This is a genomic window from Solwaraspora sp. WMMD792 (assembly GCF_029626105.1).
Lineage (GTDB): Bacteria > Actinomycetota > Actinomycetes > Mycobacteriales > Micromonosporaceae > Micromonospora_E.
The window spans coordinates 5,006,333-5,064,003 of record NZ_JARUBH010000009.1; the positions used below are offsets into that span (position 1 = coordinate 5,006,333).

The 57,671-nt window shown below is 71.3% G+C and carries 48 protein-coding genes, 1 tRNA gene, 2 pseudogenes and 1 riboswitch (2 of these 52 running past the window's edge); of the genes and pseudogenes, 19 read left to right on the forward strand and 32 right to left on the reverse strand.

The features are described from left to right. From O7629_RS23360 to O7629_RS23380, 5 genes are all read right to left on the reverse strand, one after another. Positions 1 to 69: the 5' portion of a GNAT family N-acetyltransferase gene (locus O7629_RS23360; protein WP_278171776.1), read on the reverse strand. It extends 945 nt beyond the left edge of the window; 69 of the gene's 1,014 nt are visible here — the first part of the coding sequence; it begins with the start codon at positions 67 to 69; its stop codon lies off the left edge, out of view. A 325-nt stretch (positions 70 to 394) separates the two neighbouring features. Then, a complete protein-coding gene (thrC, locus tag O7629_RS23365; RefSeq protein WP_278171777.1) occupies positions 395 to 1,699 on the reverse strand; it encodes a threonine synthase in 1,305 nt (434 codons plus the stop codon). Positions 1,700 to 1,709: 10 nt separating this feature from the next. Then, positions 1,710 to 1,850, reverse strand: a riboswitch (SAM riboswitch). 118 nt (positions 1,851 to 1,968) lie between these two features. Continuing rightward, complete coding sequence (locus O7629_RS23370) at positions 1,969 to 2,340, reverse strand: STAS/SEC14 domain-containing protein (protein ID WP_278171778.1); 372 nt, start codon at positions 2,338 to 2,340, stop codon at positions 1,969 to 1,971. 152 nt (positions 2,341 to 2,492) lie between these two features. Further along, positions 2,493 to 3,311, reverse strand: coding sequence for an inositol monophosphatase family protein (locus O7629_RS23375; protein WP_278171779.1), 819 nt, complete (start codon positions 3,309 to 3,311; stop codon positions 2,493 to 2,495). Between the two features lie 110 nt (positions 3,312 to 3,421). Beyond that, the gene (locus tag O7629_RS23380; protein ID WP_278171781.1) at positions 3,422 to 3,682 is read right to left on the reverse strand and encodes a hypothetical protein; all 261 of its coding nucleotides are present in this window, start codon (positions 3,680 to 3,682) and stop codon (positions 3,422 to 3,424) included. Between the two features lie 284 nt (positions 3,683 to 3,966). On the opposite strand from O7629_RS23380, the gene O7629_RS23385 reads away from it, so the two are divergent. Together O7629_RS23385 and O7629_RS23390 are read left to right on the forward strand one after the other, a co-directional pair. Beyond that, positions 3,967 to 4,197 (forward strand): hypothetical protein, encoded by a 231-nt coding sequence (locus tag O7629_RS23385; RefSeq protein WP_278171783.1) that lies wholly within the window; start codon positions 3,967 to 3,969, stop codon positions 4,195 to 4,197. A 46-nt stretch (positions 4,198 to 4,243) separates the two neighbouring features. After that, positions 4,244 to 5,074 (forward strand): DUF817 domain-containing protein, encoded by an 831-nt coding sequence (locus tag O7629_RS23390; RefSeq protein WP_278171784.1) that lies wholly within the window; start codon positions 4,244 to 4,246, stop codon positions 5,072 to 5,074. A gap of 146 nt (positions 5,075 to 5,220) precedes the next feature. Here O7629_RS23390 and O7629_RS23395 read toward each other — a convergent pair whose 3' ends face one another. Both O7629_RS23395 and O7629_RS23400 read right to left on the reverse strand, forming a co-directional pair. Beyond that, positions 5,221 to 7,227, reverse strand: coding sequence for an Hsp70 family protein (locus O7629_RS23395; RefSeq protein ID WP_278171785.1), 2,007 nt, complete (start codon positions 7,225 to 7,227; stop codon positions 5,221 to 5,223). A gap of 165 nt (positions 7,228 to 7,392) precedes the next feature. Continuing rightward, positions 7,393 to 8,863: pseudogene (locus tag O7629_RS23400) on the reverse strand (dynamin family protein); the annotation flags it as partial. A 396-nt stretch (positions 8,864 to 9,259) separates the two neighbouring features. Here O7629_RS23400 and O7629_RS23405 point away from each other — a divergent pair. The 3 genes from O7629_RS23405 (at position 9,260) to O7629_RS23415 (ending at position 15,419) form a co-directional block, all read left to right on the forward strand. Then, positions 9,260 to 11,605, forward strand: coding sequence for a helix-turn-helix transcriptional regulator (locus O7629_RS23405; RefSeq protein WP_278171787.1), 2,346 nt, complete (start codon positions 9,260 to 9,262; stop codon positions 11,603 to 11,605). A 164-nt stretch (positions 11,606 to 11,769) separates the two neighbouring features. Beyond that, the gene (locus O7629_RS23410) at positions 11,770 to 13,422 is read left to right on the forward strand and encodes a hypothetical protein (protein ID WP_278171788.1); all 1,653 of its coding nucleotides are present in this window, start codon (positions 11,770 to 11,772) and stop codon (positions 13,420 to 13,422) included. A gap of 176 nt (positions 13,423 to 13,598) precedes the next feature. After that, on the forward strand, positions 13,599 to 15,419 hold the full coding sequence (locus O7629_RS23415; RefSeq protein WP_278171789.1) for a dynamin family protein: 1,821 nt from the start codon (positions 13,599 to 13,601) through the stop codon (positions 15,417 to 15,419). Positions 15,420 to 15,491: 72 nt separating this feature from the next. Here O7629_RS23415 and O7629_RS23420 read toward each other — a convergent pair whose 3' ends face one another. The 3 genes from O7629_RS23420 to O7629_RS23430 all read right to left on the reverse strand — a co-directional run bounded on the left by O7629_RS23420 (position 15,492) and on the right by O7629_RS23430 (position 20,034). Continuing rightward, positions 15,492 to 16,175 carry a hypothetical protein gene (locus tag O7629_RS23420; RefSeq protein WP_278171790.1) on the reverse strand — a complete coding sequence of 228 codons (684 nt, stop codon included), beginning with the start codon at positions 16,173 to 16,175 and terminating at the stop codon, positions 15,492 to 15,494. A gap of 74 nt (positions 16,176 to 16,249) precedes the next feature. After that, positions 16,250 to 17,152 carry an ABC transporter permease subunit gene (locus O7629_RS23425; RefSeq protein ID WP_278171792.1) on the reverse strand — a complete coding sequence of 301 codons (903 nt, stop codon included), beginning with the start codon at positions 17,150 to 17,152 and terminating at the stop codon, positions 16,250 to 16,252. Continuing rightward, on the reverse strand, positions 17,152 to 20,034 hold the full coding sequence (locus O7629_RS23430) for an alpha/beta fold hydrolase (RefSeq protein WP_278171794.1): 2,883 nt from the start codon (positions 20,032 to 20,034) through the stop codon (positions 17,152 to 17,154). Before O7629_RS23430 ends, O7629_RS23425 begins: the two co-directional genes overlap by 1 nt. A gap of 75 nt (positions 20,035 to 20,109) precedes the next feature. Here O7629_RS23430 and O7629_RS23435 point away from each other — a divergent pair, with 75 nt between their 5' ends. Beyond that, entirely contained in the window at positions 20,110 to 22,350 is a 2,241-nt protein-coding gene (locus O7629_RS23435) for an AAA family ATPase (RefSeq protein WP_278171795.1), read from the forward strand. A 32-nt stretch (positions 22,351 to 22,382) separates the two neighbouring features. Here O7629_RS23435 and O7629_RS23440 read toward each other — a convergent pair whose 3' ends face one another. Both O7629_RS23440 and O7629_RS23445 read right to left on the reverse strand, forming a co-directional pair. Then, a complete protein-coding gene (locus tag O7629_RS23440) occupies positions 22,383 to 22,904 on the reverse strand; it encodes a GNAT family protein (RefSeq protein WP_278174654.1) in 522 nt (173 codons plus the stop codon). Positions 22,905 to 23,108: 204 nt separating this feature from the next. After that, a complete protein-coding gene (locus O7629_RS23445; protein WP_278171796.1) occupies positions 23,109 to 23,975 on the reverse strand; it encodes a hypothetical protein in 867 nt (288 codons plus the stop codon). A 160-nt stretch (positions 23,976 to 24,135) separates the two neighbouring features. Here O7629_RS23445 and O7629_RS23450 point away from each other — a divergent pair, with 160 nt between their 5' ends. Further along, the gene (locus O7629_RS23450) at positions 24,136 to 24,348 is read left to right on the forward strand and encodes a hypothetical protein (RefSeq protein ID WP_278171798.1); all 213 of its coding nucleotides are present in this window, start codon (positions 24,136 to 24,138) and stop codon (positions 24,346 to 24,348) included. A 51-nt stretch (positions 24,349 to 24,399) separates the two neighbouring features. On the opposite strand, the gene O7629_RS23455 is transcribed toward O7629_RS23450, so the two are convergent. From O7629_RS23455 to O7629_RS23470, 4 genes are all read right to left on the reverse strand, one after another. Continuing rightward, on the reverse strand, positions 24,400 to 24,807 hold the full coding sequence (locus O7629_RS23455) for a DUF3263 domain-containing protein (protein ID WP_278171800.1): 408 nt from the start codon (positions 24,805 to 24,807) through the stop codon (positions 24,400 to 24,402). Positions 24,808 to 24,896: 89 nt separating this feature from the next. Further along, positions 24,897 to 25,907 carry an ABC transporter permease subunit gene (locus O7629_RS23460; protein ID WP_278171802.1) on the reverse strand — a complete coding sequence of 337 codons (1,011 nt, stop codon included), beginning with the start codon at positions 25,905 to 25,907 and terminating at the stop codon, positions 24,897 to 24,899. Then, a complete protein-coding gene (locus O7629_RS23465) occupies positions 25,904 to 26,815 on the reverse strand; it encodes an ATP-binding cassette domain-containing protein (protein ID WP_278174655.1) in 912 nt (303 codons plus the stop codon). The genes O7629_RS23460 and O7629_RS23465 overlap by 4 nt, the downstream gene beginning before the upstream one ends. Before the next feature lie 145 nt (positions 26,816 to 26,960). Beyond that, positions 26,961 to 27,746, reverse strand: coding sequence for a DeoR/GlpR family DNA-binding transcription regulator (locus O7629_RS23470; RefSeq protein WP_278171804.1), 786 nt, complete (start codon positions 27,744 to 27,746; stop codon positions 26,961 to 26,963). 236 nt (positions 27,747 to 27,982) lie between these two features. Here O7629_RS23470 and O7629_RS23475 point away from each other — a divergent pair, with 236 nt between their 5' ends. From O7629_RS23475 to nagA, 3 genes are read left to right on the forward strand one after another with little or no spacing between them, the layout of a single operon-like run. Continuing rightward, the gene (locus tag O7629_RS23475) at positions 27,983 to 28,915 is read left to right on the forward strand and encodes a sugar isomerase (protein ID WP_278171806.1); all 933 of its coding nucleotides are present in this window, start codon (positions 27,983 to 27,985) and stop codon (positions 28,913 to 28,915) included. Beyond that, on the forward strand, positions 28,912 to 29,919 hold the full coding sequence (locus O7629_RS23480) for an ROK family protein (RefSeq protein ID WP_278171808.1): 1,008 nt from the start codon (positions 28,912 to 28,914) through the stop codon (positions 29,917 to 29,919). The genes O7629_RS23475 and O7629_RS23480 overlap by 4 nt, the downstream gene beginning before the upstream one ends. Further along, the gene (gene nagA, locus O7629_RS23485; protein ID WP_278171809.1) at positions 29,916 to 31,061 is read left to right on the forward strand and encodes an N-acetylglucosamine-6-phosphate deacetylase; all 1,146 of its coding nucleotides are present in this window, start codon (positions 29,916 to 29,918) and stop codon (positions 31,059 to 31,061) included. Before O7629_RS23480 ends, nagA begins: the two co-directional genes overlap by 4 nt. 7 nt (positions 31,062 to 31,068) lie before the next feature. Here the strand turns inward: nagA and O7629_RS23490 are convergent, their stop codons facing one another. The 3 genes from O7629_RS23490 to O7629_RS23500 form a co-directional block, all read right to left on the reverse strand. Continuing rightward, complete coding sequence (locus O7629_RS23490) at positions 31,069 to 31,326, reverse strand: hypothetical protein (RefSeq protein ID WP_278171811.1); 258 nt, start codon at positions 31,324 to 31,326, stop codon at positions 31,069 to 31,071. 20 nt (positions 31,327 to 31,346) lie between these two features. After that, entirely contained in the window at positions 31,347 to 31,559 is a 213-nt protein-coding gene (locus O7629_RS23495; RefSeq protein ID WP_278171813.1) for a hypothetical protein, read from the reverse strand. 136 nt (positions 31,560 to 31,695) lie between these two features. After that, on the reverse strand, positions 31,696 to 32,019 hold the full coding sequence (locus O7629_RS23500; RefSeq protein ID WP_278171815.1) for a hypothetical protein: 324 nt from the start codon (positions 32,017 to 32,019) through the stop codon (positions 31,696 to 31,698). Between the two features lie 310 nt (positions 32,020 to 32,329). Between O7629_RS23500 and O7629_RS23505 the strand changes: the two genes are divergently transcribed. Both O7629_RS23505 and O7629_RS23510 read left to right on the forward strand, forming a co-directional pair. Next, a complete protein-coding gene (locus tag O7629_RS23505; protein WP_278171816.1) occupies positions 32,330 to 33,187 on the forward strand; it encodes a helix-turn-helix transcriptional regulator in 858 nt (285 codons plus the stop codon). Continuing rightward, the gene (locus O7629_RS23510; protein ID WP_278171818.1) at positions 33,184 to 33,393 is read left to right on the forward strand and encodes a DUF397 domain-containing protein; all 210 of its coding nucleotides are present in this window, start codon (positions 33,184 to 33,186) and stop codon (positions 33,391 to 33,393) included. Before O7629_RS23505 ends, O7629_RS23510 begins: the two co-directional genes overlap by 4 nt. Positions 33,394 to 34,110: 717 nt before the next feature. On the opposite strand, the gene O7629_RS23515 is transcribed toward O7629_RS23510, so the two are convergent. Continuing rightward, complete coding sequence (locus O7629_RS23515; RefSeq protein ID WP_278171820.1) at positions 34,111 to 34,875, reverse strand: GntR family transcriptional regulator; 765 nt, start codon at positions 34,873 to 34,875, stop codon at positions 34,111 to 34,113. A 50-nt stretch (positions 34,876 to 34,925) separates the two neighbouring features. On the opposite strand from O7629_RS23515, the gene O7629_RS23520 reads away from it, so the two are divergent. Together O7629_RS23520 and O7629_RS23525 are read left to right on the forward strand one after the other, a co-directional pair. Continuing rightward, positions 34,926 to 35,384: an NUDIX hydrolase gene (locus O7629_RS23520; RefSeq protein WP_278171822.1), complete on the forward strand. Its 459-nt coding sequence runs from the start codon at positions 34,926 to 34,928 to the stop codon at positions 35,382 to 35,384. Positions 35,385 to 35,494: 110 nt separating this feature from the next. Next, entirely contained in the window at positions 35,495 to 35,965 is a 471-nt protein-coding gene (locus O7629_RS23525; RefSeq protein ID WP_278171823.1) for an NUDIX domain-containing protein, read from the forward strand. On the opposite strand, the gene O7629_RS23530 is transcribed toward O7629_RS23525, so the two are convergent. The 3 genes from O7629_RS23530 to O7629_RS23540 form a co-directional block, all read right to left on the reverse strand. Continuing rightward, positions 35,962 to 36,513: an HD domain-containing protein gene (locus O7629_RS23530; protein ID WP_278171824.1), complete on the reverse strand. Its 552-nt coding sequence runs from the start codon at positions 36,511 to 36,513 to the stop codon at positions 35,962 to 35,964. The two genes, O7629_RS23525 and O7629_RS23530, sit on opposite strands and share 4 nt — an antisense overlap. Before the next feature lie 300 nt (positions 36,514 to 36,813). Further along, positions 36,814 to 37,563 carry an NYN domain-containing protein gene (locus O7629_RS23535; protein ID WP_278171826.1) on the reverse strand — a complete coding sequence of 250 codons (750 nt, stop codon included), beginning with the start codon at positions 37,561 to 37,563 and terminating at the stop codon, positions 36,814 to 36,816. A 204-nt stretch (positions 37,564 to 37,767) separates the two neighbouring features. After that, entirely contained in the window at positions 37,768 to 38,538 is a 771-nt protein-coding gene (locus O7629_RS23540) for a phosphatase PAP2 family protein (protein WP_278171828.1), read from the reverse strand. Positions 38,539 to 38,688: 150 nt separating this feature from the next. Here O7629_RS23540 and O7629_RS23545 point away from each other — a divergent pair, with 150 nt between their 5' ends. After that, on the forward strand, positions 38,689 to 39,909 hold the full coding sequence (locus O7629_RS23545) for a DUF4032 domain-containing protein (RefSeq protein WP_278171829.1): 1,221 nt from the start codon (positions 38,689 to 38,691) through the stop codon (positions 39,907 to 39,909). Here O7629_RS23545 and O7629_RS23550 read toward each other — a convergent pair. Continuing rightward, positions 39,815 to 41,707 (reverse strand): annotated as a pseudogene (locus O7629_RS23550) (NAD-binding protein); the annotation flags it as partial. The gene O7629_RS23545 and the pseudogene O7629_RS23550 sit on opposite strands and share 95 nt — an antisense overlap. A 120-nt stretch (positions 41,708 to 41,827) precedes the next feature. On the opposite strand from O7629_RS23550, the gene O7629_RS23555 reads away from it, so the two are divergent. Then, positions 41,828 to 43,396, forward strand: coding sequence for an FAD-dependent oxidoreductase (locus tag O7629_RS23555; protein WP_278171831.1), 1,569 nt, complete (start codon positions 41,828 to 41,830; stop codon positions 43,394 to 43,396). A gap of 36 nt (positions 43,397 to 43,432) precedes the next feature. On the opposite strand, the gene O7629_RS23560 is transcribed toward O7629_RS23555, so the two are convergent. Beyond that, positions 43,433 to 44,137: a hypothetical protein gene (locus tag O7629_RS23560; RefSeq protein ID WP_278171832.1), complete on the reverse strand. Its 705-nt coding sequence runs from the start codon at positions 44,135 to 44,137 to the stop codon at positions 43,433 to 43,435. A 683-nt stretch (positions 44,138 to 44,820) separates the two neighbouring features. Then, a tRNA-Thr gene (locus O7629_RS23565) sits at positions 44,821 to 44,897 on the reverse strand. Between the two features lie 364 nt (positions 44,898 to 45,261). Between O7629_RS23565 and ugpC the strand changes: the two genes are divergently transcribed. Further along, the gene (ugpC, locus tag O7629_RS23570; protein WP_278171834.1) at positions 45,262 to 46,353 is read left to right on the forward strand and encodes a sn-glycerol-3-phosphate ABC transporter ATP-binding protein UgpC; all 1,092 of its coding nucleotides are present in this window, start codon (positions 45,262 to 45,264) and stop codon (positions 46,351 to 46,353) included. A 251-nt stretch (positions 46,354 to 46,604) separates the two neighbouring features. Here the strand turns inward: ugpC and O7629_RS23575 are convergent, their stop codons facing one another. The 6 genes from O7629_RS23575 to O7629_RS23600 all read right to left on the reverse strand — a co-directional run bounded on the left by O7629_RS23575 (position 46,605) and on the right by O7629_RS23600 (position 55,065). Then, on the reverse strand, positions 46,605 to 47,918 hold the full coding sequence (locus O7629_RS23575) for a pectate lyase (protein WP_347403692.1): 1,314 nt from the start codon (positions 47,916 to 47,918) through the stop codon (positions 46,605 to 46,607). A gap of 284 nt (positions 47,919 to 48,202) precedes the next feature. Beyond that, the gene (locus O7629_RS23580) at positions 48,203 to 49,387 is read right to left on the reverse strand and encodes a Gfo/Idh/MocA family oxidoreductase (RefSeq protein WP_278171836.1); all 1,185 of its coding nucleotides are present in this window, start codon (positions 49,385 to 49,387) and stop codon (positions 48,203 to 48,205) included. Positions 49,388 to 49,419: 32 nt separating this feature from the next. Continuing rightward, complete coding sequence (locus O7629_RS23585) at positions 49,420 to 50,910, reverse strand: mannitol dehydrogenase family protein (RefSeq protein ID WP_278171838.1); 1,491 nt, start codon at positions 50,908 to 50,910, stop codon at positions 49,420 to 49,422. Next, positions 50,907 to 52,217 carry an enolase C-terminal domain-like protein gene (locus O7629_RS23590; RefSeq protein WP_278171840.1) on the reverse strand — a complete coding sequence of 437 codons (1,311 nt, stop codon included), beginning with the start codon at positions 52,215 to 52,217 and terminating at the stop codon, positions 50,907 to 50,909. The genes O7629_RS23585 and O7629_RS23590 overlap by 4 nt, the downstream gene beginning before the upstream one ends. After that, the gene (gene uxaC, locus O7629_RS23595; protein ID WP_278171842.1) at positions 52,214 to 53,683 is read right to left on the reverse strand and encodes a glucuronate isomerase; all 1,470 of its coding nucleotides are present in this window, start codon (positions 53,681 to 53,683) and stop codon (positions 52,214 to 52,216) included. Before uxaC ends, O7629_RS23590 begins: the two co-directional genes overlap by 4 nt. A gap of 53 nt (positions 53,684 to 53,736) precedes the next feature. Then, entirely contained in the window at positions 53,737 to 55,065 is a 1,329-nt protein-coding gene (locus O7629_RS23600; protein ID WP_278171843.1) for a Gfo/Idh/MocA family oxidoreductase, read from the reverse strand. A gap of 270 nt (positions 55,066 to 55,335) precedes the next feature. On the opposite strand from O7629_RS23600, the gene O7629_RS23605 reads away from it, so the two are divergent. Both O7629_RS23605 and O7629_RS23610 read left to right on the forward strand, forming a co-directional pair. Then, positions 55,336 to 56,370 carry a LacI family DNA-binding transcriptional regulator gene (locus O7629_RS23605; RefSeq protein ID WP_278171844.1) on the forward strand — a complete coding sequence of 345 codons (1,035 nt, stop codon included), beginning with the start codon at positions 55,336 to 55,338 and terminating at the stop codon, positions 56,368 to 56,370. Between the two features lie 18 nt (positions 56,371 to 56,388). Then, positions 56,389 to 57,671: the 5' portion of an ABC transporter substrate-binding protein gene (locus O7629_RS23610; RefSeq protein WP_278171845.1), read on the forward strand. It continues 64 nt past the right edge of the window; 1,283 of the gene's 1,347 nt are visible here — the first part of the coding sequence; it begins with the start codon at positions 56,389 to 56,391; its stop codon lies off the right edge, out of view.

A 57,671-nucleotide genomic window follows, 5' to 3' on the forward strand; every position in this document is an offset into this window, starting at 1 on the left:
CTTGATCTGGTACGCCTGCTCGAAGGCGGCCTCGTCGGCCGGATCCAGCGGGGTGATGGTGATGTCCATGCCGTCGAGCGTGACGGGGCCGGGCCAGCCGCGCGACCTAATTACCGGTCGGGGGACGTTGGTCGGGAGGACGCTCGCACAGCGCCTCCGGCGCTGTTGGTCGTTGGGACCCGGGGTTGAGATTGTTGCCAAGCTCTGTCGGGGCCCTTACGGCGAGTCGTCCTCCCGCACGGAGCATCCTGCGCCGTGCAAGTGCAGTCGTCAAGACCCCACCGGCGAGTTTTCTCGACTTATGGCAAAACACTGACTACGGACCGCACATGAACATCGGCTGATCGGCGTACGCCGATCAGCCGATTCAGTGGATGGTGTGCTGGTCAGAAGGTCAGCCGAGCAGTCCGGCGTCACGAACCGAACGCAACGACGGCTTCACCCGATGAGTCGGGCCGACCTGCCCGGCGACCGCGTCGATGGTCTTCAGACCTTCGCCGGTGTTGTAGACGACCGTCTCGGCGGTCGGGTCCAGCCGTCCGCTGTCGACCAGCTTCTTCAGCACCGCCGTGGTCACCCCACCGGCCGTCTCGGCGAACACCCCGGTGGTCCGGGCCAGCAACCGGATCCCTGCCCGGATCTCGTCGTCGTCGGCGTAGTCCATCCAGCCACCGGTGCGCCGCACCGCCTCCAACGCGTACAGGCCGGCAGCCGGGTCACCGATGTTGAGCGACTTGGCGATCCCGGTCGGCTTCACCGGCACGATCTGGTCGGTGTCGCGGTGCAGCGCGGTCGCGATCGGGTTGCAGCCGGCGGACTGAGCGCCGAACACCCGCCAGCCGTTCGCCGGCGCGTCGACCAGGCCGATCTCGACCAGCTCGGTGAACGCCTTGTCCACCTTGGTGAGCAGTTCCCCGCTGGCCATCGGGATCACCACCTGCTCGGGGATCCGCCAGCCGAGCTGCTCGGCCACCTCGTAGCCGAGCGTCTTGGACCCCTCCGCGTAGTACGGCCGCACGTTGACGTTGACGAACGCGGTGTCCTCGAACTCGTCGGTCTCCACCAGCTCGCTGCAGAGCCGGTTCACGTCGTCGTAGGAGCCCTCGATCGCGACCAGCTCACCGCCGTACACCGCGGTCGTGACGATCTTGCCGGGCTCCAGGTCGCCGGGGATGAAGACGATCGACGGGACGCCGGCCCGCGCGGCGTGCGCGGCGACCGAGTTGGCCAGGTTACCGGTGGAGGCGCAGGCAAACCGGGAGAAACCAAGCGTACGGGCGGCGGTGAGAGCGACCGAAACGACCCGGTCCTTGAACGAGTGGGTCGGGTTGGCGCTGTCGTCCTTGACCCACAGCGGTGCCCGGATGCCCAGCTCGGCGGCGAGCGCGGCGGCCGGGACGAGCGGGGTGAATCCGGGATCCAGGCTGACCCGGGTGGCCGGGTCCTGGCCGGCGGGCAGCAGCGGGGCGTACCGCCAGATGTTGGCCGGGCCCGCCTCGATGTCGGCCCGGGTGACGCGCGCGAGAGCCGCCGGGTCGTAGCCGACCTCCAGCGGCCCGAAACACTCGTAACAGGCGTGCTGCGCGGCGAGCGGGTATTCGGCACCGCAGCCGCGACAGACCAGGACACGGGCCGGGCTGGTGATGTTCACCGGGGCGGAGTCAGGGCTGGTGGTGCTCGCGTCGATCAGCGACGTCATGGCGGCTGTCCTCTCATCTTTCCCTGCGCCGCGCGGTGCGACGGGGACGGAATTGGCACCTGCCCCGGCTGGCCGATTGCGACCGGCGCGACGGGTGGGGTGGTTGCCGGGGCTTCATCGGGCCGTGTCCCTCTGCCCCTCTGGATGAGGTATGAAGTTGTGTTTCCAGCGAGTGTACGGGCGCTGGTCGGACCGGGCACCCGGCGATCCCAGGGTGTGAGCAAGCCCGCACCGGCCGCCACCGAACGTCGACCGGGTGCGACCGGCCGTCACACCGGGCGGGCTCGGCGCAGCCAGTCCCAGGCCTGCTGCTCCGCACCGGCGTCGAAGTGCCGCAGCTCGATCGGCGTCATCGCGTCCGAGGCCCGGGTCACCCACTCGGCCACCCGGTTGCCGCCGACCACCGCAGCCCGGTCGATGTCGGTCAGATGCTCCCGGGCGAACCGCAACCGGTCGTCGATCGCCGACAGCTCCATACCCGGCAGGCTGTCGTCCGGTAGCCGGCCGAGGACCGAGACCGAGCCGTACTCGGCGATCGCCGCCCGCAGCTCCCGGTACAGGTCGCGGTACTCCTGCTCGGTCAGCTTCCCGGCCACCTCGTAGCCGAGCACGTTCCCTTCCTGCCCGATCTTGGTGATCATCCCGTTCCTTCCCTGCCGCCGGCCGGATCCCGGATACCGCCCGGTCGTCGACCGGCGCGGCCGTCCACTGCCGTTCCCGGATGGCGACCCCGCACACCTGCGAGCCCGCCGTCGTCAGGTGAGCCCGCCGCCGTCAGGTGAGCCCGCCGCCGTCAGGTGAGCCCGCCGTCGGCAGCCGCCGCCCGCACCTGCGCGAGCACCTCGTCGAGCAGGGGTGGAGCCGCGGCGATCGTCGCGAACGAGTCGAGGCTGTGCGGCGTACCGTCGATGTCGACGACGGCGGCGCCCGCCTCGCGGGCAATCAACGTGCCGGCGGCCATGTCCCACGGCTTGTTAGACAGGGCGATCGACACATCGGTACGGCCGTCGGCCACCCAGACCAGGTCGATCGCGGCGGAGCCGAGCATCCGCACCCGCAGCGCGCCCCGGGCCATCCGCTGGGTGAGCGCGAGCCGGGCGGCGTTACGCTCCGCGGCTTCGTCGCCGACCGCGAAGTCGCCGAGGTTGACCAACGCGTCGGGCAGCCGGGTCGTGCCCCGCACCCGGATCGGCTGGCCGTCGCGCCACGCGCCGCCGCCGAGGGTCGCGGTGTACCGGCTGCCCAGTAGCGGCAGCTCGATCACCCCGACCACCGGACGCCGGTCCTGGACCAGGGCCAACGACACCCCGCACAGCGGTACGCCGTGCGCGAAGTTGACCGTGCCGTCGACCGGATCCAGCACCCACTGGGGCCCGTCGCCGACCCCGGAAACGCCTTCCTCCTCGCCGAGGAACCCGACGTGCGGGGTGGCGTCGGCCAGGAAGGCGCGCAGCTCCCGTTCGACAGCGAGGTCCACCTCGGACGCGTAGTCCCGGTCGCCTTTGCCGGCCAGGTGTCCGGGCTCACGGGTACGGATCAGCTCGGCACCGCGTGCGGTGGCCTGTGTCGCGATCGTGAGCAGGTCGTCCAGGGCAAGCGGATCGTCAGCCATGCCGCCAACCCTAGACAGGCCACCAGCCCGGCAACCCTGGACAGGCCACCGGCCCTGGGCAGGCACCAGCCGGGACACACCACCAACCGGGACAGCCGGTCGACCGCTGGTCAGAAGCTCGACGCGTACCCGCGGCTCGACTCGATCGCGCTCTGCGCGAGGGCGGCCGCTTCGGCCAGCTTCTGCTTGGCCTGCTCGACCTTGGCGATCGTCTCGGCCACCTGCGAATGGCTGGACCCGCTGGTGATCGCCCGCAGCGCGGCCCCGCTGGTGCTCAGCGCCTCCGCACTCGCCCGGATCGCCCCCACCTGCTGGCCGAGCTCGTCACCGAACCGGGCGACCCCCGCCTTGACCTCTTCGACCGAGCTCACGCCTGAACCCTCCCCATCGGACGACCACCGGACCGGTACGACGCTACCGGACCTGAACCACCGTCGAAGTCCACCGGTCGACCAATGCAAAGCACGGAGAGTGGTCATAGCGAGTCAAGATGTAGCAGTGACGGATCCGCCGGAACAGCCGGTGGGCGCCGGTCCCGGCCACCCATCGGACCGCCGGTGCACCATTCGATGATCACCGACGGCAACGGTAGGGTAGGCCCGGCCGTGTGGGGCAGACCACGCTCAAAGGTCACACTCGAAGGTATGGAGTCGCTGTGGGACAGGGTCACAGTCAGGTATCCGCGCTGATCGAGTCGGATCACCGACGCCCGGTCGTGCCGGTCCGTCCGGTCCGCCCGGTCGAGCCGGTGCTACGCAGGCGCGACGTCGCCACGTACACCGGGGCGACTGTCGAACACGCGCTGCGGCGGTTCATGCAGCTGGGTTCAGTCGAAGTCGACGACCACGACACCGACCCGGGGCTGTCCCGGGTCGGCCGCCGCTGACAAGCGCCGGAGCCGGCCCAGACGGCCCGGCTCCGGGGCGACCAGCATGACGGCGGCCGTCTGGGCCCGCGCGGACCTGCGCCGACGCGCCGTCCTGTTGCTGCGGTTCGGCTGGACCGAGGCGAAGTCGTGCGGCTTCGCGGTCGCGGTCTTCACCTGTCTGGCGCTGACGTCGGTGGTTCCGCTGCCGGTCCCCCGCTACGACGCGCTGCTGATCTGCATGGTCGCGCTGACGATCGGGTTGTGGCGCATCGGCTGGGAGACCGGCCGTGAGGTCGCCGTCATCGCCGGTTTCCACCTGATCGGGCTGGCCCTGGAGCTGTTCAAGGTGCAGGTCGGCTCCTGGTCGTATCCGGAGGATGCGCTGACCAAGGTCGCCGGCGTGCCGCTCTACTCCGGTTTCATGTATGCGGCGGTCGGCTCCTACATCTGTCAGGCGTGGCGCCGTTTCGACCTGCGGGTGACCCGCTACCCGGCGCTGGCGGTGACCGGGCTCGCGGTCGCCGTCTACGTCAACTTCTTCACCCACCACGTCCTGCCCGACGCCCGCTGGGTGATCGCGGTGCTGCTGCTGATCGCGCTCCGCCGGACCTGGGTGCACTACACCGTCGGCGACGCCCGGCTGCGGATGCCGCTGGCTCTGGCGTTCGTGCTGATCGGCTTCTTCCTGTGGGTCGCCGAGAACATCGCCACGTTCCTCGGCGCCTGGACCTACCCGGACCAGCAGCACGTCTGGACGTTCGTGCACGCCGGCAAGTTCGGCTCCTGGTCGCTGCTGGTGACGCTGTCGTTCGTCCTGGTCGCGTCGGTGAAGGCGACCGAGGGGCGGCTGTACGGCGACCGCCCCCGGCCCAGCGTCACGACCCGGTCAGACTGACGCGTCACGACCCGGTCGGACTGACCGGCACCCGGTCCCACGTCACCGGCAGACCCGCCGGCATCCAATTGCCACCCGACGAGTGTTCCCGTGCGGAACAGCATCTCCACACAGGAACACTCGCGCGGTCCGGGTCGGCTACCGCGTCACTCCCAGCGGATCTTGACGCAGTTGCCGGTGGTGTAGCTGCCGTTGTCGTGCTTCGCCAGTTCGTGGGCGGAGTTCGCGATCCGGGCACACACCTTCGGCTGGTCGCCGACCGCGTTGATGAACGCCGGGTCGTCGGTCCAGACCACCGACGGCTGCTTGGCCTCGACGTACCAGAATCCCTGCTGGTCGTCCGGGACGTGGCTGCCCATGATGCTGTCCGGCGGGTTGGTGCCGTCGCTGCCGTAGATGTGCAGGTGCCAGCCACCGTTGGTGGACGGCTGGTTCCCGCCGAACTCCGCTTCGTACTCGACGGTCAGCTTGCCGCCGGCGACCCGGGCCGAGGTGAGACAGACCCAGGTCCAGTTGCTCTTGATCTCGTCGGTGCACTGCTCGTCGGCCGGGATCTGCGGAGTTTCCGGCTCCGGCTCGCCGGTCTGCTCCGGCTGCTGGTCCTGCGGCTGTTCCGCTCCGGTGCCCTGGCCGGGCTCGTCCACCCCGTTGGCCACCGGCTGGCCCTCGTCACCCTGCCCGCTGGTGAGTGCGTAGGTGACCCCGCCGCCGGTGAGCAGTACCACCAGCACGGCGGCGGCGACGATGAGCGGCCCACGGCCACGCTTCGCCGACGGCTTCTCCCCGCCACGACGTGCCTTCGAGCCGTCGGCACCGACGGAACCCGCCGAGGCGAACGTCTCGGTACGGGACGGGTAGCCGCCGCCGGCGTCCGCGCCGCCACCGCGCCCGACGGAAGCGACACCGGTGACGCCGGCCGGCGGCGAAGACGTGCGGTAACCCGCCGGGGAGACCGGCGCGGTCTGCGGGACCGGCGCGGTCTGCGGGACCTGGGCGGTCGGCGGCACCCGGTAGGTACCGGTCGCCGATGCCGCAGCCGGCGGAGCCGGGGTCGACATCGGGGTCGGGCCGGCCGGCATCGTCTGCCCGGTCAGCTCGGCGGCGGCCAGCCAGGCGGCGCCGAGCGAGACCGAGTACTTGGGGTGTGCGTCGACCGCCACCGGGCGGCCCAGCTCCGAGCCGACCAGCTGGGAAACGATCGGCATCCGCGACGAGCCACCGACCAGCAGCACCGAGTGCACCTGCTCCGGCGAGCAGCCGGCGGACCGTACGGCCCGGTGCAGCGCCTCGATCGAGCCGTGCAGCACCGGGCGGACCATCGCCTCGAGCTCGGAGCGGGTGAGCCGGATCTCGGTGGAGATGTTGGGCAGCAGCACCGGGATCGAGGTGTCGGTGTCCGACGACAGTGCCTCCTTGGCCTGGATGCACTCGTCGCGCAGCCGGGCGACGGCGGCGATCGCCGCCGGGTCCTCCTCGTCGAGCTCTTCGAGCTTTCCGCCGAGCGCCGCCCGGACGTGGTTGAACACCGCGGCGTCGAAGTCGATGCCGCCGAGTCGCTCGATGCCCTCCGGCTGGCCCATGATCTCGAAGCCGGTGGGGGTCTTGCGCAGCATCGCCGCGTCGAACGTTCCGCCGCCGAGGTCGTAGACGGCGACGATGGAGCCCGGCTCGATCCGCTGCTGCTCGGCGTAGTTGATCGCCGCGGCGGCGGGCTCGGTGGTGTAGGTCACCGGCACCTCGAGGTTGGCCATCCGCACCGCCTGGCGGAGCAAGTCCAGCTTGTACGGCCCCCAGTTGGCCGGGTGCGAGATGCAGATCGCCGCCGGGAAGCTGCCTTCCCGGCGGGCCACCTCCTCCACCACCGACCAGAGCAGCCGGGACATCAGGGCTTCGGCCGACTGGGGTACGCCGCCGAGCAGGATCGGGGTGGTGTCGCCGAGCCGCCGCTTGAACTCGCGGGCCACCCGGTGCGGCTCGGAGAGCCCACGGCGGTGCGCCGCCTCACCGGTGAGGAACGTCTCGTCCTGCCGTAGCAGCACCACGGATGGGATCGCGGCGCTCCGACCGCCGAGTGAGACGGTCTCCACCCGACCTTCCCGCCAGATCGCTGCCGCCGTGAACGTTGTGCCGAGGTCAATGCCAAGTGCGTACATCAGGGTTGCTCCGATGAAGTTTGTGGAGACAGGTATGGCCGGGTCTGGGTGGCCGACCGGCGGTGTGCCGCACACCACCGGGTCGGATCACTGCTGAAAACGGTAGTGGTACGAGGCGAACGTCCGGTGGCGCCGCTGGTCCGGGTGGCTCCGGCCGGGTACGCGGTCACCGGGACCGCCGCTGGTCGGCGATGATGCCCTCGCAGGACCGGACCGCCACCCGGGCGGCCACCGCCAGCTCGTACGGGGTCATCGGGCTTTCGGCGCGCCGCTGCCAGCGGCCCAACGCCTCGACCGCGCTCTCGGTCACCTCGGCGGTGGTCGCGTCGGCCGGCAGCCGCAGCCGCTGGTGCGCCGCCGCGCCGGAACCGCCGATCACCTGCTCGAGCTCGGCGACGACCGGGGCCTTGCCGGTGATCCAGCCGGCGCGCAGGCTGGACAGTACGCGCAACTCGTTGAACGGGTGCGCGGAGGCGATGATCTCCTCGACCGCGCCGGCCACCTGCTCACTGCCGGGTCGGACACAGACCCGGGTGACGTCGGAGAGCGCCAGCAGTGCCGACCGGGACTTGAGCACGTCGCGGCGCTCGAAGAACAGTGAGCCGAGGACCTCGCGCAACTGGGTGAGCCCGCTGCGCTCGGTCAACTCCTGGGAGAGTTCGGTGGCGGTGGCCGCGCCGTTGTGGCGCAGCATCGCGGCGGACAGTCGCAGGCCGAACATGCCGAGCCGGGCCAGCAGCGCTTCCCGCTCGATCGTGGTCAGCCCGAGTTCGGGCATGTTCTGCACGAACCGGTCGGCGGAGAGCAGCAGCTGCTCGGCCTGGGCCACCGGCAGTTCGGCGACCCGGCGCAGCTGGGCGACCTCCACTTCGGTCAACGTGGCGGCGGTCTCGGCGAGCAGGCCGGCGACCGGGACGACCGACTGCACCAGCCGGCGCACGTTGGCGTCGGTGCTCAGCCGTTCGGCGATCCGCCGGGCGGACGCCATCGCGTCGAGCCGGCCGACGCCGATCTCGTCGGCCCGGGAGAGGATGCCGATGGCGTTGACCGGGTTGGGCCGGGACACCTCCACGTCGTGGAAGGCCCGCAGGAAGTCGACGTCGTTGGAGTGCAGGTGACGCATCAGGTAGACGACGGCGTCGGCCGGGGTCTCCTCCTCGTCCGGGACGAGTAGGTCCCAGGCGCGCCGGGAGGTCTGCTCGGAGAGCGAACCGATGCCGGGGGTGTCGATGAGCGTCACGTTGCGCAGTGCCTGCGACGGCCAGGTGATGTCCAGTTGCGCGACGTCGTCGACGGACAGATCGCCCAGGTCGACCTCGATGGCGCCGTCCTCGCGGGTGAACCGGAGCTGGCGTGGCTCGCCCTCGGTGGGCGTCGCCAGCACCCGGTAGGTATGTCCGTCCTGGTACCAGGTGACGATCCGGGTGCACTCCCCGGCGTCGGTCGGGGCCAGCCGGTCACCGACCAGCGCGTTGAGCAAGGTGGACTTGCCCGCTTTGACCCGACCGGCGATCGCCACCCGCAGCGGCTCGTCGAGCCGGTCGCGGACGGCGCTGAGCCGCCGCTCGTACGCGGTGCCCCGGTAGACCTCGACGGCGTGGCCGAGCACGCTGCGGGTCCGGTCGATCAGACTCATCCGGTCACCGCCGGTGACCGTCGTCCGGGCATACGGAAACAGAACAACTCGGACTCCACATTTGTCACACCGCTACTTTCTAGTCCGCCGGGGATGTGTCGTGTTGTCTCGCTCGTCGGAGTCGGCCATCGGTATCGGACCGACCCACGGATCCACCCGGGCAACCCTGTCGATCAACGAGTTGCTGACCGGCTGAACAGCCCAGCCGGGAGGCACAGCACAGCTGACCAAGCGCACGTTCGGCGGCCGGCGGAACGCACGTACGGGATACGGCACACTCAGCGCCCAGGTCGGGCCGAGAGTACACGGTACACGCGTACGGGGTCAGGCCATGCGTCGGCCTGCGGAGCCGTCCGTACACTGCCTCACTGACGCGGGCAAGGAGGAGCTGCACCGGTGACTGTCGTGGTAGGTGTGGACGGTTCCGGGCGAACGCGGCGGCTGGGTGAGATCGCCACGGCCGCCGGCCGACCGGCCGTACGCGTGACGCCCGCAACAACCGACGACCTGCAGGTTCTTCTCAATCAGGCCCGAGCTGACGACGCCCTGGTCCTGGTCGACGACGCACACCACCTGGACCCGGCAACCTTACGGTCACTGACCGTGGCCGCTCGCGGCGGGGTGTCGATGGCGATCGCCCGACGTCCCACGATCACCGGTCCGGAACTCGCCGATCTGGACGAGGCGGTCTCCGGACAGGGCCCGGTCGAGCAACTCGGCCCGCTCGCACCAGCCGCCCTGGCCGAACTGGCCAAGGAGGTCCTCGGCCGACCGGCCACATCGGAGCAGTTGGCGGCGCTCCAGGTCGCCTCCGCCGGGCTGGCCGCCGTCGCCGTCGCGGTCGCCGCCGATCCGTCCGGTACGCCGCCGGCGCTGGTCGCCCGGCTACAGCGTCGATTCGCCGCCGCCGGACATGACGTCGTCGGACGCGGTGTCGCCGGGCTGGCCGCGGTCCTGGCTCTCGGCCTGGATCTGGCCGACGACGTGGTCTGCGCCGCGACCAGCCTGGACCCGGCTGAGGCGGCCGCCACGATGCGGTCGCTGCGCGACGAGGGGTTGCTAACCCCCGACGGGGAACGGATGATTCCGGCGATCGCCCGCGCCGTGCTGTTCGACCTGCCTCCGTCGGAGCGCCGTCGACTGCACGAGACCGTGGCCACGGCACTGCTGGCCACCGGTGCCGATCCGGTCCGCGCGGCCGGACAGCTACGCGCCGCGCGGGCCCGGACCCCGACCGCCGCCGACGTCTACCGGCAGGCCGGCGACCGGTTGCGGTTCACCGACCCGGGCAGCGCCCTGACCTGGTACGACGACGCGCTGGACGCTGGCGCCGATCCGTCCACCGTGGCTGCCGGGCGGGCCGAGGCGGCCACCCTGCTGGGGGTGCCGGTCGACCTGGACGGCCCGGCGGCGGCAGCGGCCGACACCGGCCGGATCGCCCTGGTCGCCGGGGCGGCGGCGGCGTACGACGGCCGCGCCGGCCGCGCGGCGGAGGCGTTGCTGGGCGCCGACGCCCCCGGCCCGGTCCTCGCGGTACCGGCCCTGGTGGTCACCGGTCAGCTGGCCACCGCACGGACGGCGGCGACCGGATCGGCTCCGCAGCCGGTACGGCGGCTGGCCGACGCCGCGCTGGCGATGACGGATCCGGCGGCGGCGCTGCCGTTGCTGATCGAGGCCGCCGAGAGTTTCGAAAAGGCGCCGCCCCCGGTCGCCGTACCGGATCTGCCGCACGCGGTCGGGGCGCTGGTCGCGGTGGTTGCCGGCGACTCCGCTACCGCCGAGCATCTGCTGGAGCGGGCGTCGACCAGCGGGGCCGGTGGTCCCGTCGCACTGGACCGGCACCGGACGTTGCTGGCCTGGGTCCGAATGCGCACCGGCCGGTACGACTCGGCCGTCGCCGAACTGCGCCGGCTGTCCGGCGCCATGCTGCCCGGCCGTGAACGGCTGACCTACGCCGGCCTCACCGCCGGGATCGCCCGCCGCAGCGGGGACATCGCCCAGCTGCGGGCGGCCTGGTCCGTCGCCGAGCCGGTGCTGGCCCGGCGGGCCGTGGACCTGTCCCAGCTGGAAGTGGTCGAGGAGCTGCTGGTCGCCGCCGCCCGGCTGCGCCACCACCAGCGGATCGCACCGGTCCTGGCCGACCTGGCCGGCATCATCGACCAGCTGGGTCGACCGACCGCGTGGGCGGTGTCGCTGAGCTGGATCCGGTTGCAGATCGCGGTCGTGGGTGAGGACCCGGCGGCGGCTGCGGCAGCGGCCGACGAGCTGGGTTCGCTCGGCCCGGACGGATTCCGGCAACAGGCGCAGTGCGCGGCCGCCGGCCGGTGGGCCGCCGTACTCGCCGGCGAGGTCGACCCGGACGCGGTGTTGGCGGACGCCGCCGAGCTGGCCGCCGCCGAGCTGCCCTGGGAGTCGTCCAGACTGATCGGTCAGGCAGCGGTCCGTACCACCGACGCGTCGGCCGCCCGCCGGCTCCTGGAACGGGCCCGGGAACTGTCCCGGATGGACCCGGCGCCGGACGAGTCGCAGCCGGGGGCCTCGCACGGTGGCCTGTCGGACCGGGAGGTCGAGGTCGCCCGGCTGGTGCTGGCCGGCCGGACCCACCGGGAGATCGGGACGCAACTCTTCCTGTCCCCCAAGACGGTCGAGCACCATGTGGCCCGGATCCGCGGCAAGTTGGGGGTTACCACCCGGGCCGAGATGGTCGCTACGCTGCGAAGTCTGCTCCCCGAGGAGTCCTGACTTGTCGGTTAGCTGACCTGAGCTTGGTGGCACCCCCCTAGACCCCCGAACCTGGCAGGGGGGAAGCCCCGATGCGAGGGGCGGGCGTCGACCCGCAGTCTTGTACCTGTCCGGCCGATCGGGACGGACCAGAACCCCTACGAACCACGAATTCAGGAGACATCATGGCCGCGGTAGAAGTCACCCCGTTGATCGTCGAGAAGGTCAAGGCGCTGTTCGAGAAGGTCTTCAGCAGCGAAGAGGAGACCGCCAAGTTCCTGGCCGACCCGGAGGGCGCGTTCGCCGCCAACGGGATCGAAGCGGAGACGCTCAACGAGCTCGACGTCGACCAGATCGTCAACGAGGCGGCGTTCGGCAGCAGCGAGGGCCCGTCCGGTGGGGGCGGCTTCGCCGGTGGGGGCGGCTTCGCTGGCGGGGGGCCCGGTGGAGGCGGCAGCGGCGGGGGCTTCGCTGGCGGGGGGGCCGGTGGAGGTGCCGGAGGGGGCGGCGGCTTCGCCGGAGGGGGCGGCGGCGCCGGTGGGGGCTTCGGTGCCGGCGCCGCCGCCAACGTGCCGCCGCCGCAGGTGGTGCAGCAGGTGACCGAGGTGACGCAGAACTTCACCAACCAGAACTTCATCGACAACTCGCAGACCTTCACCGACAACTCCACGGAGATCGACAACTCGGTCGACCTGGACGTGGACGGCCCGGTGCTCGGCGACATCGACGTCGACTCCGAGAACCTCAACCAGACCGGGGACGGCAACGTCGCCAACACCGGTGACGGGGACGTCAACGCGGCCACCGGCGACGGAGCCGTGGCGCAGCAGGGCGACGGCGACCAGGTCGCCGCGACCGGCGGGTCGGTGGCGGCCGGCGGCGACGCGTTCGGCGTCACCGGCGACAACTCGTCGCTGGAGTTCGTCGACGGCGACAAGGTGACCGCCGGCGACGGCGCGGTGGTCGGCACCGGCGACGGCGACGTGCTCGGCGCGACCGGCGACGGCGCGTTCCTCGGCAACTCGGAGTCCGGCGACGTGGTCGGCAACACCGGCGACAACGCCGTCACCGCGGGCGACGACATCGACGGGGTGGTCAACACCGGCACCAACTCCGGCGTGATCGCCGACGGTGACGTCGACCGGACGGTGCTGGGCGACAACACCGGCATCGTCGCCGACGACGTGGACAAGGCCGTGGTCGGCGACAACAACCAGGCCGCCCAGTTCGACATCGACGCCAGCGGGGCGGCCGGCGGCGACGCCAGCGGCACCGGCGGCGACGGCGGCCGGGGCGGCAACGCCAGCGCCGACGGCGGCAACGCCGGCGACGGCGGGACCGGGGCCGGCGTCGGGGCCGGGGTCGGCGTCGGGCTGCGCGGCAAGGGCGAGGGCAAGGGCGAGGGCGAGGGTGAGGGCGGCGACGGCGGCGACGGCGGCCGGGGCGGCAACGCCACCGGTGGCAGCGGTGCCGGTGGCAGCGGCACCGGCGGCGACGCCAGCGGCGGTGCCGGCGGCGAGGTCGGGCCGATCAACATCAACTTCGGGGGCGGCAGCCAGCAGAACACCACCGACTCGAAGATCGAGGACTCGTCGCTGGCCTCCGGGGGCAACTCGGCCAGCACCCAGGACTCGTTCAACGACCAGTCCACCAACGACTCGTTCAACGACCAGTCGACCGACAACTCGGTGAACACCGACGACTCGTTCAACCAGGAGGACTCGTTCAACACCGAGGACTCCTTCAACACCGAGGACTCGTTCACCACCGACGACTCGTTCAACAACAACAACACCGCCGAGGCGGACACCACTCCGGACCCGACTCTCGGGGCGTGACCGGACAACCACAGAGCGGGCCGGACGTCGCACGGCGTCCGGCCCGGTGAGCGCCAACATGGCGTGGCAGGTCCGGCCGGGGCCTGCCACGCCATGTTGGCGCTCGCACCGTTTTGCCGCTGACCACCGCCCGCTGACCACCGCCCGCTGACACCAACCTCGATCGAGGAGCGACGTTGACCGCGAAAACGACACCCCCTGACGCTGACGGCACGCTGCAACGGGCGACACAGATCGTCGATCTCGCGGTACGCGCCTGCGAGGCGTACGACCGCCCCGACCTCGGTGGCCGGCTGGCCACCATCCGGCACACCCTGTCCGACCCGGTGGTGCACGTCGTGGTCGTCGGCGAGTTCAAGCAGGGCAAGAGCTCGCTGGTCAACGCGCTGGTCGGGACGAAGATCTGCCCGGTCGACGACGACGTGGCCACCGTCCTGCCGACCTACATCCGGCACGGACCGCAGCCATCGGCGCAACTGCTGTTCAGCGACGACCCCGCCCGGCGGGAGCCGCTGCCCATCGACCAGGTGCAGGACGTGGTGCTGGAACGGGCCACCGGCGACGCCACCCCGCCCGGAATCGCCGGGGTGGAGGTCCGGCTGCCGCGCAACATCCTGTCGAACGGCCTCGTCATGGTCGACACCCCAGGTGTCGGCGGTCTGGGCTCGGTCCACGCTGCGGCCAGTCTGGCCGCAGCGTCAATGGCCGACGCGCTGCTGTTCGTCACCGACGCCGCCCAGGAGTTGACCCGCAGCGAGCTGGACTTCCTGCGGCAGGCCCACGAGGTGTGCCCGACGGTGGTGTGCGTGATCACCAAGACGGACTTCTACCCCCACTGGCGGAAGATCCGCGACCTGGACGAGGGCCACCTGCGCCGCGAGGTCGAGATGCCGATCATCCCGGTGTCGTCCGCGCTGCGGCTGCGGGCCGTCGCCGGCAACGACAAGGAACTCAACGCCGAGTCCGGGTTCCCGGATCTGGTCAAGTTCGTGACGCAGCGGGTGGCCGGTGGCGCGGCGACCCGGGTCGCCGCACAGGCCGCCGCGTCGGTCGTCGGCATCTGCGAGCAGATGGAGAACCAGTTCAAGGCCGAGCACGCCGCGCTCGCCGACCCGGAGGCCGCCGCCACGGTGGTGGCCGAGCTCAACGCGGTGAAGCAGCGGGTCGAGTCGCTCAAGGCGGCTGCGGCGAAGTGGCAGCAGACGCTGAGCGACGGGATCTCCGACCTCAACGCCGACGTCGACTACGACCTGCGCGGCCGGCTCCGGCGCATCCTCGAGGAGGCCGACGCCGCGATCGAGGAGATCGACCCCGCTGACGCCTGGGACGAGACCGAACGCTGGCTGCAGGCCAGGGTGTCCAACGAACTGCTGGCCAACTACATGATGCTGCGTGACCGGGCGATGAGCCTGAGCGACGACGTGGCCCTGCACTTCCAGGAGGCCGCCGGCGAGGTGCTGCGCCACGTCGCGATCCCCGACCCGGTTCCGTTGGTCGGCACCGCACAGGTGGACCACAAGATCGAGCTGGCCAAGATGAAGCTCGGCAAGCAGGCGATGGTGGCGCTCAAGAGCGCCTACGGCGGCGCGCTCATGTTCGTCATGCTCGGTTCGTTGACCGGGATCGCGCTCGGCCCGATCGGTATCGGAATCGGGCTGGTGATGGGCCGCAAGGGCCTGCGCGAGGAGAAGAAGCGGCAACGCGTCAACCGACAGAACCAGGCGAAGAACGCCGTCCGGCGGTACTGCGACGAGGTCAGTTTCGTGATGACCAAGGACTCCCGGGACACGCTGCGCCGGATTCAGCGCCAGCTCCGCGACCACTACAGCGCGCTGGCCGAGGAGTTGTCCCGGTCGAACGCCAAGGCGCTGTCCGCCGCGTCGGAGGCCGCTCAGCGAACCAAGGCGGAACGGGAGAGCCGGCTCCGCGACCTGACCGCTGAGCTGGACCGGCTGCGCCAGCTGCGCGAGCACGCCACCGCGATCGTCGGCGCCTGACTTCGCATCGGACCCGCCGGACATCGCAGAAGTATCCACGCCGGCTCGGCCGGGTCGGCCACACCGATCCGGTCAGCCGGCCCCGAGGTCGTCGATCTCCGCGGCACCGTCCACCCCGGCGGTGCCCTCGGAGATCGGCGGCATCGCCCACGGGTCACCGGACGGTAGCGGACCGTCCAGGAGATCCGCCGCGTCCGGTTGGCCGTCGTGGCTGGCCGGTTCGGCGTCGTCCCCGGTCGGGCCGGCCGGGGACGGCTCGACCGTTGCCGGCTCACGATCGTCGATGGTCGGGCCGTCGCCGCGCCCGAACGCCGCGTCGATCTCCGGGCCGGCCGCGAAACCCGGGTCGTCGAACCCGGGGGTATCGAACCCGGAGGTGTCGAACCCTGGACCGTCCGGCGGCGCGGTGTCGAGCCCGGGATCGTCAAGGTCCGGGCCGTCGAACGCCGGATCATCCGGCATCGCAGCGTCGAACGCCGGGGCCGGAGCCGTGGCGAGCAGGTCGAGCGGCGAGGCCAGATCATCCGGTACGGTGCCGTCGCCGCCGACCTGGCTGTGCGCCGTGACGAACGGGGCCAGATGCTCGGCCACCTCAGCCGGGGCGGTGTCCGCGTAGCTGACCACGGCCTGCGCCAGCAACTCCGGGGGAAGGTCCGCGTAGCCGTTGGCATCGAGCACGGCGGCGACGTCGCTGTGGGCTGCGGCGTCGCCGGGCAGCCCAGCGAAGATCTCGTGCAGGGATCGCGCCGGTGCCATGTAACCACTGTAAGAAGAGCACCACCCGGACCGGCAAGGGGGACATCCCCGCACCGCCCCCTAACCTGAGACGGTCAGGACGTCACGTCCTTGCGGGTGAACCGCCAGAACGTCAACGACAGGAAGACCGTGGCGTACGCCAGCGCCGACACGCAGCCGCGTACCACGTCGTCGGTCTGCATCGGGGTCGACAGCAGCCCCAGCCAGGCGGTGCTGAAATGGGTCGGCAGGAAGTCGCGCAGCACGCCCAGCGCGGTGATCTGGTCCAGGATGCTGGACAGGATCCACAGCAGCACCGCACCGCCGACCGCGCCGAGCGCCGCGTCGGTCGACACCGACAGCAGGAACGCCAGCGACGCCACGATCAGCAGCACCACCGCCAGGTAGCCGAGGATGCCGAGCAGCCGCAGCGTGCCCTCCCCGGCCGGGATTTCGGCGGCCACCGTCGAACGCAGCGGCGACCAGCCGTACCGCAGGGTGCCGACCAGCAGCGCGGTCGCGGCCAGGACCAGGATCGACAACCCGGAGTACGCCAACGCGGCGGCCAGCTTCACCGCCAGCAGCCGGGCCCGGGGCACCGGCACGGCCAGCAGGTAGCGCAGACTCCCCCAACTCGCTTCGCTGGCCACCGTGTCGCCGCAGAACAACGCCACCGCCACCACCAGCAGAAATGTCGACGACACGAAGATGGTGAACAGGGCGAAGTTCAACCCGCCGGTGGTGGCCAGCTCGACCAGGCTGGCGAACTCGCCACCGCCGTTGTCGTCGTCGCCGTCGTCGAACTCGAAGGCGATCAGCACGATCAACGGCAGCAGCACCATGAAGCCCAGGGTCAGCTGGGTGCGGCGGCGGGCCGCCTGGCGGCGTACCTCGGCCCAGAACGGCAAGGTGGCGCGGGCCCGGTAGCCGGCGGCGGCGCCGGACTGGTCGACCGGCCGGTCCGGCTGTCGCACGTCCGGTGATTCGACGGTAGCCATCAGCGGTCCCCGCTTCCCCGTGAGTTCTCGCCGACCAGGGCGAGGAAGGCGTCCTCCAGCCGACGGCGGGGCACCACCCGGTCCACCGCCACCCCGGCCCGGACCAGCTCCGCGACCACCTCGCTGCGCGGCGTACCGTCGACGTCGACGATCAGCCCGCCGTTGTCGGCGGCGACGGTACGCACCCCGGCCAGCCGGTTCAGCACCGCTTCGGCGGCGGTCACGTCGGAGACGTCGAACTGCACGCTCGGCGAATCCCCGACGATGTCGTCGACCGGCCCGGCGGCCACGATCCGGCCCTTGTTGACCACCACCGCGTGGGTGCAGGTCTGCTCGACCTCGGCGAGCAGATGGCTGGAGACCAGCACCGCCCGCCCGCCGGTGGCGTACCGCTTGAGCACCCGGCGCATCTCGGCGATCTGCGGCGGGTCCAGCCCGTCGGTCGGTTCGTCGAGCACCAGCAGCTCCGGCAGCCCGAGCATGGCCTGGGCGATGGCCAGCCGTTGGCGCATCCCGTGGCTGTAGTTGCGGATCCTGCGGTGGACCGAATCCCCCAGCCCGGCGATCGCCAACGCCTCGTCGAAGTGCGCGTCGGCCGCCGGGCGTCCGGTGGCCCGCCAGTACGCCCGCAGGTTGTCGATGCCGGACAGGTGCGGCAGGAACCCGGGCCCTTCGACGAGTGACCCGATCCGCGACAGCACCGGCGCACCGGGCACCAGCCGGTGGCCGAAGACCAGGATCTCGCCACGGGTCGGCTGGGTCAGCCCCATCAGCACCCGCAGGGTGGTGGTCTTGCCCGCCCCGTTCGGCCCGAGCAGGCCGACGACCTGGCCGCGTTCGACGGTGAAGTCGACCCGCTCGACCGCGACGAACCCGTCCGCGTACTCCTTGCGCAGGTCCCGCACGACCAGCGGGGTCTGCGCGTGCGCGGCGTCGACGGTGTGGTCGGTGCGCCGCTGCCGCAGCCGCACCACGGCGAGGACCACGACCAGTCCGACGACGATCGCGGCGACCAGCCCGGCGAGCACCCAGCGCCACAGCGCCGCCGAGGTGGCGATCGGTTCACCGGCCACCTGTGGCAGGGCGACCGGCGCGCCGTCGGTGCCGGCGGCGTCGGTGCCCGCCCCGCCGATGCCGGAGCCGACCGCCACCGTGTAGACGGTCGGCTCGACCGGGGTGGCGTACGCCTGGTCCGAGGTGGCGACCACGATCCGCAGCCGGTTGCCGGCCTCGAACCGGTGCACGATCGCCGGCAGGGTCACCTCGACCGGTTGCGCCTGCGCGATGTCGGCCGGCAGGCCGGTCAGCCGTACCGGCGCGACCAGCCCACCGGGCAGGCTCATCGCACCGTCCGGGTCGACGTCGTACAGCTTGACGAACAGCACCGCCTCGCCGGTCGCCGACGCGGCCCGGACGGTCACCGTCGGCGCGCCGACCACGTCGACCGGCTCGGCCAGCGGCGCCGAGTCGAAGTGGCTGTGCTGGCCGGGCAGTTCGCTGACCAGACCACCGGCCACGCCACCGAGCGCACCGGCCAGCCCGCCGGCCATCGGCAGCGAGGAGAGCGCCGCCGGGTTGCCGGCCGGTGGGTTGACGATCAACTGCGGCGGACCGTCGACGGTGACCGTCGTCGTTGCCGTGCCGGCGGTGCCGGGGTAGTCGGTGATCCGGTAGCCGGTGGCGACCAGTCCCCGGTCCATCGCGTCGAAGCCGGCGATCCGCGACCAGGTGAAGCTGCCGCCCGGGGCCTCGCCGTCCCCGGCGACGTGGTGGTCCAGCCACTGCGCGGTGAGGAACTTCACCCGGTCCTGGTCGGTCTGCGGACCGCTGCCGCCGTCGTGGCCGCCGGTGTACCAGGCGACCCGCACCGGGGTGCCGTTCGCGGCGATGCCCCGGGCGTTGGCGTCGGCCTGGGCGAGCGGGAACAGCGTGTCCGCCGTGCCCTGGATCAGCAGCGTCGGCGCGGTGATCCGGTCCAGCACCCGGGCCGGGCTGGACCGCTGCAGCAACGCCACCGCCGCCGGGTCCCCCCGGCCGGTGGTGGCGATCCGCAGGTACGCGGCGCACACGTCGGCGGCGAACCGCCCGCACTGCGGGTCGAGCCCACCCGGATCGGACGGCGTCGCCGGCCCGTCGGCACCGGTCGGTGCCCCCGGGCCGGCCGGGTCGGCCGGCATTCCCAACCCGCCGGCGGGTGCCCCGGCGCTGCCGAAGAACAGCCCGGCCCAGCCCTTCTTGAACACCCCGTCGACCGGGTCGCCGCCGGTCGACTCCGGCAGGAACGCACCGGCCAGGTCGTTCCAGGTGATCATCGGCACGATCGCGTCGACCCGGTCGTCGGCTGCGGCCAGCAGCAGCGCCAACGCGCCGCCGTACGAGCCGCCCACCACCCCGACCTGCGGGTCCCCGGCAGCGTCGGTACGCACCTCCGGGCGCTGCGCCAGCCAGTCGAGCAGCCGGGCGGCGTCGCGCACCTCGTGGTCGGGGCTGTTCAGGTGGATCTGCCCGCCGCTGGCACCGAACCCGCGCGCCGAGTACGCCAGCACCGCGTACCCGAGAGTGGCCAACTCCTCGGCGTCGCCGGCAACCGACTGCTTGGACCCGCCGAAGCCGTGGGCGAGCAGCACCGCCGGCACCGGATCGGCCGCCGAGGCCGTCTCCGGCAGGTAGAACGTGGTGTCCAGGTCGACCGGCTGGGCACCGTCCGGGCCGGAGCGGACCGTGAGCCGCTGCTCGGTCACCGTGTACGGCACCGACTCGGGCCAGACCGCCCAGGTGACCACGCCGGCGACCAGGGCAAGCGCGAGCAGCCCGCCGGTCAGCCGCCGCTGGTTCGACCCGGGCAGGACCCGACGCAGCCGCGTGGACAAGGGAGTCGGCATGCGCCACACGGTACGGCCACCGCCCGCCGGCCGGCTGTGAACCCTCTCAGCTGTGGCGGTGGATAGGCTCGGCGGGTGGCCGACCCCGAACTGACCCTGACCGCGAGCCTGCGGCCCGCCGCGTTGGACGCCCGCCGGGGCATCGTCCGACTGCACCCGGAGGTGCTGGCCGCGCTCGGCGTCACCGCCGGCACGCCGGTGCGGCTGACCGGGCGACGCAGCACCGCCGGGGTCGCGGCCCGCGCCGAGGCCGGCGCCAGCCGCGCCCTGCTGTACGCCGACGACCTGACCCTGGGCAACCTCGGTGTCCGCGACGGCGGTCAGGTGACCGTGGCCCCGGCACCGGAGACAGCCGCCCGCCGGCTGACCCTGGACGGACCGGTCGAGATCGTCGCGGTGGTCAGCCCGGAGATGCTGCGGCTGGCCCTGCTCGGCAAGGTGGTCACCGCCGGTGACGACGTGTCGCTGCTGCCGCAGGACGTCTTCTCCGACTCGGCGCACCGCGGCCTGATGGAGGCGGCCCGGCGCAGTCTCGCCAACGTCGTCGGGTACGCCTGGACCAGCACCCTGCTGACGGTCACCGACGCCGAGCCGGCCGACCCGGCCCGGACCGGGGACCCGGTGCTGGTCACGATGGACACCGTGGTGGCCTGGCGGCACGGGCCGGCCACCCACGGGTCGTCCGGGGAGGAGGTCCGCCCGGCCGGGCCGGTGTCGCCGGCACCGGCACCGGACTTCGTCGACGAGCCGGCACCCAACCTGGACGACCTGCCCGGCCTGCGGGCCCAGGCACACGAGTTGACCGAACTGCTCGACCTCGGCTTCCACCATCGGGAGGTACTGGACCGGCTGGGCACCACCGTGTCGCTCGGCGTACTGCTCAGCGGGCCGGCCGGGTCCGGCAAGTCGGCGCTGGTCCGTGCGGTCGCCGCCGACCTGGACGCCCGGGTGGAGACGCTCTGGGCACCGGAGCTCGCCGCGCTCACCAACGACGCTGCGGCGCGGCGGCTGCGGCGGGCCGCCGAGTCGGTACGCCGTGGTGACGCCGCGGTGCTGCTGATCGCCGACGTCGACGCGATCGCGCCCCGCGACGAGCCGGGTCCGTTGTCGACCGTGTTCCGGCAGCTGCTGGCCGAGACGGTGGCCGCCGGGGCGGCGGTGGTCTGCACCACCAGCCACCCGGAGGCGCTGGACCCCGGGTTGCGCGGCCCGGACCTGCTCGCCGTGCAGGTCGCGGTGCCGCTGCCGGACGCCGCGATGCGTCGGGAACAGCTGGCCGTGCTGACCCGGGGCATGCCGCTGGAGGACGACGTCCGGCTCGACGACGTCGCCGGGCGTACCCCCGGATTCGTCGCCGCCGACCTGGCCGCGCTGGCCCGCGAAGCTGGCGTACGGGCGGCGCTGCGGCAGAAGTCGGCGGAGACGCCGATGGTGGCCGCCGCCGACTTCGAAGCCGCGCTGGAGGTGGTCCGGCCCACCTCGATGGCGACGTCCACGCTGGAGCTGGCGCGGGTGACGCTGGACGACGTCGGCGACATGGCCGAGGTCAAGCAGATGCTGACCGAATCGGTGCTCTGGCCGTTGACCTACCCGGACACCTTCGCCCGGTTGGGTGTGCAGCCGCCGCGCGGGGTGCTGCTCTACGGTCCGCCGGGCTGCGGAAAGACGTTCCTGGTGACCGCGCTGGCCGGCACCGGCAAGGCGAACGTGCTGTCGGTCAAGGGCGCCGAGCTGCTGTCGAAGTGGGTCGGGGAGAGCGAACGGGCGGTCCGCGAACTGTTCCGCCGGGCCCGCGAGGCGGCACCGACCCTGGTGTTCCTGGACGAAGTGGACGCCCTGGCCCCGGTGCGTGGCCAGGCGTCCGACGGCGGCACCACCGACCGGGTGGTGGCCGCGCTGCTCACCGAGCTGGACGGGGTCGAGGCGCTGCGCAACGTCGTGGTGATCGGTGCGACGAACCGGCCGGACCTGGTCGACCCGGCGCTGCTGCGGCCGGGCCGGCTGGAGCGACTGGTGTACGTACCGCCGCCGGACGGTGCCGCGCGCACCGAGATCCTCAAGGCGGCGGCGAAGTCGGTGCCGCTCGCCGACGACGTGGACCTGACCGAGCTCGCCGGGTCGTTGGACGGCTTCTCAGCGGCGGACTGCGCCGCGCTGGTCCGTGAGTCGGCACTGGCCGCGATGCGGGAGTCGTTGGAGGCGTCGTCGGTGACCGCCGCGCACGTGGCGGCGGCCCGGGATCGGATCCGGCCGTCGCTGGACCCGGCCCAGGTGGCTTGGCTGGCCGCGTACGCCGAACAGCAGTCCGCCCGGTAGGGACGGTCGCACCCACCTGTCGGCGCGCTGGATCAGCCCGCCAGGTCGGTGGTGAACGCCTCGTCCAGCCAGAACCGGGCGTGCACCTGGCCCTGCTCGACCCCGATGATCGCGCCGCACCGGCGCAGCAGGTTGATCGCCGACCGGTTGGCCGGTGTGGTCCGGGCAATGACCAGGTGGGCGCCGAGCCGGACCGCTTCGTCCAGCACCGCGCGCAGTGCGGCGGAGCCGACCCCCCGCCCGCGGGCGGACCGGCCGAGCCAGATGCCGGTCTCCACGACGGAAGGGGTGTCGAGCCGGCTGAGCCGGATGCCGCCGACCACGTCCCCGCCGATGGTGATCGCGTAGACGATGGTGCCGGCGGGCCCGAACTGCCCGCCGCCGAAGTGGGACCGGTAGAACGTACGAAAGGCGTCCCGGCGGGCGGCGGTCCAACCGGCCGGGCCGGGCACCGGCGGCATCACCTCACCCGGCTCGGCTTCGGCCACGGCGGCGGAGAGCAACGGCTCCAACAGGTCGTCGCTCATCGGGGTCAACCGCACGTCGTGCCGCACGGCGGTAGTCTCCCAGGCCGGTGCCGACTCCGCCTTACTCATTCCGCACCTCCCGTCTACCCAGCTACCGGCCCCTGGGACGGATATTTGCTCAGTTCCGGCGCTGCCGAAACGGCCTTCGGGACACCGGTCACCCGTCGGCCGGCGGCCCCGATCCAGCCCGCCAGCTGTTGTCCCAGCTCAGTACGCATCGACCGGACCGGATCAGCCGGTATCGAACAGGCAAAATATCGCCGTGGCGTCGTCGTGCCGCTTGTGACCGGTCGACCGATCCGGCTCGGCGTTCTCGGCGGCCCGTACCTGGCGGATCAACTCGGCCGACCCGGCCTCGGCGAGCAGCTCCATCAGCTGCGGCCAGCCGTACAGCCCGAACCGTTCGACGGCCCGCGACGCCCCGTCGCTGAGCAACGCCGCCCGGGTGATCCGGCCCGGTCCGGTCAGCGGCAGGGTGCCGCAGAGCGCCCGGTCGGCCGCGGCCGGGTCGGCGGCGGCCACCCAGTAGCCGTCCGGCTGGTTCATCCACTGCCGCTGCCACCGTACGGCCCGGCGGTATCTGTGCTGTGGGTCGTCGGTGGCCGGCGGATCGTGCTGACCGCGCAGCCTGGCCATGGTGTCGGCCAACCGGTTGTCGGCCACCACACCGACCTGCCCGGCCGCTTCGAAGACCAGTGGACTGTCACACAGCACCAGATAGTCCAGGTGTCCACCGGACCGGCGCAGCAGGCACACCGTGGCCGACGGGGTGCCCGGGTGGTCCACGTCGCAGGTGGCCGCGTGGTCGTCGCGGACCGCCCGGATCGCCTCGGCGAGCAACCCGGCCAGCGGCGCGGCCGGCGTTGCGGCGCTGGCCAGCCCGAGCCGGGCGGCGAGCCGGCGTACGTACCAGGCCGGCCCATGGCTGCAGCCGGTGTCGAAGCCGGCGGGCGCGGTGGCGCCGTCCAGCACGCCGACCAGGTCTCCGTACTGCAGGATCTGGTCCTCGTTGTCCGATTGTCCGGGCGCGGCGACCGAGCAGGCGTCGACCCGCATCGTCGGCAGGCCGGCCGGCAGGGCCGACGCCCGGCTCGTCACCGCCGGCACCGGAGTCGGTCGGGAATCACCCTGAGCATCTCTCACCAACTCTCGGAATCCGGTCCGTCACCGACGGTAGCTTGACCGGTAGGTGGGTGTCGAGGATCGCGGGCCGCGCGGCGCACGTGACACCGGCGCCCGGGACACAGGGGGACCACAGATGTTGCGTCAACTGCACGAGAAGGGCCTGCGGGCCGAACACATGTACGCCGCCGGCATCGCCAGCATCGGGATCTCGTTCACCAGCTGGGTGCTGTCCAAGCGGTTCGAGGCGGCGGGCGTCGACCGGGCCGACCGGTGGGGCATCTTCATCGGCGAGTGGGCGCCGACGTTCATCGCGCTCGGCAACGGGCTCAAAATGTACGAGAAGTAGACCGACCCGCGCCGACGGGCCGATCCGACCGGCCCGCCCCGGCGGACCGGCTCAGCCGCGCCGGGCCCGCGACCTGGCGGCCCGCAACCGGCGGAGCCGGGCCACCAGCACCGGTTCGACGGCCAGCGCGGCCGGGTTGTCCAGCAACTGGTTGAGCAGCTGGTAGTAGCGGGTGGCGGAAAGACCGAAGGTGTCCCGGATCGACTGTTCCTTGGCGCCAGCGTGTTTCCACCACTGCCGTTCGAAGTCGAGGATCCGCTGCTCACGCTCGGTCAGCCCGGTCGTGGCCGGACCGGCGGCAGCCGTACCGCTGACAGTGTCGGCGGCGACCGGCTCGGTGCCGGCGTCGTCGTACCCGTCGACGTCGGCTGGCTCGGTGCGTTGCCGGGGAACGCCGGCCGTCGTCCGGGGGACCGACCCGGCGCCCGGTCCGGTCCGGGGTTCGTCAGCAGCCGGCACCTCACCAGGGTAATCGCCCACCCGGCGGGTACGCATCCGCCGGTTTGCGCGGATCCGGCGTGTCGGCCGGCGGACGCCGGCACCCCGACTCAGCTGACGTCGCGCCGCCGCACCGTCCACGCCGCGACGCCCGACACCAGCAGCACCACCGCCGCCATCAGCACGCCGGTGTGTATCCAGGTCAGTTCGATGGTCGGCGGTACGCAGCCAGGCTGCCCGGCACAGGTCTGCCAGTCGGTCAGCTCGACCGACGAGTCCATCCAGGCGATCCAGTACATCGGCAGCAGCCACGCCTCCGGGTAGGTCGCGTCGGTCACGTCGGCGAGGAAACTCAACCCGGACTGGCCCAGCACCAGTACGGCGAGGACACCGCCGAGCGCCAACGCGGTGTGCCGGCCGATCGCGGCCAGCCCGAAGCCGACCGCAGCGGCCGCGACGACCAGCACCACCACCCGCAGCTCGGTCAACGCGACGGACCGCCAGGCGGCTGCGGTCATCTCGGCGGTCGAGCCGCGCCACACGGCGGTGGCCCAGTGCGCCGCCGTCCACAGCAGCACGGCGGGCACCGTGACCGCCAGTGCGCCGGTCAGCAGCGCGGCCAACTTGGTGAACAGGACGCGCAGCCGCCGGGGCCGCCACAGCAGCAGGTTCATCATCCCGCCGGAGGTCCACTCGGCGCCGATGAACGACGCCCCGGCCGCGAAGAAGACCAGGGTCGTCAGGGTGGCGAAGATGTACAGGGTGGTCGGGAACTCACGGTGGAAGGTGAACGTCGCCGGCAGGTACGGCTCGGCCGGGTACATGCCCCGGGTCGGTGCCACGATGTCGGCGCAATTCGGTGGGAACCGGTTCGGATCGGCGGCGCCGCCGGTCTGGCTGCGCTCACACTCGGCCCGCCACTGCTCGGCCCATTCGACCCCGGCCCGGTACTCGGCCTCGGCGGTGCGCTCGGCTTCGGCGAACGCCGCCGGGCCGATCTTCTGGTTGCCGAGGAACGTCCCGACGGCGATCGCGACCAGCACCAGCAGCGCGGCGGCCACCAGGTAGCGGACGAAGCGCCGTTTGCCGAGGCGGCGCAGCTCGGCCCGGTACAGGTTCATCGCCCGGCTCCCGTCTGGTCAGCGGCAACCGTCTGGTCGACGTCGACGTCGACGTCGGCGTCGGCGTCGGCGTCGGCCGTCAGCTGGAGGAAGACACTTTCCAAATCGGCGGTGACCGGGGTCAGTTCGCTGACGTACAGGCCGGCGGCGGCGAGCGTGCGGGTCACCCGGGCCGGCTGGTCGACCCCGTGCACCAGCAGGTGGTCGGCGTGCCGGGTGACGGTGACCGGTGGGCCGTCGGCGGTGGTGAGGGCCGTCTCGGCGGCCGGCAGGTCGGCAGCGGCTTCCAGGCGTACCCGCAGACCGCCGCCGGAGTGCGCGGCCAGCACCTCGGCGACCGGACCGGCAGTGACCCGGCGGCCCCGCGAAATGATCGTCACCGAGTCGCAGATCACCTGGATTTCGCCGAGGATGTGGCTGGACAGCACCACAGTGGTACCGGCGGCGACCAGGTCACGCATCAGGGTGCGCATCTCCCGGATGCCGGCCGGGTCGAGGCCATTGGCCGGCTCGTCGAGGATCAGCAGTGCCGGTTCCTTGAGCAGCGCCGACGCGACGGCCAGTCGTTGACGCATACCGAGTGAGTAGGTGCGGACCCGCTCGCCGGCCCGGTCGGCGAGTCCGACGAGGTCCAGCACCGCCGGTACCCGGTGCGGTGCCAGACCACCGGCCTGGGCGAGCAGCGACAGGGTGTCCCGGGCGGTGAAGTGCGGGAAGAACTGTGGACTCTCCACGATGGCGCCGACCCGGCCGATCACCGCCGGCAACTGCTGCGGGACCGGCTGGCCGAGGATCGCCATCCGGCCGCCGTTCGGCGCGACCAGGCCGAGCAGGGTACGCAGCGTGGTGGTCTTGCCGGATCCGTTCGGGCCGAGGAAGCCGTGCACCTGGCCGGCCTCGACCCGCATGTCGAAGCCGTCGACGGCGTGTCGGACCCCACGCCGACGACTGCGGTACGTCTTACGCAGCCCGGATATCTCCAGTACGGCCGTCATCCGCCGCCTCCCGCGTACCCGCCGTCAGGACAAGGGCACACCATACGGGACCGAAGGCTCAGGCGGTGACCACCGTCACGCCGAGTTCACGGAAGGCGGCGACCGTGCCGGGCTCGGCGCCGGAGTCGGTGATCAGGGTCTCCACCCGGTCGATCGGGCAGATCCGGGCGAAGGCGTGTCCGCCCAGCTTCGACCCGTCGGCGATGATCACCACCCGCTTGGCGCGGGCCACCATCAGCGCGTTCATCGACGCTTCGCCTTCGTGGTGGGCGGCGGCGCCGAGCTGCGGGTCGATCGCGTCGACGCCGAGCAGCGCGACGTCCAGGGTGACCTCCCGCAGCAGTGCGCCGCCGAGCGGCCCGACCAGTTCGAACGACTGCGGGCGGACCACCCCGCCGGCGACGACGATCTTCATCCGGGAACGGACCAGCAGCTCGTTGGCGATGTTCAGCGCGTTGGTGACCACGGTCAGCTGGGCGCCGTCCGCGCTGGTGTTCAGATCCGGGCGTACGGCGAGCGCGCGGGCCACCTCGGTGGTGGTGGTGCCGCCGTTGAGTCCGACGACCATGCCGGGTTCGACGAGTGCGGCGGCGGCCGTTCCGATGCGCTGTTTCTCGGCCGAGTGCTTGGCGGTCTTGTAACGCAGCGGCAGGTCGTAGGAGACGCCGTTGGCGACCGCGCCGCCCCGGGTGCGGGTGATCATCTGTTGCTGGGCGAGCTGGTCGAAGTCGCGGCGAATGGTGGCCTGGGAGACGTCGAGGCGGGTAGCGGCGTCCTCGACGGTGATCCGGCCGCTGTCGGTGAGCAGTTCCAGCAGCGCGTTCCAGCGTGCGTACCGATCCATGCCGCCCCCTTCCCGCGCCTGCTTGCTTACCGCGCATCACTGCGCGGATGGTGACCAGTTTGCTGCACACTAATGCGCGAAACGCCCGCCAGGCAAAACCTCCTGCTGCGCGATCCTGCCCCGGTACACCCCGGTTGTTGCCACCCGGTCACCGGTGCGCGCACAATGGCGCGCGAAAAGGTGCCAGTTCGAGCCCGAACGAGCACCACTGCTTGTGGTCAGCGAGGAGTGTCGCGATGAGCTACGTCGACGCCGAGATCGCCAGCCAGCCGGAGTGCTGGCGCCAGGCGGCCGCACAGGCCGCCGACACCCCTGCCCAGGCGCTCCCCCGCCCCGGCGAGCGGGTCGCCGTGGTCGGCTGCGGCACCTCCTGGTTCATGGCGATGGCGTACGCCGGGCTACGGGAACGCGCCGGCCACGGTGAGACCGACGCCTTCCAGGCCTCCGAGTTCCCCGCCGGCCGGCACTACGACCGGATCATCGCGATCAGCCGATCCGGCACCACCACCGAGATCACCGACCTGCTCGCCGCCGTCGGCGACCCGCAACGCACCACGGTGCTCGTCGGCGACCCCGGCTCCCCCGCCGCCCAGCTCGCCGGCCACGTCATCGCCCTGCCGTACGCCGACGAACGGTCCGTGGTGCAGACCCGCTTCGCCACCAGCGTGCTGGCGCTGCTGCGGGCCCACCTCGGCGCGGACGTCGCGGCGATCGCCGCCGACGCCGAGGTCGCCGTCCGGGCCCGGCTGCCGATCGACCCGGCGCTGATCGACCAGGCCACCTTCCTCGGCCGGGGCTGGACCGTCGGCCTGGCCCACGAAGCAGCGCTGAAGTGCCGGGAGGCCGCCGTCTTCTGGTCCGAGGCGTACCCGGCGATGGACTACCGGCACGGGCCGATCGCGATCGCCGGGCCGGGCCGGATGGTGTGGGCGTTCGGCGAGATCCCCGACCACCTGGCCGACGACGTGGCGGCGACCGGCGCGGCGTTCGTGCACAGCCGGACCAACGGCGTGTACGCCGTCCTCGACCGGTGGGCCGCCGGACGCCGCCCGCTGGACCCGATGGCCGACCTGATCCTCGCCCAGCGGTTCGCGGTGGCCCTCGCCGCCAGCCGAGGGCTCGACCCGGACAACCCGCGCCACCTGACCCGGTCGGTCGTGCTGACGTGACGCTGGCCGGCGGAGTCGACCCGACGCCGCCCGGTCCGTCCGACGAGGTTGTCATCGCGTTGGACGTCGGCGGCACCGGCATCAAGAGCGCCCTGGTCGGGCTGACCGACCGGGCGGTACGGCACACCGAGCGGCGACCGACCGCAGCGGCCCGGGGGCCGGCCGCCGTCGTCGACACCATCTGCGACCTCGCCGGGCAGCTCGCCGACACCGCCCGCGCCGACGGGCTCACCCCGGTCGCGGTCGGCGTCGCCGTACCCGGGGTCGTCGACGAGGCGGCCGGCGTCGCGGTCTGGTCGGCCAACGTCGGCTTCCGCGACGTACCGCTGCGTGACCTGGTGGCCGCCCGGGTCGGGCTGCCGACGGCGCTCGGCCACGACGTACGGGCCGGCGGGGTCGCCGAGGCCCGGATCGGCGCCGGCCGGGGCAGCCGGCACGTGCTGTTCGTGGCGATCGGCACCGGCATCGCGGCCGCCGCCGTCGTCGACGGGGCCGGCTACCCCGGCGCGCACGGCGCGGCCGGCGAACTCGGCCATGTGGTGGTCCGCCCCGACGGGCCGGCCTGCGGCTGCCGGCAGACCGGCTGCCTGGAGGCGGTCGCGTCGGCGTCGGCGATCACCCGCCGGTACGCCGACCAGACTGGCCACCGGCCCGGCGGCGCCGCCGAGGTGGCCCGGTTGGCCGCCGGCGGCGACCCGACCGCCGGCCGGATCTGGAGCGACGCGGTCGACGCGCTCGCCGACGGCCTGCTGATCGGCCAGGCGATGTTCGACCCCGAGCTGGTGGTGCTGGGCGGCGGGCTGGCCGAGGCCGGCGACCAGCTGCTCACCCCGCTGGACGCCGCCGTCCGCCGCCGGGCCACCTTCCACCGGCTGCCCCGGCTGGTCCGGGCCGCGCTCGGCGACGAGGCCGGCTGCCTCGGTGCCGCGCTGCTCGCGGCGGACCTGCTCGCGGCGGACCTGGTCGAGCGGGCCGCCGAGCCGGTCGAGCGGGCCGCCCGATGAGGGTCGAGGGCCGGCTGGTCACCCCCGACGGGGTATGCGACCACGGCCGCCTGACCGTCGACGGCGACACGATCACCGAGGTGGCCACGACCGGCGTTGGCCGGCCCGGGGGGTCGGCGTCGTCGTCAGCAGCGTCGGCGTCGGCGTCGGCGTCGGGCTGGATCGTGCCGGGCTTCGTCGACATCCACAACCACGGCGGCGGCGGACACACCTTCACCACCGGCGACCCAGACTCGGCCCGTCGGGCCGCCGCCTTCCACCTGGCCCACGGCACCACCACCCTGCTGGCCAGCCTGGTCAGCTCGCCGGTCGAGCTGATGCGCGACGCCGTCACCCGGTTCGCCCCGCTGGTCGCCGACGGCACCCTCGCTGGACTGCACTTCGAGGGCCCCTACCTGTCGGTCGTGCGGTGCGGGGCGCAGAACCCGGCGTACCTGCGCGACCCGGAGCCGGACGAACTGGCCGGGCTGCTCGACCTCGGCGCGGGCGTGATCCGGATGGTCACCCTGGCCCCGGAGCGGACCGGCGCGTTGGCCGCGATCGCCCGTCTGGTCGACGCCGGGGTGGTCGCAGCGGTCGGCCACACCGACGCCGGCTACGACCAGACCCGGGCGGCGATCGACGCTGGCGCCACCGCCGGTACGCACCTGTTCAACGGCATGCGGCCACCGCACCACCGCGAACCCGGCCCGGTGTTCGCCCTGCTCGGCGACGACCGGGTGACCTGTGAGTTGATCGCCGACGGGGTGCACCTGCACGACGGCACCCTCACCTTCGCCGCGTCGGTCGGCGGCCCCGGCCGGACCGCCCTGGTCACCGACGCGATGGCCGCCGCCGGGATGCCCGACGGCGCGTACGAACTGGGCGGGCAGGCGGTGACGGTGTCCGGCTCGGTCGCCCGGCTGGCCCGCGACGGGTCGATCGCCGGCAGCACGCTGACCATGGACGCGGCGCTGCGCCGGGCGGTCGCCGCCGGCATCGACATCGTCGACGCCGTACGGATGGCGGCCACCACCCCGGCGGCGACGATCGGCCTGGCCGGCACGGTCGGCGCGATCGCCCCCGGTCACCGGGCCGACCTGGTCGAGCTCGACGACGACCTGCGGGTACGCCGGGTGATGCGCGCCGGCGTCTGGCAGTGAGCCACGGTCACCGGCTGGTCAGAATGCTGGCGGGCGGCAGTCGATAGCCGACTTGCTGGCCGTAGGTCATCAGGGGGCGCAGGGTCGGCAGCAGAGTGGTGGTCTCCGATCGCCAGTGGTGTCCCCGGTTGTCGTCGAGTCGGCGGTGCCGGGCGGATGTCGTCTGCCGCAGCCGTAACGCGTGCAGTCGCCGGGACGCCGTAGACCGGCCGGAACGCCAGTCGAGCCACCGCAGCCACCAGTCATGCAATACGTCGATGATCACTTCTTCTCCTTCGTTAACAGTCAGGTCGCGGTACGTTTGGGAAATCGGTAGAGTCCGTGGCGCTGGACGAAGATCTCGCGTCGATCGGTGGCGTTGCCGTGGCGGTCCAGCACGTAGCCGGTGAGCCAGATCCAGCCGTCGTACGTCCATTTCCGGTCCACCGCGATCACCCGGAATCGGATGCTGCGGTCGTCCGCGAACTGGACGCTCGCCTCCCGCCCGATCAGCAGCACATCTCCTGGGCTCGGTTCCGGTGTCCGGAGCAGCCGGTCAACCAACGGGCCTACTCATCGCGGTCGTACCGATTGAGCCTGCGTCCGGTGTCGGCGCGCTTCGGCAACAGACAGATGTACCCGGAAAGCGGCGGATTCATGGGCTCAGTTCCTCTTCGAGGGTGTGGACCTGGACACCGGTGTCTTCCAGCACGCCAAGGAGGTGGTGCTGGATGACCGGGTGCGTGGAAAGGTGCGCGAGGACAGGCATGACCACGTGCCTGGCACCGGAACGGCCGATTTCCTCGATCAGTACGGCGAGGGCCGGACGGTTCAGTGTGTCGTCGCACTCATGGAAGAGCCCTGCGAAGCAGTAGCCCTCCTGCTCAGCCCAGAACTTGAGCTCGAGCTCCATCTGCCGGGTGTCCCCGTCGAGAGCATCGCGATCCACTCGCAGGTAGCCGTAGATCACCGGCTTCATCCCGTGGCTCCTCACACTCGTTGTGGCCGGGACGTCGAACGTGCGGCGCAGTCAGGGCAACGGAGCGTGTCGCCGCACACCGTGCACCAGCGTCGCGAGTGCACTTTCAGCGAGAGACCAGTACAGAACGCCACGAGTGCGGTGGCGGTGAGCGCCAGAGGTACCCACATGACGGCCTCCCGGTACGTCGGTTGTCTGCCGTGATGAGCAGACTAGGCTGTGCAATAGCTTCATGCAATGGCGTATCCCGTGCAAGTGTCCGCTACCCTGGACCGGCATGGAGACCCCAAGACCTGACACACTGGCCGGCATGGTGAAGGGCTCAGGCTCGATCCGCAGGCGACGCCTGGGGATCGAGCTGCGTGAACTCCGTACGGCCAAAGGGCTGACGCTGGACGAGGTAGCCCGTCGCTTCGACTGGTCGGTCAGCAAGGCCAGCCGGATCGAACGCGGGCTGGTCCCGGTCTCGCCTCGAGACGTGACCGATCTGGCGAAGCTCTATGGCGTCGACGACCCGGACCACATCGATGCTCTGGTCGCCATGGCCGCCGCCTCACGCCAGCGCGACTGGTGGCACAAGTACGACGACCTCCTGCCTCGCCAGTTCTCGGTCTACCTCGGCTTCGAGGGCGACGCGGAGAGCATCCACACCTACCAGAGCCTGCTGATCCCTGGTCTTCTCCAGACCGAGGCGTACGCGCGAGCGATCTTTCGCGCGGCGCAACCCGGCGAAACCGACGAGCAGATCGACCGCCGCGTCGAAGCCAGGCTGCTGCGTCAGACGATCGTCAAGGGAAAGGACGCGCCGCAGTTGTGGGCGATCCTGGACGAGGCGGCCATCCGGCGCGGCGTCGGCGGCAGAGACGTGATGCACGAGCAACTCGCCCACCTGGTCTCCACCAGCATGCAGCCGAACGTAACCATCCAGGTGGTGCCGTTCCACGCCGGTGCCTACATGTCGATGGATGGCGGTTTCATCATCCTGCGCTTCGCTGATGCTGGAGACCCCGACGTCGTCTGCGTCGACATCCGGACCCGCAGCCTCTACGTCGACGATCCCGCCGAGGTCAGGCGATATACGCTGGCGTACGAGCAGTTGCTCGCACTGGCGGCAACCCCTGACGAGTCGATCAAGCTGATCGAAGCCGCTGCGGAGGAGATGCGATGAGTCCGACGGGCACGTTCGACCACGACCGGGCGATCTGGCGCAAGAGCACCCGGAGCAACGGCAACAGCGGCGACTGCGTCGAGGTTGCCGACAACCTTCCCAGCCGCGTTCTGGTCCGGGACACCAAGAACCGCGACAGCGGCACACTGGCCTTCTCCCCATCCGCGTGGCGCTCGTTCGTCGAGCTGGCGAAGCAGCACCACTGACGATCTGACGCCTACCCGGCGGGATAGGCGACGAGCGCCGGCCCTACTTCCGCAGGGTCGGCCCTTCGACACTGCGTGACGGGATGCTCCGGCACCCAGGCACGAGCAGGGATCTTCGTCTCACGCTAGCCACTCTCGCTCAACGTAATGTGCGGCCATGCCTTCCTCCCTTTCTTCATCCAAGGTGGATGGCGGACGCGCCAGCGGCATCGACCCCGGCGTGCCGCCGACGCTTACCACCGCAGCCCAGGAAGGCCGCGTCGAGCGCCCTGACGACCGCCTTGTCGCTGACCCAGTCAAGTTGATCGGCGAGCGATCATGATTCGCTGCCGAGCCAGATGCGTCGACTCTCGGGCCGGTCGCGAATCGCTGTTCGACGCAAAGGAGGCCGCATGCCGCTGCACCGGAGCTCCTTCAATCCGGCCAGGAGGTACTCAGCTCATCGGCAGTCAGGACCGGCTCGGCGGTAGCTCCGTCAGGGATCTCCAAACCACTGCGTGGCCCGACGGACTGCCGTTCTAGTCGTTCTTCGGCTCCGGGTCCTTCGACATCGTCACCTGCTCGCCCATGATGCCCACGTACAACTTCACAACAGACCTCCTGTCCAGAGCGCGTCCCCTGCGGGCGACTACTCGAAGCGCCAAGCACTCAAGAACATGTGCACACGAGTCTACGTAGGCCGTCAATGACGCCTCGAACATCGTCCCATTTGACCTATTAAGCGGGAAGAGAGTAAAAGAGCACGAATGCGGCGCTGTCCAGCACCGTGTCGCAGACCTCGACAGGCCTACCGGACGCCACCGCCGTCCGTACGAGGTGCAAAACTGGCGACCCGGCAGGCAACGCGAGAATCCTTGCCTCTTCCTCAGTGGGCATCCGGGCGGTTATCTCTTCGTCGTACCGCTCGAAGACGAAGCCCCGGTCCTCCATGCGGGCGTAGATACCGCCAGGACCAGGGTTCGGCTCCGCGATCGGTGTACCGGCACCGATATCCGTCGGAATGTAGGACGTGGCGTACTCGATGGGTTGACCCTCGGCCAGGTACCGGCGGCGCCGGACCACCACCTCACTGCCGCGTGGGAGCCCTAGCTGATCTAGCACCTCAATCGGTGCTTGACCAGTCCCGACGTGCAGCACTTCGACACTGAACCTGCGCTGGTTCGCCTCCATATCGACGGTGAAAGCCGCTTTGCCTTCCTTCCGCCGGGCAAACCGGTCCGACGAGAGCCGCTTGACCGGCGGCCGACGCCGGACGAACCAGCCCTTACCGTGCTCGGCAACTACCAGACCGTCCGTAACGAGAACCGACAACGCCCTGCGCGCGGTCACCCTGCTGACCCCGTAGTCGTTGACCAGGGTGCTCTCCGAGGGAAGCTGTGCGCCCGGCGCGAGATCATGCCGCTCGATCGCCTCGCGGAGATGGTCCGCGATCTGCCGGTAGACCGCTCGGTCACTGGCAGGGTCGATCTTGCGGATGCTCATCGTAGACTCCACGAGGTATACATGTGTCGACAACATGTTAACCTGCGTCCATGACCGATGCCACCGGCAGCCCGAGACACTCCGTCAGCGTCGCTGCCGTGATCGTCGATTCAGCCGGGCGAGCGCTGGTGACGCAACGTCGCGACAACGCCCGATGGGAACCGCCCGGCGGGGTGCTCGAGCTTGAAGAATCCGTGCTGGACGGCGTACGCCGCGAGGTCTGGGAGGAGACAGGCCTTGTCGTCGAGCCGACTCGACTCACCGGCGTCTACAAGAACATGCCCCGTGGCATCGTCGCGCTGATGTTCCGCGCCGAGATCACCGGGGGAACTCTCTCGACGTCCGACGAGACGAGCCAAGTCGAGTGGTGGACACCCGAAACGGTGGCGGAGCGGATGGACCCCGCCTACGCAGTCCGGGTGCTCGACGCGCTGCGCGAGGACGGCCCGGCCGTCCGCGCCCACGATGGTGTTGCGCTGCTTACCGGTGTTGCCGCCCTGCCCCGCTGACCCCTGAACAGCCAGCTGCCGGCAGTGCTGCAAGAGCTCACTACATGTCGTTGGCCCCCGAGTAGGGCGATCGTCGAGGCAGCGGACGGAGCCGTGACAGGCTGAGAGCCGTGGCCAGGACCGAGCACTTCAACAACCCGGACGCCCCCCGACCGAACTCGATCGTTGTCGCTGTGACCGCCTTCGTCCTCGACGCGGACGACCGCGTTCTCCTGGTACGCCGGACAGACAACGACCTGTGGGCGCTACCGGGCGGGGCGCAGGACTTCGGCGAGTACATCGCCGAGACAGCCGTGCGTGAGACCAAGGAGGAAGCCGGGGTTGACATCGAGGTGACCGACATCGTCGGCCTCTACACCAACCCGAACCATGTCATCGAGTACAGCGATGGCGAGGTACGGCAGCAGTTCTCTATCTGCTTCCGCGCCCGGTACCTGTCCGGCGAACCCACCACGAGCGACGAGTCGTCCGAAGTTCGGTGGGTGGCCGAGGATGAGCTGAGCGCGCTGACAATCCATCCGTCCATGCGACTGCGCATCGATCACGGCTACGAGGGGCGTTCGAAGCCGTACATCGGTTAGGACACCGCGAGTCGATCCGTGGTGCGCTCGACGGCTTCGAGCAGCGTCGGTCTGGCCCGTACCCAGAACCTGGTGACCAGGTGGTCAGGGCCGTAGCGTTGCTCGATCTCCGCCAGGCGGTCCAGAACGGCGACGTCGTGGCCGTCCGGGCCGGTGGTCATGTCCGCGTACCAGAGGGCATCAGCGGTCAGCGAATGTTCCTGCGGGAACTCAGCGGCCAGCTCGTCCCGAAGGCCGCGTTCCTCCGCCTCGAACAGCGCGCACGAGTGATGAGCCACCAGCGCGGCCACGCGATCGGACACCCCGACACGACGTAGCCACCGCCCGCCGTCGAGAGCGTGCAGGCCGGTATCGGCCACCCCGGGGGTGTACCCGACATCGTGCAGCCACGCGGCAGCGACGAGAACCTCAGCGTCCGTCGGGTCCAGGACGTGACTGACCTCGCCGGCCTTTCCGGCAACGGTCTGCACATGACGCCAACGCCGAGGTAGAGCAGCAGCTAACTGTTCCTCGGCAAGCTCAGCCGCTCGCGCCACCAGCCCCGACATACCCGGAGCGTACGGCGTCCCTAGCGAAACGGGCCGCACGCGCCGCCGCCTGGGCGCGCGGCGCGGGCGAGCGCACGCCGCGCCGGTCGTGCGGGAGCCGGGCGCGTACGGGTTGCGGTCAAGGCCGTCTCTTGGTTCGTCCTCCGCAGTGGGTTACCCGCAAACTGGTGTGGAGGTGCCAAGTGGCCTGCTGCCTCGATCCAAAAGAAAACCCGGCCCCTCTAGGGGAACCGGGTGGTATATGCAGTGAATTCTAGCGCAGCCAAGTCCGACCTGCAACTGAAACTGGCGACAGGGCTCTTACCAGCCGGACGGGCGTACGTAGGTCCCGGCAGGGCTGACGACCGGGTCGCTGAGCTGGCAGGTTTGGAAGTCCGCAGCTGCGAGCTGCCTCCACCAGTGCCCGCCTACACCCCCGCCTCGCTGTCCCTTCAACGCCCCTGCCAGGTAGTTCCGCGATGGGTTGATCGTGCCGACAGGGACCTTTGTCCTCGCGTAGGACACAGGAAATTTAAGATCACTGTCGTTGGAGAGTACGAGGGCTGCGTCTACCTGGGATGTGAGGACGTCGACCAGGAGGTGAGAAGCCACGTTGACATCGGAGCCCTTTTCCTCTCGATGGGCGTACGACACCATGAATGTCGCATCCTGTACCGGATTGCCCTGCGCGTCCTGAACCATTATGGGCCACTGGGAGGTTACGAGCTGGGGTCCAGCCCTACGACTCTGAGCCTGCACTGCCAGCGGGGCGTACTTCACGCGAGAGACGTAGCTGCCGTACTCGATGAGGTCGACGCTCGATGATGCCGTGAGGGCCTTGAGGTAGATGTCTTGATCGCGGAAGCCTGAGGGATTGCTCGCAGCATCGATTACAGCAGTGCAGTAAACGATTCGGTGAACCTGGGCACCCGCCCAGCTCGGTACGTTCGCTAGCAAGCGCTCTGCAAGAGCCCGGACGTCGAGCCAGCGCCAGCCGGGAGTTCCCTGTCCGCACAGCCCTCTGCCACCGTAGTAGAGGTTGTACCCATCGACATACACACCAACGCGCACCGGCGAACGCTACCAGTAACGAGCAAGGACTTTCGACTCTGCGGTGCCCGTTGCGTGCCCGATCGGTCGGCTAGCAGAGGTCAAGACGATGCCCCGTAGTGAAGGGTCCCTAAACGTCCCCCGCCATGGTGTAGGTCGGGGCCATATGAGGCGTACAGCCGTCAACTCGACGCGGCACCACCGCGCGGTGGAAAGCGCCAGCGGTCAGGACAGGCCGGCGGGGCGGTCCAGGTCACCGGGCACCCATGGCAGCCGTACGGTGTCCCATGGCACCCGCTGCAGCAGGCGCAGCAGCAGCCAACCGAGCAGCAGCCCGGCGACCGAGTCGGTCAACCAGTGGTAGCCGAGGTAGACCGTGCTGCAGAACAGGACCGCCGCAGGCAGGAAGCGCAGCGCCAGGTAGCCGGGGAACGGCCGCCCGGCCGGCACCTGCCGCCCGTACGAGCGGCACAGCGCGGTGATCAGCAGGGCGATCACCGCGTACCAGACGATCGCGTTGGTCACGTGCCCGGACGGGTACGCCATCGCCGGGGTCGCCTCGGTGAACAGCCGCTCCGGGAACGGGTCGTCGAAGTCGTGCGGATAGCCCCGGGGCAGCAGCACCTTCATCGCGCCGACGCTGAGGTAGGTCGCCACCACCGCGCCGAGCACCGGCAGCAGCGGACGCACCGAACGGACCCGCCGGGCCAGCCAGAGCGCCAGCACGGTGGAGACCGGGATCAGCAGCCAGCCGCCCTGGCCGAAGAAGTTGAGCACCCGGGCCACCCAGTAGGCCACCGGCGGCCGGTGCGCGTCGACCCAGTCCCGTACCGCCAGGTCGGTGTCGAGGAACACCCCGGCGGCGAGCGCCCCGGTCAGCCCGGCCAGCGCGGCCAGCAGCACCGCGTCGAACCACCAGCCGGCCGGCGTCGGCCCGGGTCGCCGCGGCGCGTCGGCCGGCGGCGCGGACGGGCGGGTGGCGGTTGGCTCGGGCACGCCGGCCAGGTTACCGAACCGGTGCGGTGACGATGTCGTGTCGGGGCGGCGACAGCTTGACGGCGGGACCACCACGAAGACGCTGAATATGGATCAAATCAACAGTGTTAGCCGAGCCACGGCAGGCGGCATCCGGGCGTCGTACCCGTCATGCTTGATCCCGTGCGGATCACCTCGGCCCTTGTGGACCCGGCGCTGCTCGACCTGCCCTGGTCGACACCGCTGGAGCAGTGGCCTGCCGACCACCTGGTGGCGCTGCCGCAGGGCATCTCCCGGCACGTCGTCCGGTTCGTCAAACTCGCCGGCACCGTCTACGCCGTGAAGGAGACCGGCGAACGGGTCGCCGAACGCGAGTACGACCTGCTGCGCGCCCTGGAGCGCATCGACTTCCCGGCCGTCGAAGCGGTGGCGATCGTCGCCGACCGCACCGACGCCGACGGCGAACCGCTCGACCCGGTGCTGATCACCCGGCATCTGCAGTTCTCGCTGCCGTACCGGGCGCTGTTCTCCAACCAGCTGCGCCCGGAGACCCTGGCCCGACTGCTCGACGCGCTCGCCGCGCTGATCGTCAGGATGCACCTGACCGGCTTCTTCTGGGGTGACTGCTCGCTGTCCAACACGCTGTTCCGCCGCGACGCCGGTGCGTTCGCCGCGTACCTGGTCGACGCCGAGACCGGCGCACTACGGCCGGCCCTGTCCAACGGGCAACGCGGCGAGGACCTGGAGATCGCCCGGGTGAACATCTTCGGCGAGGCCCTCGACCTGCAGGCCGCCGGCCTGCTGCACGAGTCGATCGACCCGGAGACCGTCGCCGACGAGGTGGTCGCCCGCTACGAACGGCTGTGGCACGAGATCACCTACGAGCAGCACATCGAACGGGAGTCCCGGCACGACATCGAACGGCGGATCCGCCGGCTCAACGAGCTCGGCTTCGACGTCGCCGAGGTGGCGATGTCGGTCGTCGACCGCGGCTCCTACCTGGTCCGGCCAAAGGTGGTCGACGCCGGCTACCACAGCCGGCGGCTGCTGCGGCTGACCGGCCTCGACGCCGAGGAGAACCAGGCCCGGCGGCTGCTCAACGACCTCGACGCGCACCGGGCGGAGAGCGACCTGACCGACGAGCAGCAGGCGGCGCACCGCTGGCTGACCGAGGTCTTCGAGCCGGTGGTCCGGGCGGTCCCGGCCCACCTACGCCGCAAGGTCGAGCCGTCGGAGCTGTTCGCCCAGGTCATCGAGCACCGCTGGCGGCTGTCCGAGGAGGCCGGCCGGGACGTCGGGCTGGCCCCGGCGGTCCAGTCGTTCCTGGCGGACGTGCTGGTGCACTACCCGGACGAGCAGGCGGTGCTCGGCACCGAGGTGCCGGCCGCCTGACCGGCCCGGCCGGGATCAAGGGGTAGACCCGGATCGCCGACCCGGTTCAGGTCGCCGGCTCGGCCTCGTCGACCGCTTCGGTGGCCTGCTTGAGCAGCCAGCTCAGCCCGGACCGGCGGGCCACCACGGTGATCCGGTCCCGGGCCTGCAGCCGAAAACCCGACGCCGGCAGCCAGACCGGTCCAGGCTCGCCGAACTGCGCGAACGCGATCACCCGTACGCCCGGATTGTCGCCGGCGGCGGCGAGCGACCCGCCGTCCAGCGCCGACCCGGCGGCGACGATCACCTCGGCGACCAGCAGCACGTGCCGGCCGACCGGGATGGTCGCGATCACCTCGCGGTCCATCAGCGCGGCGGCGAACGCCGGCGCCGCCAGGTACGACACGCTGCGGGATATGCCGATGTTGAAGGTGCGCTGGATCCGGCTGGCGAAATCGCCATCGAACAGCCGCAGCACGACGTGCACGTCGCTGTGGATCTCCCGGGCGTACAGCGCCGCCTGCAGGTTCGTCACGTCGTCGGTGGAGACGATCACCAGCGCCCGGCAGGCGGCCACCGAGGCGGCGCGCAGCGTCTCCTCCTGGGAGCCGTCGCCGACGATCAACGGGACGCCCAGCTCCCGCGCAACCGAGACGCCCCGCGCGTCCGGGTCCTTGTCGACCCCGACCACCTCGACTCCGAGGTCGTGCAGCTGCCACATCACCCGGGTGCCGACGTTGCCGAGCCCGACGACCACGACATGCTCGCTGCGCTCCGGCCGGGTCTGCCGGTCGGCGATCGCCAGCCGGGCGTTCACCAGACCGTCCACCACCGCGGCGGTGAGCAGCGGGATCAACGCCAGCCCGGCCAGGCTGAGCACCACCTGCATCACCTGTACGGCGGCCGACTGGTTTGGGTCCGGATCGGCGCCGCTGAGCGTCATCACCACGGTCAGGTAGACCGCCTCGGCGACGCTCACCTGCGCGACACGCGACAGCAGCGTGCCGAAGACCACCACCACCGCCAGTACGCCGAGCGTGGCCATCCCGATCTTGCGGGTGGCGAAGGACCGCAACGCCCGTACCGGGTCCCGCCACAGCCGGGCGCGCTGACGGGCGCGGACGATCCGGCGGGCCGCCCGGACCGGCGCCAGCTGGCTGCCGGCCGCCTCGGCCAGCACCAGATCGGCGTTGTGCTGGTCGGCCGGCAGCACCCGGGGGCGGCCGGCGTCGCTCAGGTCGGCCAGCCCGCAGATGACGTGCTCGGGGCGGACCTCGTCGCGCTGCGCCACGTGCAGCGTCCGGCCGCCATGGCGGAAGTGGGTCGGCGACACCACCCCGAGGGCGGCCGCGACAAAGGCGGGTGCCGCCATCGACGCGTCGGACAGCACCTCACAGTCGGCGAACAGCCGCTTCACCCGGCTGCCCAGCCGGGTGTTGAACATCCGCATCACCACCCGCAGGTCGGGCTCGACCTCCTGGGCGCACAGCGCCGCGTTGATGTTGCCGACGTCGTCCTGGTTGAGCAGCGCCAGGCCGCGCGCGCCGGCCAGCCCGGCGCTGCGGAACGTCTGCTCGGTGAGCCGGTCGGCCCGCAGCAGCCGGATCCCCTTGATCGATCGCATGTCCGGCCCGTCCGGCCGGGGCCGGGTAGGCACGATGACCGTCACCGTGGCGGCCGCCGCCACCAGCTCGCCGACCAGCCGGTAGGCCAGCGGATCGTGCCCGCAGACAACGTAGTGCGGCCGGTTGTCACCGTTGCTGCGCAGCCGCCCGCCGACGGCGCGGCGGGCGCGGTCACGCCACGGGTCGACAGCCATGACCGGATGGTAGCCACCGACGGCACGCGCGGGGTGACCGCAAAGTCGCCTCCCCGACGGACCGGACCGGCACACTGGACCCGGCACCCGGCCCATCACCGCAGACGCAAGGAGGAGCTCTTGGGACTGTCCCGAACGGTCGGCCGGCTCTTCGGCGTACGGTCCGAGCTGGTCCGGGCGGATCCGGCCGGCACCGACCGGGTGGCCGCCGGCACCGACGCGCTGGTGGTCGGCGGCGGCATCGCCGGCATGTGCGCGGCGATCGTCCTCGCCGAACGCGGCGTACGGGTCACCGTGCTGGAAGGCGCCGCCCAGCTCGGCGGACGACTGGCCGCCTGGCCGGAGACGCTGACCGACGGTACGGTCCAGCCGGTCGACCACGGTTTCCACGCGTTCTTCCGCCAGTACTACAACTGGCGGGCGATCCTGCGCCGGGCCGACCCGACACTCGGCATGCTGCGCCCGGTCGACGGCTATCCGGTGTGGTCGGCGCAGTGGCCACCGGAGGAGTTCGGCCGGTTGCCGACCGCCCCGCCGCTGAACCTGCTGGCGCTGCTGCTGCGCAGCCCGAGTCTGCGGCTACGCGAACTGCGCGAGATGGACCGTCGGGCGGCGATGCCGCTGCTGGCATACCATCCGGACCGGACGTACGCCGAACTCGACGAGCGGTCCGCCGCCGAACTGCTGGACTCGCTGCGGCTACCGGACCGGGCCCGCGCCATGCTGTTCGAGGTCTTCTCCCACTCGTTCTTCAACCACGAGCGGGAAATGTCCGCCGCCGAACTGGTGGCCAACTTCCACTTCTACTTCCTGGGCAACCCGGAAGGGCTCGGCTTCGACGCACCGGAGCAGGATTACGACGCCGCGATCTGGCAGCCGCTGCACGAGCATCTGCGCCGCCGCGGTGGCCGGGTGGTCACCAGGGACGCGGTGCAGACCGTCAGCCCTCGGCGGGCCAACGGGTGGCAGGTGCGGTGCGCTTCCGGAGCGGCGCACACCGCCCGGTACGTGGTGCTGGCCGTCGACCCGCCGGCGTTGCGCACGCTGCTGACTGACTCGCCCCGGCTGGCCGAGGCCGCGCCGACGTTGGCCGAGCGGGTCGGCTCGCTGGTCGACAGCCCGCCGTACGCGGTGGCCCGGCTCTGGTTGGGCGGCGATGTCGCTGCCGACCGGCCGGTGTTCAGCGGCGTCTCCCGCCAGCCGACCCTGGACTCGGTCACCCTCTACCACCGGCTGGAGCGTCAGGCGCGGCAGTGGGCGCAGCGCAGCCGGGGCGCGGTGCTCGAACTCCACGCGTACGCCTGCCCGGAGCAGGTGCCGGCCGAGGTGCTGGCCGACCGGATGCGCACCGAGTTGGCGTCGCTGTGGCCGGAGGTGGCCGACCTGCCGGTGCTGGAGTCACGGGCGCGGGTCGAGGCGCAGGCTCCGGCGTTCCCGCCCGGGGCGGCCGCCGCGCGGCCCGGCGTGGTCACCGACGCGGACGGATTGTTCCTGGCCGGCGACGGGATCGACACCGACCTGCCGAGCGCTCTGATGGAACGGGCGGCGGTGACCGGGATCCTGGCCGCGAACCACATCCTGCGTCGGGAGGGCGCGGCCACCGAGCCGCTGCGGACAATCCGCCGGTACGGCCTGTTGGCGCGGGAGCGACACCCGTCGACGCCGGCCGACGTCGGCCCGCCGCAGTAGTGGCAGTGCGGCGGGCCGACGTCGGTCAGTTGTCCGTCAGCTGGTCTGCTCGACCGCGTCGCGGATCTCGACGAGCGAGCCGGCGGCTTCCTCGCCGGTGCTGAAGTAGAACACGTACATCACCAGCGCGCCGCGGCTCGCCCAGACGCAGACTCCGCCCGGGATGCCTTCGAGGTCGGCGTCGCCGCACCGCGCCGACCCGCCCTTCGGACCGGCGTCGACGTCGGTGACATTGGTCATCCCGAGGCCCGTGGCGTCGCCTTCGGTGGCGTCGGCCAACTCCTGGTCGGGGTCGGCCATCACGCCGGAGACGCCGGCGATCATCACCAGGTTCTCCTGCTCGATGTCGCCGTAGAAGGCGCCGATGCTGCTGGTCGACTCGGGCACGTCGGCGGCCAGCCCGGTGGCCACCTCCTCGGCGAGTCCCTGGAAGGTCGGGTCGGTGTTCAGCTCACGGCCGGCGAGGGTGTCCGGGGTGACCAGCCGGGTCTGGGTCGCTTCGATGACCTCACCGACGGTGTCCCGGACGAGGAAGAAGGTGACGGCCGCGCCACCGAGGCAGAGCACCAGTACGGCGGCGATGACGATCAGGATGATCCGGCCCGCCTTGGACTTCTTGGGCGGCGGGGCCATCGGAACGCCGGGCTGGCCGGCGTAGGCCGGCCCGGGAGCGGCTCCAGCCGGCGGCACCGGCTGCCCGGCGGGCGCGCCCGGGTACTGCGGCTGAGAGGGGTCAGACATGTTCTACCTACTTCTGATGAGGGCCCCGTGACTCCTGACCGGCAGGCGGCTCGGAGCTTTCCTGGCAACCCGCTGTACGCGGGGCCGGCCGATAGTAACGGTGGGCGGCGACAACTGAGTCGCCCGACAGGAACCGACGGGGTGGAATCACCACCGAACCGTTACCCGGGCAGGAGGCGCGCCACGACGGCCGGAGCCGGCGGCTGCCGGGGGTACGCGAGCCTCGCACCCCGTCAGTCGCCAGGAGCAGCTTGATATGCACTTAGCGTCACCTCCTTGGATCGGAAGTACCGGCCGAACCTGATGCCAGAGATGAATCAAGATGCACCTGTGGCATCAGACCCACGGCGGCACCCGGATCGGAGGCGACGTTGCCGCCGCAAACCGCCGTCGAACCGGCGCGCGACGCCCACCGGCCCCCTCCGTGGCCCGCCACAACGGCCCAGCGTTCCGTCAGAAGAACACGTCGCACATCGGCCGGTGGGGTGCAACGCCAGCTACTCGCGTTGCCGCTTACTGGCATGGGCTCGCTAGACATGTCATACATCAGCCGGATGTAACACAACCCGGGATACAGTGACGCCCGGCAATCTGACGGACGGCGGCCGTGCCCAGCGCTGCTGTCACGGTTGCTGCCACGGCGTCCCGCCGTGCGTCGCACGGCGGGACCTGCGCGTCGGTGCTGGAGCCCCCGGCCGGGCTCGAACCGGCGACATCTCGCTTACAAGGCGAGTGCTCTGGCCAACTGAGCTACAGGGGCAGCGCTTCGTTCAGCGTCAGCATAGCCACTGACGTGGCGATACCGCCGCATCGGCCGGTCTGTCCGATCGATCTTTCCCGTTCTGCGTACGGGTGTCCGCCGCTCCGGCGGTCGCCGTGGACCTCCGGCCGAGGGTGACGAACAGTGGCATACCCCACCCTGGTGTCCGTTTTGGTCAGTTATCGGAGGTAGTTGCGGGCCGTCCCGGTCTTGGCAGCCAGGCAAATCCCGTTTACCGTGGCGTGACACGTGCGACACGTCGCCCTGGCGGCTGCGGGTACGCGTGGGCCGGCGCTCTGAGCGCCGGTCGCTCCTTCACTCGGATCGTCCGGCACGTTCCTGCCGGTGAAAGGAAGCACTGACCATGGCTACGGTCACCTACGACCAGGCGTCCCGCATCTACGCGGGCACCGAGCGACCCGCTGTCAACAAGCTCGACCTCGAGATCGGCGACGGCGAGTTCCTCGTACTGGTCGGCCCCTCCGGTTGCGGTAAGTCCACCAGCCTGCGGATGCTCGCCGGCCTGGAAGACGTCGACGAGGGCCGCATCCTCATCGACGACCGCGACGTCACCCACCTGCCGCCCAAGGCCCGCGACATCGCGATGGTCTTCCAGAACTACGCGCTCTACCCGCACATGACGGTGTACGAGAACATGGCCTTCGCGCTGAAGCTGCGCCGGACCTCGAAGTCGGAGATCGACCGCCGGGTCAAGGAAGCCGCCGCTCTGCTGCAGCTGGAGGAGTACCTCAACCGCAAGCCGAAGGCGCTCTCCGGTGGTCAGCGCCAGCGGGTCGCGATGGGTCGGGCGATCGTCCGGGAGCCGCAGGTCTTCCTGATGGACGAGCCGCTGTCGAACCTCGACGCGAAGCTGCGGGTGCAGACCCGTACCCAGATCGCCTCGCTGCAGGCCAAGCTGGGGGTCACCACCGTCTACGTCACCCACGACCAGGTCGAGGCGATGACGATGGGCCACCGGGTGGCGGTGCTGCTCGACGGCGTGCTGCAGCAGGTCGACACCCCGCGGAACCTGTACGACGTACCGGCGAACGTCTTCGTCGCCGGCTTCATGGGCTCCCCCGCCATGAACATCAAGACCGTCCCGCTGACCGAGCAGGGTGCCGTCTTCGCCGACCTGGTCGTCGAGCTGAGCCGCGAGCAGGTCGAGGCGGCCAAGGCCAACGGCGGCGGCAACAAGGTCACCGTCGGGTTCCGTCCCGAGGACTGCGACCTGGTCGGTGCCTCCGAGGGCGGCATGCCGATGTCCGTCGAGCTGGTCGAGGACCTCGGCTCGGACGCCAACGTCTACGGCTACGCGACGCTCGACGGCAGTTCGGAGCGGTTCGTGGTGCGGACCGACCGCCGGCACATGCCGCGGATGAACGACACCGTGTTCGTCCGACCCCGGCCGGGCCAGCACCACGCCTTCCACGCCGCCAACGGCCAGCGGCTCTGACCACCGCCGCCCCGGCTGACTGATTCGAACGGTCGGCCTTCCCTGTTGGGAAGGCCGACCGTTCGGCGTTTCCGAGTGGTACGCCGGGCGCCACCCGGTGCGTGGCGGCCAGGCGGGGCAAGGGAAGGGTGGCCAGGCGGTGCAAGGGGTGGGCCGGCGGGCGTCTCGCCGACCCACCCCGCTTGTGACACCGGCCGGGCGGGACAGACCAGCAGCGTGCCGGTGGGACAGACCGGCAGCGTGCCGGTGGGTCAGACCGGCAGCTTGCCGGCGCCGGCGGTGAGTCGGGTGTAGATCGGAACGATGGCGGCGGGCAGCACCGGCCCGTGGCGCAGCGTCGGGGTCCAGCCCGCGTCGTCGCCCAGGTCCGGGTCGTTCGCCGCGTTGTACGCGTCGAGCAGGCTGGCCGGGCGCAGCGGCCGATGACCCTGCCCGACCCAGCTGCCCTGCTCGGTCAGTACGGTGCCGCCCCAGTCGTAGAGCAGGTCTGCGGTGTCGATCCCGGGGCCCAGCCGGAACGAGTTGTTCTCCAGGTACGGCGCGCCCTGCACGCCCACGCCGACGGCGTACTGGAAACCGTCGCCGGACAGCTCGTAGTGGTTGTTGTAGACGTCGATCTGTCCGAACCGGATCCGGGGCAGCCGTTGCAGACTGCCGTCGAAGACGTTGTGGTGCAGGGTGACGTTGAGCCGGCCGACGTCCGGGCCGACGGTGTTCGACGAGCCGATCAGCATGACCTTGTCCCGGCCGTCGAAGCGGTTGTAGGACACGGTCACCAGGCTGGCGGTGTGGGTGATGTCGAGCGCCCCGTCGTGCACCTGCAGTGGCCGGCCGAAGTAGACCGGTTGGGCGCTGTCCGGGTTGTCGCCGTCGGTGAAGGTGTTGTGGTCGACCCAGACGTTCTCCGACCGGCGTACCGACATCAGGTCGAACTGGGAGTTCCAGTTGCCGGCGTCGCCGTCATCCGGCGACCAGGCGGGAAAGCAGTCGTACGCGTCGTCGAAGACGATGTTGCGGACGATGACGTTACGGACGCTGTCCACCATCAGGGTCAGGTTCTCCAGCCGGGCTCCGCGCAGCCCGACGATGGTGGTGTTGGCGCCGACGTTGATCTGGGTGTACCGGGTCTGATTGGTGACCGACCGGCGCCGGGCGTCCTCCAGCGGGCCGCTCGGGTCGTTCTCGTATCCCCAGACGGCCGGGTCGTAGGTGACCAGGAACTCGTCGAAGTCGTATTCGGGGTCGGCGAGGTCGGCACAGGTCAACAGGTTGCCGTCCGGCCCTTCGAAGCCGTTGATCGCACCTGCGACGTAAATGATCTTCGGGGTGTCGTTGTTCCGGTTGGTGGCGTTGTCGCCGCCGAGGGCGTCGATCAGTTCGGCCCGGCTGTCGACCACGTGGACGTTGTCCTGGCTGGCCGCCGATCCTCCGGTGGTGCCCTCGCCGGCGGCCGCCCAGCCGTCGCCCGGCGGCAGCGCCTGGCGGCCCAGCGACCGGGCCGGCCAGGACAGCCGGTCGGAGTTGGTGTCCCGGCCGGCGGCGGCCGGTGCCGGCAGTACCGCCACGAGCGCGATTCCAGCAACAGCTGCAGTCAATCTCCTCAGTCGCATTACCACACTCCGCACACATTGTTCGGATTCGATCACGTAACACTCAAGCAATCTTCCTGAACCCAAACGATAAATTTCATCATGAAATGTGTCAATGCAGATTGTTTGCAGATTGTTTGCAGCGCATTTGGACGAGACCTATTCACTCGGCATCAATTTGCCGAGCGGACGACTGATCTGTCCGACTTCGCGACACCGGCGACGGCCGTCGATTTGCAGTACGTTTTCCGCCGACCCGGTCAGCGGCCCACCACCCCCTGCGCCAGCCGGGCCCGGTACGGCCGGACCGCCCACGGCACCTGCTGTTCGGAAAACAGCGCCAACTCGGCGGCGCCGCGCCGGACGACCGCGTTCACACCCTCGATCGTCAGCACCCGATCCGCACCCGCCACCCCGGTCGCGACCGTCCGGTCCGGACCGAGCAGACCCGGCTCCGGGGCGGCCTGCACCACCTCCAGCAGCGCGGTGAACGCCTCGGTCCGGGCCAGCGGGGCGATCAGCGGTACGCCGACCGGATCCCTCCGGTGCGCCAGCAGGTTCTCCAGCAGTCCGGTCCGCCCCGGCACCGGTCGCATCGCCGGCTCGCCGGGCAGCCGCAGCCGGTCCGTCGGATACTCCAGCACCGCGGTGCCGGCGGTGCCGTGCACCAGCACCTCGCCGGGGATGAACTCCTCCCCGGCCAGGGTCACCGCGACCACGATCGCCAGCCCCGAATCCAGGGTGATCCGCATCGACGCGGTGTCGTCCACCTCGATCGGTCGCACCCGGTAGCGTTCCAGCTCGATTAGCACCGGCGGGCTGGGATCCACCGCCGCCGCCACCGCCAGGCACTGCATGGTGGCGTGCGCCAACGGGTTGGCCAGCGCGCCGTCCAGCGACGGGCGGCCGTCGACGGTGCGCCGCCCGGCCCACGGCGACCGCCGGTAGTAGGCGTCGTCGCGCTGCCAGGAGGCGACCGTCGAGATCCCGGTGACCGTGCCGAGCCGACCGCCGGTGGCCGCCGCGGTCAGCTCGGCCAACGCCGCCGACCCGAGCGCTTGGAAACCGACCTGGCAGACCCGGCCGTGCCGGGCCAGCGCCGCAGCCAGCCGCCGATGCTCGTCGAGGGACAGCACCGGCGGCTTCTCCAGCAGCAGGTCCGCGCCGGCGGCCAGCGCGTCCAGCGCGATCGGCAGATGGGTGTACGGCGGCGTGCAGATCACCACCACGTCCGGCCGGGTCTGCGCCAGCATCCGCCGGTGGTCGGTGCCGACCTGCACCCCGTCCGGGATCGGAGCGTCGGGGGCCGGCTCGACCGGCCGTACGTCGACCAGGCCGACCAGGTGCAGTTCGCCGGCGGCGTGCAGCGGGGCGATCTGCCGCCGGTGCCACCGGCCGTGCCCGTTGGCACCGATCAGGGCCACCCGGGGCGGGGTGCTCGTCACGTCGGGAACCTCCACCCTGTCGACGGCCGCGGTCAGCCGGCCGTGCCGGTCAGCGCGCCGGCCACCCCGTGCCGGTCCAGCGCGGTCAGCCAGGTCGTGATCATTTCCCGGACCTCCGGGTCGGCCGCCAGCTCCGGCGGGAACACCTCGGTGAGCCCGAGCAGCGCGGCCACCACACCCGCCGGGGTGCCGCCGGACCCGGCCAGTGCCGCCCGGATCTGCGCGGCGAGCGGGTCGTCCAACGGCAGCTCGGCCCCGTCGTCGGCCCGCCCCTGCGCGAACCGCATCCAGGCGGCGACCACCAGCGCCGACCAGTACGGCCGGTCGCCGGCCGCCCGCCGGTCGGCGATGGTGTGCAGTACCCGCTGCGGCAGCTTCTGCGACCCGTCCATCGCCACCTGGATGGTGCGGTGGCGGATCGCCGGGTTGGTGAACCGGTCCAGCACCGATTCGCCGTAGCCCACGACCGACACCCCGGCGGGCGGGGTGAAGCTGGTCGCGACGTCCTCGGCGATCATTCGGCGCAGTACGGCGGGCAGGCCGGGGATGCCGACCAGCGCCTCGGCGATGGTGTCGTGCCCGGCCAGCGCCCCGAGGTAGGCGATGGCCGAGTGCACCCCGTTGAGCCCGCGCAGCTTGAGCCGTTCCCACGGGCCGGCGTCGCCGGTCAGCACCGCCCCGGCGGTCTGCCAGGCCGGCCGGCCACCGGGGAAGTCGTCCTCGATCACCCACTGCGTGTACGGCTCCCCGGCGATCGCCGCGAGGTCGGTGACGCCGAGCGCGGACCGGGCGGTGGCCAGGGTCTGCGCGGTGGCGGCCGGCACGATCCGGTCGACCATGGTGCCGGGGAAGGTGACGTTGGCGTGCACCCAGTCGACAATCTCGTCGGGCACCTTCGCGTACGCCAGGGCCTCGGTGACCAGACCGCGTAGCCGGCGCCCGTTCGACGGCAGGTTGTCGCAGCTGACCAGGGCGAGCGGGCCGGCGTCGGCGGCGGCGCGGGCGGCCAGCCCGCGCAGCAGCAGGCCCGGCACGGTCGTCGGCGCCCGGTCGGTGGTCAGGTCGGCGGCGACCGCCTCGTCCGGCCGGAGCCGGCCGGTGACCGGGTCCAACTGGTACGCCTTCTCGGTCACGGTCAGCGTGACCACCCGGATCGCCGGGTCGGCCAGCAGCGCCACCACCGCCGCCGGGTCGCTGGCGGCGTGCCGGACCCCGGTGAGCGCGCCGACCACCCGGGTCCGTGCCGCGGCGGCGGACAGCGTGGTGACGCTGAACAGGCAGTCCTGGTCGGTGAGCCGGCGTACCACGTCGATGTTGCGCGGTGCGACGCCGACGATGCCCCAGTCGCCGCCGGCGGTGGCGACCGCCTGCTCGGTGTAGACCGCCTGGTGGGCCCGGTGGAACGCACCGAGTCCGAGGTGGACGATACCGGCGGCGACGTCGCCGGGGCGGACCAGGGGTCGGGCGTCGGCCGGCACCCGGCTCAGGGTGTCCAGCCCGAGCAGCGGGATGTCGCCGTTCACCGCCACACCGGCCCGTCCGGGAAGGAGAACTCGGCGATCGACGCCGGTTTCATGGTGGCGCTGTAGCCGGGCTGGTCGGGGACCAGGTAGCGGCCGCCCCGGGTGCGGACCGGGTCGACGAAGTGCTCGTGCAGGTGGTCGACGTACTCGACCATCCGGCCGTCCAGCGAGGTGCCGACCCGCAGGTAGTCGAAGATCGCCAGGTGCTGCACGTACTCGCAGAGGCCGACGCCGCCGGCGTGCGGGCAGATCGGTACGCCGAACCTGGCGGCCATCAGGATCACCGACAGCACCTCGTTGACCCCGGCGATGCGGCACGCGTCGATCTGGCAGACCCGGATCGCCTCGGCCTGCAGCAGCTGTTTGAAGATGACCCGGTTGGCGGCGACCTCGCCGGTGGCGACCCGGCAGCGCCCGTCGGACAGTTCGGTGACGGCGGCGGCGATCCGGGCGTGGCCGAGCACGTCGTCGGCGTGCGTCGGCTCCTCGATCCAGTACGGGTCGACCTCGACGAGCCGGGCCATGTTGGCGATCGCCTCGTCGACGTCCCACACCTGGTTGGCGTCCATCATCAGCAGCGCGTCCGGGCCGATCTCGGCGCGGATGATCCGCGCCCGGCGGACGTCGTCGTCGATCGGGCCGCCGACCTTCATCTTCATCGCCCGCCAGCCGTCGGCGTACGCCGCCCGGGTCAACGCCCGCACCTTGTCGTCGGGGTAACCGAGCCAACCGACCGAGGTGGTGTACGACGGGAACCCGTCGCGCTGCAACTCGGCGAGCCGGTCGGACTGGCCGGTCAGCCCTTTGTCGAGGATCGCGGCGGCTTCGTCGGCGGTGATCGCGTCGCTGATGTGGTGGAAGTCGATGTTGGCGACGAGTTCGTCGGTCGGCATCTCGGCCAGCAGCCGCCACAGCGGCTTGCCCGCCAGCTTGGCCCGCAGGTCCCAGACGGCGTTGACCAGCGCGCCGGACGCCATGTGGATGACGCCCTTCTCCGGGCCGAGCCAACGCAGCTGCACGTCGGCGGTGAGCGAACGCCAGAAGGCGACCGGCTCGGCGACGATCTCGGCAACGGTCCGGCCGGTGACGTGGTGGGCCAACGCGCGTACCGCCGCGCAGGTGATCTCGTTGCCCCGGCCGTTGGTGAAGGTGAAGCCGGCGCCGAAGACCCCGTCCGGCGAGTCGGTGCGCAACTCGACGTAGGTGGCCGAGTAGTCGCCCCGGTTGATCGCGTCGGAGCCGTCGCCGGCCGCCGCAGTCGGGAACCGTACGTCGTGCACGTCGACGCCGGTGATGGTCACGCTCATCCGAGGCTCTCCCCGATCTTGAAGACCCGCTTGGGCAGGCGGTACGCCAGGTCGACGATGGTCTCGGCGGCCTCGTCGAGGCCGAGCCGGTGCTCGGCGACGAGCCGGGCGAGGAAGCCGGCGTCGATCCGGCGGGCCACGTCGTGGCGGGCCGGGATGGAGCAGAACGCCCGGGTGTCGTCGACGAAGCCGGCGGTGTTGTAGAAGCCGGCGGTTTCGGTGACCGCCTCCCGGAACCGGCGCAGCACCTCCGGGGAGTCCAGGAACCACCAGGGCGCGCCCAGGTAGAGGGCGGCGTACCCGCCGGCCAGCGGGGCCAGCTCGCGGGTGAAGGTGTACTCGTCGAGGGTGTAGACGACGATCCGCAGCCTCGGGTCGTTGCCGTACGCGTCGAGCAGCGCCGTGAGTGCGTGCAGGTACTCGGTGGCCTGCGGGATGTCGCCGCCGACGTCGCGGCCGTGGGTGGCGTACAGCCACTTGTTGTGGTTGCGCACCGAGCCGGGGTGCAGCTGCATCACCAGGCCGTCCTCGATGGACATCCGGGCGAACTCGACCAGCATGTGGGCCCGGAACGCCTCGGCGTCCTGCGCCGTCGCCGCGCCGCGCAGCCCCCGGTCGTACAGCTCGGCGGCCTCCCGCTGGTCCAGCCGCAGGGTGAGCGCCGTCGGGTGGCCGTGGTCGGAGCTGGTCGCTCCGGCGGCGATGAACGCCTGCCGTCGGGCCCGCAGCGCCTCAAGGTAACCGGCGTACGTGCCGGTGTCGGAGCCGGTGATCACCCCGAGGGCGGCGACGTTGTCCACCCAGCCGTCGAACTCGAAGTCGACGACGTTGTCCGGCCGGAACGTGGTGATCACCCGGCCGCCGGGCCCGCCCCAGCCGTCGGCGGCGAGCTTGGCGTGCCGGGCCAGGTCGTCCAGCGGCGACTCGGTGGTGGCCAGCACCTCGATGTTGAACCGCTCGAACAGGGCCCGGGGCCGGTACGCCGGTTCGGCCAGCTTCGCCGCGATCGCGTCGTAGACGTCGTCGGCGGTGTCCGGGCCGAGGAGCGCGTCCACCTCGAACACCTCGGCGAAGGTCTTCTCCAGCCACAGCCGCGACGGGGTGCCCCGGAACAGGTGCCAGTTGGCGGCCAGCTTGCGCCAGATCGCCCGGCCGTCGGTCTCGGTGGCGTAGTCGCCGTCGCCGGCCGGCGGCCGGGGCCGGACCCCGGCACGCACGGGTACGCCGAGTTCGCCGGGCGGGATGCCCTGGCTGAGCAGCATCCGGGTGACGTAGTGGTCCGGCACGACGAGCAGCCGCGCCGGGTCCGGGAACGGCTCGTCGTCGGCCAGCAGCGCCGGGTCGACGTGGCCGTGCGGCGAGATGACCGGCAGGTCCCGGGCGTGCGCGTACAGTTCGCGGGCGATCGCCCGCTGGGTGGGTTCGGCCGGAAACAGCTGGTCGGCCCGGTCGGGTTGGGAGGACACGGAAGCAGGCTCCTCGCGGGTACGGGGTCGGGTCGCGGGTCTGGATCGGTACGTCAGTCGACGGTGAGCAGGTCGGCCACCCGGACCGGCTGACCGGTCTCGAAGGACCGGTTCGCGGCCAGCCCGGTGAGCAGCGCGAGCGCACCGTCGCGGGCGGTGGCGGCCCGGCCCATCGGGTCGGTTTCGCCGCCGAACAGCACCGCGGTCATCTTGGCGTCCGCGCCGCCGTGCCCGGACCGGGTGTAGCCGGCGACGGGCACCTGCCTGGGCTGCTCCCAGAACGGTCGGACGGTCAGCTTGGCCCAGCCCTCCTCGACCGCGGCCTGGACGCCGTGCAGCGCGGCGCCCTTGAGTTCGCCGGCGGCGTACGGGCTGACGAAGTCGCTCTCCACCACCTCCAGCTCGAGCCGACCCCGACTGCCATTGAACATCACCCGGTAGCCCTCCCACGGGGCGTACGCGGTGAGGTGGTACGTCATCGTGGCCCCGGTGGAGTAGCTGGCCAGCACCGACATGTCGTCCTCGATGGTCACGCCGGGGGCGAACACGTTCTGGTCACGGTGGTAGCCGTCCTCGGCCTCGGCCTCCAGGTAGAGCGCCCGCAGCCGGGGGTGGGCGGCCAACTGCAGGGCGAACGGGTCACCGGCGGCGGCGACCTCGCCGTGTGCCCGGTCGTAGTCGCGGGCGTAGCCGTGCCGGCGGCCGGGCTCGCCGTAGAAGAACAGCCGGCCGGCCGCGTAGACCTGCACCGGGACCGCGTCCAGCCACCAGTTGACCAGGTCGAAGTGGTGGCTGGCCTTGTGCACCATCAGCCCACCGGAGTTGGCCTTGTCGCGGTGCCAGCGGCGGAAATAGTCGGCGCCGTGGCGCACGTCGAGCAGCCACTCGAAGTGCACCGAGCCGACCTCGCCGATCTCACCGTCGGCGAGCACCTGGCGGACCCGTTCGTGCAGCGGGTTGTACCGGTAGTTGAAGGCGACCCGTACGCTGCGCCCGGTTCGTGCCACCGCGTCGAGTATCCGCTGGCAGCGCGGCACGTCGACGGTCATCGGCTTCTCGGTGATCACGTCGCAGCCGGCGTCCAGTGCGGCGACGATGTACTCGTCGTGCACCCGGTCGACGGTGGTGACCAGGACGACGTCCACCCGTTCCTTGCTCAGCATGGTGACGAAGTCGCTGGCCGGGTAGGTGGGCACGGCGTCGCGGCCGAGCTCCTCCAGCCAGGCGTTGTGCGCGTCCATCCGGGTCTGGTTGTTGTCGGCGAAGGCGACGAGTTCGGCGCTGTCCCGGTAGTCCAGGACCAGGGACCGGACGAACATCTCGGCGCGGGCGCCGGTGCCGACGAGCGCGTAACGCAGCCGCCGATGGGGTTCTGGGGACATCCTGCTCCGCCTCCGGGTTGGCTGCAAAGGTTTGCAGCAGAAGTTGCCACGAGACGGACACCTTCGTCAATGCCTGGAAACCATCTCGCCCGATTAGTGGGCTTAGGTGAGGATTCGAACACCTGGCCGGACCTCGCCCGCAACACATCCGCAATCGAAGACCGTTGACACCTGAGCAACCGTTTGCATTAATTGGCGGATCAACGTGACCCCAGCCACACCGGTCGTCACCCCCGCCTGGGTGACGACCGCATCGATGAAGGACGACGCGTGCCAGCCACCATTCGAGACGTCGCACGGGCCTGCGGAGTACACATCTCCACCGTGTCCCGAACGTTCTCGGCACCGCACCTGGTCAACCCGGAGACCCGCAGCCGGGTGCTGGCCTGCGCGGAGCATCTCGGCTACCGCCCCAACCGGGCGGCCCGCGCGCTGATCACCGGCCGGACCCACAACATCGGCCTGATCGTCGCCGACATCGCCAACCCGTTCTTCCCGCCCCTGATCAAGGCGGCGGAGAGCCAGGCCCGGCACCGCGACTACCACATCTTCGTCACCGACACGAACGAGGACCCGGCGGTCGAGGAGGAGTTGGTCCACGCCCTCGCCAAGCAGGTCGACGGGGTGCTGCTGTGCAGCCCCCGGATGAGCAACAGCCTGATTGAGCAGCTCAGCCGGGACGTACCGCTGGTGGTGATCAACCGGCAGGTGACCGGCCTGCCGAACGTGGTGATCGACGTCGGCCAGGGGGCCCGGCTCGCCGTCGAACACCTGATCGGCCTCGGCCACCGGCAGATCGCGCTGCTCGGCGGCCCGCGCGGGTCGTGGACCAACCGGGAGATCCGACGCGCCGCCACCTCGGCGGCCCGCTCGGCGGACGTCACGTTGACCGTGATCGGCCCCAACCCGCCCACCGAGGGCGGCGGCATCGCCGCGGCGGAACAGGTCCGCCGGGCGGAGGTGACCGCCGTGCTCGCCTACAACGACCTGATGGCGATCGGCCTGATCGAAGGGCTCGACGCACACGGGGTCACGGTGCCCCGGGACATCAGCGTGGTCGGCATCGACGACATCGCGCTGAGCCGGCTCACCCGACCCAAACTGACGACGGTGGCCACACCGAACGCGGCCGCCGGTCGGGCGGCCGTCGACATGCTGCTCCAGCATGGCGACGACCGTCGCACCACCGCCCAGGTAACGCTCCAGACCGAGTTGGTCATCCGCGACTCGACGGGCCCGGGGCCGCACAGCCATGCGGACCCGGGCGACGCGGCTGCCGCCGCGCCGGCCGATGTCGCCTCCTAACCCCAAGGAGTGAGCGCAATGCACCCCGCAACATCACCGACGGCGAACACGCCTGCCACGCGTGCTCACCGTACCCCCTTCGGCCGGCGCCGCCTGCTGCGCGGCGTCGCCGCCACCGCCGTCGTGCCGCTGGTCCTCGGCGTCGCCGCCTGCGGCGACGAGGCGTCGACCGACCCGGACGCACCGGTCACCATCGAGTTCTTCTGGTGGGGCGGCGAGTCCCGCGCCGAGCTCACCGAGCAGGCCCTCGACCTGTACGAGGAGAAGAACCCGAACGTCACCATCAACCCGACCTGGCAGGCGTTCACCGGCTACTACGACAAGCTGGCGACCATCTCGGCCGGCGGCAACGCGCCGGACATCTTCCAGATCGACGACAACGGCCTGGCCGAGTACGCCGGCCGCAACGTCACCCTGGATCTCACCCCGTTCGTGGAGTCCGGCGACATCGACCTGAGCAACCACCCGGAGAGCCTGACCCAGTACGGGCAGATCGACGGCAAACAGGTCGCGGTCGCCGCTGGTGAGAACACCCCGGCCCTGGTGTACGACAAGACGAAGATCACCGAGCTCGGCCTGCCGGAGCCGGAAACCGGCTGGACCTACGACGAGTTCATCACCTGGGGCGCCCAGGTGACCGAGGCGGCCGGCGGCGACTACTGGGGCGCGATGGACCCCAGCGCCGACTACAAGGCCCTCTGGCTGTGGCTGCGCTCGCAGGGCAAGGAGTTCTACGACGGGCCGCAGCTCGCCTTCACCGAGGCCGACCTGACCGAGTGGTTCCAGTTCTGGCTGGACGCCCGGGAGGCCGGTGCCACCCCGCCGGCCGACGTGGTGCACGAGGCGGTCGGCGGCGGCGTCTCCGACCAGCTGGTGGTCACCGGCAAGGGCGCCACCTCGTTCATGTGGTCCAACCAGCTCTCCGAGCTGGGCAAGTCGACCGAGAGCGAACTCGGCATGGTCGCCTACCCCGGTGACCCGAAAGGCCAGTGGGCGCGGGCGTCGCTGTACTGGGCCGGGTCGCGCTCCACCGAGCACCCGGAGGTCGTCGCCGACGTCATCGACTTCCTGGCCAACGACCCGGAGGCGGCGCAGATCCTCGGCGTCGACCGGGGCCTGCCGTCCAACATCGACAACCGGGAGACGGTCCAGGCGGGTCTCGACGACCCGTACATGACCGCCACGGTCGAGTTCGAGAACGCGCTGATCCCGCAGATGGGCCCGGCGCCGGCACCGCCGCCGCAGGGCCACGGGCCGCTGCGGTCCACCCTGACCACGGTCGCCGAGAGCGTCACCTACGG

Excerpts from the sequence above, each read along its gene's own strand:
- thrC (WP_278171777.1), bottom strand. The coding sequence starts at position 1,699 with ATGACGTCGCTGATCGACGCGAGCACCACCAGCCCTGACTCCGCCCCG.
- O7629_RS23370 (WP_278171778.1), bottom strand. The coding sequence starts at position 2,340 with ATGATCACCAAGATCGGGCAGGAAGGGAACGTGCTCGGCTACGAGGTG.
- O7629_RS23375 (WP_278171779.1), bottom strand. The coding sequence starts at position 3,311 with ATGGCTGACGATCCGCTTGCCCTGGACGACCTGCTCACGATCGCGACA.
- O7629_RS23390 (WP_278171784.1), top strand. The coding sequence starts at position 4,244 with ATGACGGCGGCCGTCTGGGCCCGCGCGGACCTGCGCCGACGCGCCGTC.
- O7629_RS23395 (WP_278171785.1), bottom strand. The coding sequence starts at position 7,227 with ATGTACGCACTTGGCATTGACCTCGGCACAACGTTCACGGCGGCAGCG.
- O7629_RS23410 (WP_278171788.1), top strand. The coding sequence starts at position 11,770 with ATGGCCGCGGTAGAAGTCACCCCGTTGATCGTCGAGAAGGTCAAGGCG.
- O7629_RS23420 (WP_278171790.1), bottom strand. The coding sequence starts at position 16,175 with ATGGCACCGGCGCGATCCCTGCACGAGATCTTCGCTGGGCTGCCCGGC.
- O7629_RS23425 (WP_278171792.1), bottom strand. The coding sequence starts at position 17,152 with ATGGCTACCGTCGAATCACCGGACGTGCGACAGCCGGACCGGCCGGTC.
- O7629_RS23430 (WP_278171794.1), bottom strand. The coding sequence starts at position 20,034 with ATGCCGACTCCCTTGTCCACGCGGCTGCGTCGGGTCCTGCCCGGGTCG.
- O7629_RS23450 (WP_278171798.1), top strand. The coding sequence starts at position 24,136 with ATGTTGCGTCAACTGCACGAGAAGGGCCTGCGGGCCGAACACATGTAC.
- O7629_RS23460 (WP_278171802.1), bottom strand. The coding sequence starts at position 25,907 with ATGAACCTGTACCGGGCCGAGCTGCGCCGCCTCGGCAAACGGCGCTTC.
- O7629_RS23465 (WP_278174655.1), bottom strand. The coding sequence starts at position 26,815 with ATGCGGGTCGAGGCCGGCCAGGTGCACGGCTTCCTCGGCCCGAACGGA.
- O7629_RS23470 (WP_278171804.1), bottom strand. The coding sequence starts at position 27,746 with ATGGATCGGTACGCACGCTGGAACGCGCTGCTGGAACTGCTCACCGAC.
- O7629_RS23475 (WP_278171806.1), top strand. The coding sequence starts at position 27,983 with ATGAGCTACGTCGACGCCGAGATCGCCAGCCAGCCGGAGTGCTGGCGC.
- nagA (WP_278171809.1), top strand. The coding sequence starts at position 29,916 with ATGAGGGTCGAGGGCCGGCTGGTCACCCCCGACGGGGTATGCGACCAC.
- O7629_RS23500 (WP_278171815.1), bottom strand. The coding sequence starts at position 32,019 with ATGAAGCCGGTGATCTACGGCTACCTGCGAGTGGATCGCGATGCTCTC.
- O7629_RS23505 (WP_278171816.1), top strand. The coding sequence starts at position 32,330 with ATGGTGAAGGGCTCAGGCTCGATCCGCAGGCGACGCCTGGGGATCGAG.
- O7629_RS23510 (WP_278171818.1), top strand. The coding sequence starts at position 33,184 with ATGAGTCCGACGGGCACGTTCGACCACGACCGGGCGATCTGGCGCAAG.
- O7629_RS23515 (WP_278171820.1), bottom strand. The coding sequence starts at position 34,875 with ATGAGCATCCGCAAGATCGACCCTGCCAGTGACCGAGCGGTCTACCGG.
- O7629_RS23520 (WP_278171822.1), top strand. The coding sequence starts at position 34,926 with ATGACCGATGCCACCGGCAGCCCGAGACACTCCGTCAGCGTCGCTGCC.
- O7629_RS23530 (WP_278171824.1), bottom strand. The coding sequence starts at position 36,513 with ATGTCGGGGCTGGTGGCGCGAGCGGCTGAGCTTGCCGAGGAACAGTTA.
- O7629_RS23545 (WP_278171829.1), top strand. The coding sequence starts at position 38,689 with ATGCTTGATCCCGTGCGGATCACCTCGGCCCTTGTGGACCCGGCGCTG.
- O7629_RS23560 (WP_278171832.1), bottom strand. The coding sequence starts at position 44,137 with ATGTCTGACCCCTCTCAGCCGCAGTACCCGGGCGCGCCCGCCGGGCAG.
- ugpC (WP_278171834.1), top strand. The coding sequence starts at position 45,262 with ATGGCTACGGTCACCTACGACCAGGCGTCCCGCATCTACGCGGGCACC.
- O7629_RS23590 (WP_278171840.1), bottom strand. The coding sequence starts at position 52,217 with ATGAGCGTGACCATCACCGGCGTCGACGTGCACGACGTACGGTTCCCG.
- O7629_RS23600 (WP_278171843.1), bottom strand. The coding sequence starts at position 55,065 with ATGTCCCCAGAACCCCATCGGCGGCTGCGTTACGCGCTCGTCGGCACC.